General features: G+C 64.0%; 46 protein-coding genes. 11 read left to right on the top strand and 35 right to left on the bottom strand.

The window, feature by feature from the left end; genetic code table 11:
- A partial coding sequence (locus V7787_RS14460) for a YeiH family protein (protein WP_336088557.1) occupies positions 1–529 on the top strand: 529 nt, incomplete at its 5' end.
- Positions 530–733: 204 nt separating this feature from the next.
- Positions 734–2,107 carry a nucleotide 5'-monophosphate nucleosidase PpnN gene (gene ppnN, locus V7787_RS14465; RefSeq protein WP_014590577.1) on the top strand — a complete coding sequence of 458 codons (1,374 nt, stop codon included), beginning with the start codon at positions 734–736 and terminating at the stop codon, positions 2,105–2,107.
- 121 nt (positions 2,108–2,228) lie between these two features.
- Here the strand turns inward: ppnN and V7787_RS14470 are convergent, their stop codons facing one another.
- Positions 2,229–3,374, bottom strand: a complete 1,146-nt coding sequence (locus V7787_RS14470; protein ID WP_064491430.1) for a GGDEF domain-containing protein — start codon at positions 3,372–3,374, stop codon at positions 2,229–2,231.
- Between the two features lie 231 nt (positions 3,375–3,605).
- The gene (pssA, locus tag V7787_RS14475) at positions 3,606–4,934 is read right to left on the bottom strand and encodes a CDP-diacylglycerol--serine O-phosphatidyltransferase (RefSeq protein ID WP_104961439.1); all 1,329 of its coding nucleotides are present in this window, start codon (positions 4,932–4,934) and stop codon (positions 3,606–3,608) included.
- A gap of 181 nt (positions 4,935–5,115) precedes the next feature.
- Here pssA and V7787_RS14480 point away from each other — a divergent pair, with 181 nt between their 5' ends.
- Positions 5,116–6,123 carry a GlxA family transcriptional regulator gene (locus tag V7787_RS14480; protein ID WP_064491429.1) on the top strand — a complete coding sequence of 336 codons (1,008 nt, stop codon included), beginning with the start codon at positions 5,116–5,118 and terminating at the stop codon, positions 6,121–6,123.
- 254 nt (positions 6,124–6,377) lie between these two features.
- On the opposite strand, the gene V7787_RS14485 is transcribed toward V7787_RS14480, so the two are convergent.
- The 3 genes from V7787_RS14485 to katG form a co-directional block, all read right to left on the bottom strand.
- Positions 6,378–7,712, bottom strand: a complete 1,335-nt coding sequence (locus tag V7787_RS14485; protein ID WP_336088558.1) for an MFS transporter — start codon at positions 7,710–7,712, stop codon at positions 6,378–6,380.
- Positions 7,713–7,874: 162 nt separating this feature from the next.
- Positions 7,875–9,086 carry a M24 family metallopeptidase gene (locus tag V7787_RS14490; RefSeq protein ID WP_020191657.1) on the bottom strand — a complete coding sequence of 404 codons (1,212 nt, stop codon included), beginning with the start codon at positions 9,084–9,086 and terminating at the stop codon, positions 7,875–7,877.
- A gap of 158 nt (positions 9,087–9,244) precedes the next feature.
- Entirely contained in the window at positions 9,245–11,500 is a 2,256-nt protein-coding gene (katG, locus tag V7787_RS14495) for a catalase/peroxidase HPI (protein WP_104887789.1), read from the bottom strand.
- A gap of 386 nt (positions 11,501–11,886) precedes the next feature.
- Between katG and V7787_RS14500 the strand changes: the two genes are divergently transcribed.
- Positions 11,887–12,792: a LysR family transcriptional regulator gene (locus V7787_RS14500; RefSeq protein ID WP_010954508.1), complete on the top strand. Its 906-nt coding sequence runs from the start codon at positions 11,887–11,889 to the stop codon at positions 12,790–12,792.
- A gap of 59 nt (positions 12,793–12,851) precedes the next feature.
- On the opposite strand, the gene V7787_RS14505 is transcribed toward V7787_RS14500, so the two are convergent.
- Positions 12,852–13,730, bottom strand: coding sequence for a DMT family transporter (locus tag V7787_RS14505; protein WP_010954509.1), 879 nt, complete (start codon positions 13,728–13,730; stop codon positions 12,852–12,854).
- Positions 13,731–13,974: 244 nt separating this feature from the next.
- On the opposite strand from V7787_RS14505, the gene V7787_RS14510 reads away from it, so the two are divergent.
- On the top strand, positions 13,975–14,799 hold the full coding sequence (locus V7787_RS14510) for an aldo/keto reductase (protein WP_336088559.1): 825 nt from the start codon (positions 13,975–13,977) through the stop codon (positions 14,797–14,799).
- Positions 14,800–14,813: 14 nt separating this feature from the next.
- On the opposite strand, the gene V7787_RS14515 is transcribed toward V7787_RS14510, so the two are convergent.
- The 5 genes from V7787_RS14515 to V7787_RS14535 all read right to left on the bottom strand — a co-directional run bounded on the left by V7787_RS14515 (position 14,814) and on the right by V7787_RS14535 (position 20,094).
- On the bottom strand, positions 14,814–16,913 hold the full coding sequence (locus V7787_RS14515) for a putative bifunctional diguanylate cyclase/phosphodiesterase (protein ID WP_274144613.1): 2,100 nt from the start codon (positions 16,911–16,913) through the stop codon (positions 14,814–14,816).
- Positions 16,914–17,074: 161 nt separating this feature from the next.
- Complete coding sequence (locus V7787_RS14520; protein WP_274144614.1) at positions 17,075–17,569, bottom strand: GNAT family N-acetyltransferase; 495 nt, start codon at positions 17,567–17,569, stop codon at positions 17,075–17,077.
- 116 nt (positions 17,570–17,685) lie between these two features.
- Complete coding sequence (catA, locus tag V7787_RS14525) at positions 17,686–18,621, bottom strand: catechol 1,2-dioxygenase (RefSeq protein ID WP_104887790.1); 936 nt, start codon at positions 18,619–18,621, stop codon at positions 17,686–17,688.
- Between the two features lie 43 nt (positions 18,622–18,664).
- Positions 18,665–18,955 (bottom strand): muconolactone Delta-isomerase, encoded by a 291-nt coding sequence (gene catC / locus V7787_RS14530; protein WP_003256111.1) that lies wholly within the window; start codon positions 18,953–18,955, stop codon positions 18,665–18,667.
- A gap of 17 nt (positions 18,956–18,972) precedes the next feature.
- A complete protein-coding gene (locus V7787_RS14535) occupies positions 18,973–20,094 on the bottom strand; it encodes a muconate cycloisomerase family protein (protein WP_104961433.1) in 1,122 nt (373 codons plus the stop codon).
- Positions 20,095–20,229: 135 nt separating this feature from the next.
- On the opposite strand from V7787_RS14535, the gene catR reads away from it, so the two are divergent.
- The 3 genes from catR (at position 20,230) to V7787_RS14550 (ending at position 23,415) form a co-directional block, all read left to right on the top strand.
- Positions 20,230–21,102: an HTH-type transcriptional regulator CatR gene (gene catR / locus V7787_RS14540; RefSeq protein ID WP_010954552.1), complete on the top strand. Its 873-nt coding sequence runs from the start codon at positions 20,230–20,232 to the stop codon at positions 21,100–21,102.
- 245 nt (positions 21,103–21,347) lie between these two features.
- The gene (locus V7787_RS14545; RefSeq protein ID WP_012051983.1) at positions 21,348–22,115 is read left to right on the top strand and encodes an SDR family NAD(P)-dependent oxidoreductase; all 768 of its coding nucleotides are present in this window, start codon (positions 21,348–21,350) and stop codon (positions 22,113–22,115) included.
- 28 nt (positions 22,116–22,143) lie between these two features.
- Positions 22,144–23,415, top strand: a complete 1,272-nt coding sequence (locus V7787_RS14550; RefSeq protein WP_336088560.1) for a D-arabinono-1,4-lactone oxidase — start codon at positions 22,144–22,146, stop codon at positions 23,413–23,415.
- 46 nt (positions 23,416–23,461) lie between these two features.
- Here V7787_RS14550 and V7787_RS14555 read toward each other — a convergent pair whose 3' ends face one another.
- From V7787_RS14555 to V7787_RS14640, 18 genes are all read right to left on the bottom strand, one after another.
- Positions 23,462–24,259, bottom strand: coding sequence for a helix-turn-helix domain-containing protein (locus tag V7787_RS14555; RefSeq protein WP_064493064.1), 798 nt, complete (start codon positions 24,257–24,259; stop codon positions 23,462–23,464).
- 115 nt (positions 24,260–24,374) lie between these two features.
- Positions 24,375–25,607, bottom strand: coding sequence for an ethanolamine utilization protein EutH (gene eutH, locus V7787_RS14560; RefSeq protein ID WP_004577508.1), 1,233 nt, complete (start codon positions 25,605–25,607; stop codon positions 24,375–24,377).
- Positions 25,608–25,760: 153 nt separating this feature from the next.
- The gene (locus tag V7787_RS14565) at positions 25,761–26,609 is read right to left on the bottom strand and encodes a helix-turn-helix transcriptional regulator (protein ID WP_064493063.1); all 849 of its coding nucleotides are present in this window, start codon (positions 26,607–26,609) and stop codon (positions 25,761–25,763) included.
- 53 nt (positions 26,610–26,662) lie between these two features.
- Complete coding sequence (locus V7787_RS14570) at positions 26,663–28,075, bottom strand: aminotransferase (RefSeq protein ID WP_064493062.1); 1,413 nt, start codon at positions 28,073–28,075, stop codon at positions 26,663–26,665.
- Between the two features lie 34 nt (positions 28,076–28,109).
- On the bottom strand, positions 28,110–29,213 hold the full coding sequence (locus V7787_RS14575) for a polyamine ABC transporter substrate-binding protein (protein WP_336088561.1): 1,104 nt from the start codon (positions 29,211–29,213) through the stop codon (positions 28,110–28,112).
- Between the two features lie 536 nt (positions 29,214–29,749).
- Positions 29,750–30,451 carry an NAD(P)H-dependent oxidoreductase gene (locus V7787_RS14580; RefSeq protein ID WP_004576441.1) on the bottom strand — a complete coding sequence of 234 codons (702 nt, stop codon included), beginning with the start codon at positions 30,449–30,451 and terminating at the stop codon, positions 29,750–29,752.
- 43 nt (positions 30,452–30,494) lie between these two features.
- Positions 30,495–31,907 (bottom strand): aldehyde dehydrogenase family protein, encoded by a 1,413-nt coding sequence (locus V7787_RS14585; RefSeq protein WP_198747292.1) that lies wholly within the window; start codon positions 31,905–31,907, stop codon positions 30,495–30,497.
- Positions 31,900–33,090 carry a pyridoxal phosphate-dependent aminotransferase gene (locus V7787_RS14590; RefSeq protein ID WP_198747293.1) on the bottom strand — a complete coding sequence of 397 codons (1,191 nt, stop codon included), beginning with the start codon at positions 33,088–33,090 and terminating at the stop codon, positions 31,900–31,902. The genes V7787_RS14585 and V7787_RS14590 overlap by 8 nt, the downstream gene beginning before the upstream one ends.
- Before the next feature lie 24 nt (positions 33,091–33,114).
- Positions 33,115–34,344 (bottom strand): alanine racemase, encoded by a 1,230-nt coding sequence (gene alr, locus V7787_RS14595; RefSeq protein WP_336088562.1) that lies wholly within the window; start codon positions 34,342–34,344, stop codon positions 33,115–33,117.
- 34 nt (positions 34,345–34,378) lie between these two features.
- A complete protein-coding gene (locus V7787_RS14600; RefSeq protein ID WP_047603061.1) occupies positions 34,379–35,986 on the bottom strand; it encodes a 5-guanidino-2-oxopentanoate decarboxylase in 1,608 nt (535 codons plus the stop codon).
- Positions 35,979–38,096, bottom strand: a complete 2,118-nt coding sequence (locus tag V7787_RS14605) for an acetate--CoA ligase family protein (RefSeq protein ID WP_336088563.1) — start codon at positions 38,094–38,096, stop codon at positions 35,979–35,981. The genes V7787_RS14600 and V7787_RS14605 overlap by 8 nt, the downstream gene beginning before the upstream one ends.
- A gap of 17 nt (positions 38,097–38,113) precedes the next feature.
- A complete protein-coding gene (locus V7787_RS14610; protein ID WP_003256129.1) occupies positions 38,114–39,274 on the bottom strand; it encodes an acyl-CoA dehydrogenase family protein in 1,161 nt (386 codons plus the stop codon).
- A gap of 33 nt (positions 39,275–39,307) precedes the next feature.
- Complete coding sequence (locus V7787_RS14615) at positions 39,308–40,102, bottom strand: enoyl-CoA hydratase/isomerase family protein (RefSeq protein WP_004576437.1); 795 nt, start codon at positions 40,100–40,102, stop codon at positions 39,308–39,310.
- Between the two features lie 238 nt (positions 40,103–40,340).
- Complete coding sequence (locus tag V7787_RS14620; RefSeq protein WP_003256132.1) at positions 40,341–41,747, bottom strand: amino acid permease; 1,407 nt, start codon at positions 41,745–41,747, stop codon at positions 40,341–40,343.
- A 196-nt stretch (positions 41,748–41,943) separates the two neighbouring features.
- The gene (locus V7787_RS14625; RefSeq protein WP_336088564.1) at positions 41,944–44,196 is read right to left on the bottom strand and encodes an ATP-binding protein; all 2,253 of its coding nucleotides are present in this window, start codon (positions 44,194–44,196) and stop codon (positions 41,944–41,946) included.
- A complete protein-coding gene (locus V7787_RS14630; RefSeq protein WP_003256136.1) occupies positions 44,193–44,975 on the bottom strand; it encodes a substrate-binding periplasmic protein in 783 nt (260 codons plus the stop codon). Before V7787_RS14630 ends, V7787_RS14625 begins: the two co-directional genes overlap by 4 nt.
- Positions 44,972–45,688, bottom strand: coding sequence for a response regulator (locus V7787_RS14635; protein WP_003256139.1), 717 nt, complete (start codon positions 45,686–45,688; stop codon positions 44,972–44,974). The genes V7787_RS14630 and V7787_RS14635 overlap by 4 nt, the downstream gene beginning before the upstream one ends.
- A 74-nt stretch (positions 45,689–45,762) precedes the next feature.
- On the bottom strand, positions 45,763–46,407 hold the full coding sequence (locus V7787_RS14640) for a TetR family transcriptional regulator C-terminal domain-containing protein (protein ID WP_064493056.1): 645 nt from the start codon (positions 46,405–46,407) through the stop codon (positions 45,763–45,765).
- Positions 46,408–46,523: 116 nt separating this feature from the next.
- On the opposite strand from V7787_RS14640, the gene V7787_RS14645 reads away from it, so the two are divergent.
- A complete protein-coding gene (locus V7787_RS14645) occupies positions 46,524–47,270 on the top strand; it encodes an enoyl-CoA hydratase-related protein (protein ID WP_198747300.1) in 747 nt (248 codons plus the stop codon).
- 53 nt (positions 47,271–47,323) lie between these two features.
- Here V7787_RS14645 and V7787_RS14650 read toward each other — a convergent pair whose 3' ends face one another.
- From V7787_RS14650 to V7787_RS14660, 3 genes are read right to left on the bottom strand one after another with little or no spacing between them, the layout of a single operon-like run.
- Entirely contained in the window at positions 47,324–48,379 is a 1,056-nt protein-coding gene (locus V7787_RS14650) for a lipocalin-like domain-containing protein (RefSeq protein ID WP_198747301.1), read from the bottom strand.
- A complete protein-coding gene (locus V7787_RS14655; RefSeq protein WP_198747302.1) occupies positions 48,369–50,828 on the bottom strand; it encodes an ABC transporter permease in 2,460 nt (819 codons plus the stop codon). Before V7787_RS14655 ends, V7787_RS14650 begins: the two co-directional genes overlap by 11 nt.
- Positions 50,828–51,493 (bottom strand): ABC transporter ATP-binding protein, encoded by a 666-nt coding sequence (locus V7787_RS14660; protein WP_010954570.1) that lies wholly within the window; start codon positions 51,491–51,493, stop codon positions 50,828–50,830. The genes V7787_RS14655 and V7787_RS14660 overlap by 1 nt, the downstream gene beginning before the upstream one ends.
- A 280-nt stretch (positions 51,494–51,773) precedes the next feature.
- On the opposite strand from V7787_RS14660, the gene V7787_RS14665 reads away from it, so the two are divergent.
- Positions 51,774–52,841, top strand: a complete 1,068-nt coding sequence (locus V7787_RS14665; RefSeq protein WP_010954571.1) for an aromatic ring-hydroxylating oxygenase subunit alpha — start codon at positions 51,774–51,776, stop codon at positions 52,839–52,841.
- A gap of 12 nt (positions 52,842–52,853) precedes the next feature.
- Positions 52,854–53,804 (top strand): PDR/VanB family oxidoreductase, encoded by a 951-nt coding sequence (locus V7787_RS14670; RefSeq protein ID WP_020192346.1) that lies wholly within the window; start codon positions 52,854–52,856, stop codon positions 53,802–53,804.
- 6 nt (positions 53,805–53,810) lie between these two features.
- On the opposite strand, the gene V7787_RS14675 is transcribed toward V7787_RS14670, so the two are convergent.
- The 3 genes from V7787_RS14675 to V7787_RS14685 form a co-directional block, all read right to left on the bottom strand.
- Positions 53,811–54,524: a GntR family transcriptional regulator gene (locus V7787_RS14675; protein ID WP_003256147.1), complete on the bottom strand. Its 714-nt coding sequence runs from the start codon at positions 54,522–54,524 to the stop codon at positions 53,811–53,813.
- Positions 54,525–54,937: 413 nt separating this feature from the next.
- On the bottom strand, positions 54,938–56,191 hold the full coding sequence (locus V7787_RS14680) for an OprD family porin (protein WP_198747303.1): 1,254 nt from the start codon (positions 56,189–56,191) through the stop codon (positions 54,938–54,940).
- A gap of 102 nt (positions 56,192–56,293) precedes the next feature.
- Positions 56,294–57,634 carry an MFS transporter gene (locus V7787_RS14685; protein WP_104887824.1) on the bottom strand — a complete coding sequence of 447 codons (1,341 nt, stop codon included), beginning with the start codon at positions 57,632–57,634 and terminating at the stop codon, positions 56,294–56,296.
- Positions 57,635–57,671 lie beyond the last annotated feature (37 nt).

The raw sequence follows: 57,671 nt of genomic DNA on the forward strand, positions 1-57,671 counted from the left end.
CTTGTCGATGTTCCTTTACCCGCTGGCGATCAATGCCGGCTGGCTGCATCTGGATACCATGGGCGCCGGGCTGTTGCTGGGCGGCACAGTCCACGAAGTGGCGCAGGTGGTAGGCGCGGCCAGTAATGTCAGCCCCGAAGCCACGCATATCGCCACCATCGTCAAGATGACCCGGGTCATGCTGCTAGTGCCGGTACTGCTGGTGGTGGGCCTGTGGATCAGCCGTTCGCGCAAGGCCGGCCAGGCGCAGGGCAACGGGCGCATTGCCATGCCCTGGTTCGCTTTCGGCTTCCTGGCCCTGGTCCTGGTTAATTCGCTGCAAATACTGCCTGGCAGCGTGACCCAGGCAGTGAACAGCCTGGACACCTTTGCCTTGACCATGGCCATGACGGCGTTGGGCATGGAGACCCGCTTCAGCCAGATTCGCCAGGCCGGGCCACGGGCGCTGGCCACCGGGGCGATCCTCAACCTGTGGCTGGTTGGCGGGGGGCTGGCGATTACCCTGGGGGTGCAGAAGCTGTTGGGCTGACTGGAGACCGAGTCGGCTGCTTCGCGGGTAAACCCGCTCCTACAGGTGCTGCCCTGAAGATGGCAAGGCCCCTGTAGGAGCGGGTTCACCCGCGAAGCAGGCAGCTCGGTCTCAAGGTTTTTCACAGCCCCCCTCGTTGCCGTCCACATTTCTCGGTATGGTGGTGTCAAAGAAGGATGTTTTACCCGCACAGGAAAGACTTAGATGCCTCAACGCCATGTCATCAATGCATCCGTCAGCCCCAAAGGCAGCCTGGAGACGCTGTCACAACGTGAAGTGCAGCAACTGAGTGAAGTCGGTACCGGTAGCCTCTACACACTGTTCCGCCAATGCGCCCTGGCAATCCTCAACACTGGCGCCCATGTCGACAATGCCAAGACTATCCTTGAGGCCTACAAAGACTTCGAGGTGCGTATCCACCAACAGGACCGCGGCGTGCGCCTGGAGCTGCTGAACGCCCCGGCAGACGCCTTCGTCGATGGCGAAATGATCGCCAGTACCCGTGAAATGCTGTTCAGCGCCTTGCGCGACATCGTCTACACCGAAAGCGAGCTGGCCAGCCAGCGCATCGACCTGGAGAGCTCCCAGGGCATCACCGACTACGTTTTCCACCTGCTGCGCAACGCGCGCACCCTGCGCCCAGGCGTGGAGCCGAAGATGGTGGTGTGTTGGGGCGGCCACTCGATCAGCACCGAGGAATACCAGTACACCAAGAAGGTCGGCCATGAACTGGGCCTGCGCAAGCTGGATGTCTGCACCGGCTGCGGCCCGGGCGTGATGAAAGGTCCGATGAAGGGCGCCACCATCGCCCACGCCAAGCAACGCATGCATGGCAGCCGCTACCTGGGCCTGACCGAGCCCGGCATCATCGCCGCCGAGGCGCCCAACCCGATCGTCAACGAACTGGTGATCCTGCCAGACATCGAGAAGCGCCTGGAGGCCTTCGTGCGTGTCGGCCACGGCATCATCATCTTCCCGGGCGGAGCCGGCACGGCGGAGGAGTTCCTGTACCTGCTGGGCATCCTCATGCACCCGGACAACCACGACCTGCCGTTCCCGGTGGTGCTCACCGGCCCGCGCAGCGCCGAGCCTTATCTGCAACAGTTGCACGCTTTCGTCGGCGCCACGCTGGGTGAAGCGGCCCATCGCCTGTACGAAATCATCATTGATGACCCGGCGGAAGTCGCCCGGCACATGGTCGAAGGCCTCAAGGCGGTCAAGCAGTTCCGCCGCGAGCGCAACGATGCCTTCCACTTCAACTGGCTGCTGAAGATCGAGGAGAGCTTCCAGCGACCGTTCGACCCGACCCACCAGGCCATGGCCGACCTGGACTTGCGCCGCGAGCTGCCCCCCCATGAACTGGCGGCCAACCTGCGCCGGGCGTTTTCCGGGATTGTCGCAGGCAACGTCAAGGACAAAGGCATCCGCCTGATCGAGGAACACGGGCCGTATCAGATCCACGGTGACAGCGCCGTACTGGACCCGCTTGGCCGGCTGTTGCAGGCATTCGTCGACCAGCACCGGATGAAGCTGCCCGGCGGCGCGGAGTATGTACCGTGCTATCAGGTAGCGACCTGACCACGCTGTTTTGCTGATGACGGGCATGGATGCCCGTCAAACGCGGGGGCCGGGTGTCGGGAGCGCCTGTTCGGATCCCCAACATGGGTTACATGAAAGCTCACCCACCTAGGTGATTCGCTCATTGCCGGAGTTCAACCACCGCCCGCTCGAAGAACCGAATGCTGTCGCGCCCCCCACGTTTGGACTGGTACAACGCCACATCCCCCTGCTCGATCAACGCCGCCAGGCTCGCCGGCGGCTGATCGAACACGTTGGCACCAATGCTCAAGGTAACCGCCTGGGGCGTAGGCACGGTCTTGTCGGCGTACTGCTGGAACTGCTCACGCAGCCCACTCCCCAGTTCCATGACCCGTTCACTGCTCGCGCCACTGAGCAAGATGACGAACTCATCCCCGCCCAACCGCGCCGCCAGCGAGCGCTCGGGCAGCGCCGTACGAATCATCTCGCTCAAGGCAATCAGCAAACGGTCGCCGGCGATATGCCCGTGCAGGTCGTTGACCAGTTTGAAGTTGTCGATGTCGATCAACAGCAATGCCCCGGGTTGCGCCGGGCTCACGTCCTTGAAGAAATGCCCCGCCCGCACCTCCAGTGCACGCCGGTTGTACAGCGCAGTCAGCGGGTCACGGGCTGCCAGCCGGGCAATCCGCTCTTCCCGCCGGTAACGTACGGTGCCGGTCATCGACAAGGCAATCAGCATGATCGCCATCGCGCCTTCCACCAGCGAAACCTGAATGATCAGCCCGCCAAAGGTCGCCAGGTCAATCAGCGTGCCTGGCGTGATCGCGATGGCCGCCTTGGCCACATAGAACAGCCCATGGATCAGCAACACATAGCGCAGTTGCACGGCCCCGACACTCAGCGATTTGCCATGTGGCCGCAGCAGGAAACTGGCCTTGAGCGTCAGCGAGGCCACCAACAACGAGTTGACCATCAGCATCACCTTCGACCACTGCGGGCCCACGGGCAGCAGCAGCAAGGCAAACCAGACCACCACAACCATCATCCAGGCGCGTGACAAGCGCTCCTGGGTGAAGCGCAGCACGCCGATCAGGAAAAAAACGTGGGCCACCACCAGCAAGCCATTGGCGAACCAGATGCCGATGAACAGAAAGCCGACCCCGCGCAACAATGCCAGGGTGCTACCAACCGTAATCGTGGCGAAACCCGCACTCCAGTACAGCAACGAGGTTTCGCGCACACTGCGCCATTCAATCGCCAGGTACAAGGCGGCCGCAGCGGCCAAAGCGACTGAAATAGTCAGCATCGTGGGTGGATCTAACGCCATATACGCATTGGCCTGTCTGGTTAACGGGAAAAGGCCCGACTGTATGCGATCGTGATCACGTTCAGAGGGGCCTTGCAAGGTTGCCTGCACATTGTAAACCAGCCCCTGACAAAGGGCCGCGGGCAGCAATATCATAATGACATCAATGCGCGGTGCGTACCACTCTGGCCCTTCGCTGGCTTGCCGGCGACAGGGCCATTGCAGGCGACGTCAGAGCACCCGTTTGATCAACGGTTCCAGCCGGCTATAGCGCAGCCGACGCAGAAACTTGCGCACTTGCTTGGGATGTTCGGCCTTCGCCCCCAGCGCCTCTGCCGAGCCGATTCTCGGCGCAAAGCGTCGCAGCTCGCTCAACTCCGCTTCCCGTGGCGCCAGCCATTGACCCTGCGGGTCGTCGATCAGCAGGCCGTTCTCCAGGTCCAGGTTGAACCCGCGCGGGTTGAGGTTGTTGCCGGTCAGCAGCGAATAACGCTGGTCGATCCAAACGCCCTTGGCATGGAAGGTATGCCCGGGATCGTTCCAGATGCGTACTTGCAACTGGCCGCTGGCAATCGCGGCGTGGCGGCGGTGGGCGAAGGCGCGCAGGTTGTCCTCGTACAGATAGGGCAATGCACCACTGGCACTGAACGGTTCGCCAGGGGCGATGTAGAAGTCGTTGGCGGTGCGGTCACCGACAATCAGCTCCACCCCAACCCCCCGCGCCAGAGCATGGTCAAGTTCGCGCATCACGACCTGCGGCGGGTTGAAATACGGCGTACTGATGATGATCTGCGTGCGCGCCACTGCCAGCAAGGCGCACAGCGCCCGGTTCAGTGGATTGCCACGGCCCACACCCAGCAGCGGGATCACCTGCAGGCCCTGCCCCGTCACGCTGGCCGGTACCTCGTAGGCCATGCGCCGCAGCCGTGCGCGCAAACGCCGAATGTCACCGCGCAAGCTGCGGGTAGAAGGTGGCGCCGGCAGGTCGAGGCGCGGTGTGGCGGTATGGTGCAGCAAACGCTGAACCAGGCCGACCATGGCATCAGCCAGTGCCGGTGACTGGAACAGGTGGTAGCGATCCAGGCGATAGCGGTCGAAACGATGCAGGTAGACGTTGTTCAGACTGGCGCCGGTGTAGATCACGCAATCGTCGATGATGCTGCCTTTGAGGTGCAGCACCCCGAACAGTTCGCGGGTCTGCACTGGCACGCCATGGATCGCGATGTCCAGCCCGTGCAACTGGCGCTGGGCCTGGTACCAGGCGGCATTGCCCGGCTGACGCCCGGCCCCCAGCAGCCCGCGCCTGGCGCGGAACCAGTCGACCACGATGGTGATCTCCAGGCCTGGCCGCGCGGCCTTGGCCTGGTACAAGGCATCCAGCACTTCCTGGCCGGCCTCGTCCTCCTGCAGGTACAGCGCAACGATAACAATGCGCCGAGTCGCCGTACGGATGCGCTCGAACAGGCAGGCGCGGTAAGCCCTGGCATCGGGCAGCACCTGGATCGCTTCGGGGGCCATGGCATAGCCTGGCAAGCCCGCCAGCATGGTTTCGGGGTTCACTGACGCTCACCTTCTCTGTGCAATCACTGTCGGCCCTGCCAGCCGGCGGGGCCATTCCTGGCCGCTGCATCGGGGGTGTATGATCGACCCGGCAACGACCCATAACAACAAGAACCACGCGAGGCTCTGCTTTCTCACTGCCCCTGACCAACCAGGCCTCAGCTTGCACAGGAACAGCGCAATGGTCCACCCCGCTTCTGCAAACCTATCGCCGTCTAGTGTAAAGAATTGTTCGGCAAAGACCTTTGGCTTCCTGATTTTGCCCAATTTCACCACCATCGGCCTTGCGTCGGCGGTGGAGACCCTGCGCATGGCCAACCTGGCCGCGCGCAAGCCACTGTATCGCAGTGTGCTGATCGCCGCAGACGACGCGCCGGTGGTGGCCAGCAACGGCATGCGCGTACTGCCCGACTACAACATCGCCAACGCCCCCACGCTGGATGCCTTGCTGGTGGTCGGCGCCAACCCGATCGACCGAAGCCGTAGCAACCGCCCATTGATCGACTGGTTGCGCCAACTGGCCCGCCAGCGCTTGCCACTGGGCGGTATCTGCACCGGTAGCTACCTGCTGGCCAAGGCCGAATTGCTCAAGGGTTACCGCTGCACCATCCACTGGGAAGACCTGCCGACGTTGCAGGCGCACTTCCCCGGTATCGTGATCTCCAGCCAGCTGTTCGAACTGGACCGCGACCGTTACACCTGCTCAGGCGGCGTGGCGGCCATGGACATGATGCTGCAACTGGTGGCCCGGGACACGGGCGGCCAGGACATCGCGGCCAAGGCCGCCGAGCTGTTGCTGTGCGACCGCGTGCGCGGTGAGCGTGAGCGCCAGCGTGTACCGCTGCGCACCCTGCTCGGCAGCGCTCAGCCCAAACTGAGCCAGGTGGTGGCGATCATGGAGGCCAATCTGGAGGAACCGCTGGGGCTGGAGGAACTGGCCAGCCTCAACGACGTGACCGTGCGCCAATTGGAGCGGCTGTTCCACAAGTACCTGCAGCGCACGCCCAGCCAGTATTACCTGGAGCTGCGGCTGTCGCGGGCGCGGGAGTTACTGCTGCGCAGCGACGTGCAAGTGCGTGAGGTGGCGCTGGCCTGCGGCTTCAGTTCGCCTGCGCATTTCTCCAAGAGTTATAGCCGGTTCTTCGGGCTGTCGCCTTTAGGGGAGCGGCGGCAGGCCTCTCTCCATTGAATGGGGTCATGTATTGGCTTGGCTGGCCTCTTCGCGGGCAAGCCCGCTCCTACACGCACGTGGTCCGCCACAGGCTTTTGTAGGAGCGGGTTCACCCGCGAAAGGGCCGGGCCTGCTGGCCAATCTCCACCCGCCGCTCACCGTTGCCGCCGCCACCGTATTCGCGGGTAAACCCGCTCCTACACGCACATCGGTGGTCCGCCACAGGCCGTTGTAGGAGCGGGCTTGCCCGCGAAGAGGCCAGTGCAGGTCAACTAATCTTCAAGGGCCCCGTGCGCCGTCTCCCGACACATCAGCATGGCCACCAGCGCCACCAGTGCTGCCGCCAGCAGGTATCCTGCCGGGGCCAGCTTGCTGCCCGTCACCTGAATCAGCCAGGTGGCAATGAACGGCGCAGTCCCGCCAAACAGCGAATTGGCCACATTGAAGCTCAGGGCAAACCCGCTGAAGCGCACCCGGGTCGGAAAGATTTCGGCCAGCAGGCACGGCAAGGTCCCATCGTTCATCGCCAGCATCGCACCGAAAAGGATCTGGATGGCCAGAATCACCAGCAGAGGCTGGCCGTCCAGCAGGCGAAACAACGGCACGGTCAACCCCAGGAACAACAGCGAGGCCACCACCAGCATGGTCTTGCGACCAAACTGGTCGGACAGCCGCCCCATCAGGAAGATCAAGCCGATATAGGTGGCCAGCGACACCGTCGAGGCGATGAACGAATCCCGCTCGCTCATGCCCATTTCACTGGACAGGTAGGTCGGCATGTAACTGAGCAACAGGTAGAACGCAACCGCATTAAGGCAGGTGACACCCATGCCGATCGCCAGGCTGCGCCGGTGCTGGCCCAGCAGTTCGCGCAGCGGCGTCGTGGCCATGCCGGCCTTGGTTTCCAGGCGCTGCTCCATCTCCAGGAACTTGGGCGTGTCCTGCAAGCTCATGCGGATATAGCGCCCTACCAGGCCGAACGGCGCCGCCAGCAGGAACGGCAGGCGCCAGCCCCACTCATGCAGGGCTTCACTGCTGAGCAGCTCATGCAGCACCGCGACGAACGCCGCACCGAACAACAACCCCGCAGCCGTGCTGGCCGGCACGATGCTGGTGTACAAGCCACGCCGCCCAGGCGGCGCGTACTCGGCCAGGAACGCAGCGGCCCCGGCGTACTCACCCGAGGCGGAAAACCCCTGTACCAGGCGGATCAGCAACAGCAAGGCCGGTGCCCACAGCCCGATCTGCGCATAGCCCGGCAACAAGCCGATGCAGAAGGTGGATACCGACATGATCAGGATCGACCACGAGAGCGCGTTTCGCCGACCGTGTCGATCGCCGAAATGGCCCCAGACGATGCCACCCAGCGGGCGCACCAGGAACGACAGGGCGAATACCGCAAAGGTGGCCAGCAAACCGGTGGTCTTGTCAGTTTGCGGGAAGAAGGTGGCGGCGATGATGGTGGCCAGATAGCCGTAGGCGGCGTAGTCGAACCACTCGACGAAGTTGCCCATGAAGCTGGCCCGGGCGGCCTTGCGCAGCGCCTGGCGTTCGGCGTTGTGCGCGGGGCCGGCGATGGCGGATGGGTCTAGGGTGGTGCTGGACATGACGGGTACCCTCTGGTTCTTTTAATTGGAGGCAGGGTCTGGTGGTCATACGGGGATCTTGTTGTTGTCTGGGCCAGCCTTTTCGCGGGTGAACCCGCGCCTACGACAACGGTGAAATCCCCGTAGGAGCGGGTTTGCCCGCGAAGCAGCCGACGCCGATGCTTATTTGCGAATGATGTTGTGCTCCGGCCCATACGGGAACTTGGTGATGTTCTCGGCGCCGCTGTCGTTGACGATCAGGATGTCGTGCTCGCGATAACCGCCCGCCCCCGGCCGCCCTTCAGGCAGCATGATCATCGGCTCGATCGACACCACCATGCCCGGTTCCAGCACGGTATCGATGTCCTCGCGCAGCTCCAGCCCCGCCTCGCGGCCGTAGTAATGGCTGAGCGTGCCGAACGAATGGCCATAGCCGAAGGTGCGGTACTGCAGCAGGTCGTGGCGCAGGAAGATCTCGTTCAGTTCGCGGGCGATATCGCTGCAGCGCATGCCTGGGCGCACCAGTTGCAGCCCGGCTTCGTGCACTTCGACGTTGGCCTGCCACAGGCGCAGGTACTCGTCCGGGCAGTGGTCAAGGAACAGGGTGCGCTCCAGCGCGGTGTAATAACCGGCGATCATGGGGAAACAGTTGAGGCTGAGGATCTCGCCCTTGCCCACACGGCGGCTGGTGACCGGGTTGTGTGCGCCATCGGTGTTGAGCCCGGACTGGAACCAGGTCCAGGTGTCCATCAGCTCGGCGTCCGGGAAGCGTTTGGCAATTTCGCGCACCATCGCCTGGGTGGCATGCAGTGCCACCTCGTACTCGGGCACCTGCTCACGCAGGGCCTCGACCACTGCCGCTCCGCCGATGTCGGCCACCTGTGCACCGTGACGGATAAGCGCCTGCTCCTCGGCCGACTTGATCATGCGCATACGCATGCACGGCGCAGCGATGTCCACCAGCTCGGCCTTGGGGTAGCAGGCGGCGAATTTGCCGTGGTTCTGCAGGTTCAGGTGGTCGTACTCCACGCCGATGCGCGAGGCCAGCGGCAACGCCTGCTGGATGGCGACGAAATAGTTGTCGCGCTGCCAGTCGGTGTAGACGATGTTGTCAGTGCCCACCGTGCGCCGCCAGGGTTGCCCGCCGTCGATATTGGCGCTGATCGAGACCACCTTGTCCTGGGTGATCACCAGCGCATAAGGGCGGCCGAACGAGCAGTAGAGGAAATCGCTGTAATAGTTGACGTTGTGATACGAGGTGAAGATTGCCGCCTCGATGTCCTGCTCGGCCATATAGGCCCGCAGCCGGGCGTGGCGAGCAGCGTATTCCTGGGCGGAGAAGGTTGGTTGTACCTTATCGCCATTGCGGATTTTCAGAGTCTTGGGCATTTGCATGGTCGGGGTTCCTTGTCGTTGTGAGCACGCTGTTCAGGCCGGCCGCCTGAGAAGCATTGCAACAGAACCGACGAGGACACTTTTGTATCTATCCGACCTGGAATTGGCGGGATGACCACTGGCCAAGGGGGCGCTGAGCGCCCCCCCGCCAGGCAACGCTATTTCAGATCAAAGCGGTCCAGCTCCATGACCTTCTGCCAGGCGGCCACAAAGTCCCGGACAAACTTGTCACCGCCATCACTGCTGGCATACACCTCGCTCAACGCCCGCAACTGGGCATGCGAACCGAACACCAGATCGACCCGGCTACCGCTCCACTTCACCTGCCCGGTCTTGCGGTCGCGGCCTTCAAAGGTTTCGTTGTCCGCCGAGGTCGGTTTCCACTCCACGCTCATATCCAGCAAGTTGCGGAAGAAGTCGTTGCTCAGCGTCCCCGGCTTGTCGGTGAACACGCCGAGTTTGCTACCACCATGGTTGGCACCGAGCACCCGCAGGCCACCGATCAGCACGGTCAGCTCCGGCGCGGTCAGGGTCAGCAACTGCGCCTTGTCCAGCAACAGTTTCTCGGCCTTGACGCTGTAGCGTGCCTTGGTGAAGTTGCGGAAGCCATCGGCCAGCGGTTCCAGCACGGCGAACGACTCGACGTCGGTCTGCTCCTGGGACGCATCGACTCGGCCCGGACGGAACCCTACGCTGCCGCTGTAGCCCGCATCCTTGGCAGCTTTTTCGACTGCCGCGGTACCGGCCAGCACGATCAGGTCAGCCAGGGAAACCTTCTTGCCGCTGCTGTTGAACTCGCCCTGGATCTTCTCCAATGCCGCCAGCACCTTGTCCACGCCCTGGTTTGCAGCCCAGTCCTTCTGTGGCGCCAAGCGCAAACGCGCGCCGTTGGCACCACCGCGCTTGTCGGAGCCGCGGAAGGTCGACGCGGATGCCCAGGCGGTGGAGACCAGTTCGCCCACGCTCAAACCCGAGGCCAGGATCCTGGCCTTGAGGGTCGCGATGTCTTGCTCGCTGATCGTGGATGGGTCAGCTTTGGGCAACGGGTCTTGCCACAGCAACTCTTCATTGGGCATTTCCGGGCCCAGATAGCGCGCCAGCGGGCCCATGTCGCGGTGGATCAGCTTGTACCATGCACGGGCGAACGCATCCGCCAACTGGTCAGGGTTGTCTTTGAAACGGCGGGCGATCGGCTCGTAGATGGGGTCGAAGCGCAATGCCAGGTCGGAGGTCAACATCGACGGTGCATGCCTTTTACCGGGATCGTGTGCATCGGGCACCATGCCTGCGCCTTTGCCGTCTTTCGGCCGCCACTGGTGCGCGCCGGCCGGGCTTTTGGTCAACTCCCACTCAAAGTCGAACAGGTTATTCAGGTACTCGTTGCTCCACCGGGTCGGGGTGGAGGTCCAGGTCACTTCCAGGCCACTGGTGATGGTATCCCCGCCTTTGCCGGAGCCAAACGTGTTGTGCCAGCCCAGGCCCTGCATCTCCAGGCCTGCCGCTTCCGGCTCGGGGCCGACGTTGTCGGCGGGGCCGGCACCATGGGTCTTGCCGAACGCGTGGCCACCGGCGATCAAGGCCACGGTTTCTTCATCGTTCATGGCCATGCGGCCAAAGGTTTCACGGATGTCCTTGCCCGAGGCCACAGGGTCGGGGTTACCTTCCGGGCCTTCCGGGTTCACGTAGATCAGGCCCATCTGCACGGCGGCCAGCGGGTTTTCCAGGTTACGCTCGGCCGACAGGTCGCGATTCTGTTCTTCACCATGCTTGGCCGGCTCGGCCACCAGGTCACCCTGCCCCGGCGGCTGCGCCTTGACCTGATCCTTGCCGTAACGGGTATCGCCGCCCAGCCAGACCTTTTCCGACCCCCAGTACACGTCTTCGTCCGGCTCCCACACATCGGCACGCCCGCCGGAGAAGCCGAAGGTCTTGAAGCCCATGGATTCGAGGGCAACATTACCGGTGAGTACGATCAGGTCGGCCCAGGAAATCTTGTTGCCGTACTTCTGCTTGATCGGCCACAGCAGGCGCCGGGCCTTGTCCAGGCTGACGTTGTCCGGCCAGCTGTTGAGCGGGGCGAAGCGTTGCTGGCCAGAGCCCGCACCACCGCGGCCATCACCAATGCGGTAGGTGCCGGCGCTATGCCAGGCCATGCGGATGAACAGCGGGCCGTAGTGGCCGAAGTCGGCCGGCCACCAATCCTGCGAGTCGGTCATCAAGGCGGTGAGGTCTTTCTTCAGGGCCTGAAAGTCGAGGCTCTTGAACGCCTTGGCATAGTCGAAGTCCGGGTCGGGGCTGGACTTGGAGGAATGCTGGTGAAGAATTCTCAGGTTGAGCTGGTCAGGCCACCAGTCACGGTTGGTGGTGCCGCCACCTGCGGTTTGATGGAACGGGCATTTCGATTCGTTCGACATCTGCGGGTACCTTTGGGTCGGTTATCCAGATTTCCGGTCTATGCCAGTGTTCTTTCAGCCGAGCGGGTGGGCTCGTACTACCCCTCATCAGGTGTACACGGGGCTTGCGAAGCTGTCACGGCGGGGGGGCACGGTCTTGCACGCAGGTGCTGACGCGCTGCCCTGTCGCGGAATTCGCGGGGCCACGAGAAAGACTAGCCGAGCTTGGGCAGAGGTCTAATAGAGTGGCTGTTGGAGCCTGATAGGCTGGCTCTGTCAAGCGCAGGCCTGTACCGGCCTCATCGCGGTCAAGCCCGCGATGAGGCCGGCACATCCATACAAGGCACAAGGCCCCGCGCCATGCTTCAATACACAGCCATACCCTTTGCCCAGGACGCCGAGCCCTCATGAACCGCAACGACCTGCGCCGCGTCGACATGAACCTGCTGGTGCTGTTCGAAGCCCTGATGATCGAACGCAACCTGACCCGCGTGGGTGAAAAGCTGTTTATCACCCAATCCACCGTCAGCGCCGCCCTCGCCCGCCTGCGCGAGCTGTTCGACGACCCGCTGCTGATCCGCAGCGGCCGGGCCATGGAACCCACCCCACGGGCCATGCAGATCTTTGCTGAACTGGGCCCGGCCATGGACGTGATTTCCGCTGCCATCAGCCGCGCCCGCGAGTTCGACCCGGCCAACAGCTGCAACGTGTTCCGCCTGGGCCTTTCTGACGATGCCGAGTTCGGCCTGTTTCCGGCCCTGCTGCAGGCCCTGCGTGAAGAAGCCCCCGCCATTAGCGTGGTAGTGCGGCGGGCCAATTTCCTGCTGATGCCGGGCCTTCTGGCCAGCGGCGAGATCTCGGTAGGTGTGAGCTATACCACCGACCTGCCGGCCACCGCCAAACGCCGCAAACTGCGCGACATCGGTGTACGGGTGCTGCGCGCCGACGACCGCCCGGGGCCGCTGACCCTCGACGAATACTGCGCCCGCCCGCATGTGATGGTGTCGTTCTCCGGTGACATGAGCGGCAACATCGACCTCGACCTGGCACGCATCGGGCGTTGCCGCAAGGTGGTGCTGGCGGTGCCGCAGTTCGGTAGCCTGCGCGCCCTGCTGCGCAACACCGAGCTGATCGCCACGGTGCCGGACTATGCCGCTTGTGCCCTCGCCGACGACGGCAGCCTGCGCGCCGACCCGGCGCCGTTCGACATCACCGAGGCCGAGCTGTCGATGGTCTGGAGCGGCGCCCAGGACAACGACCCCGCCGAGCGCTGGCTGCGCGACCGCATCCTGCAGTTCATGGCCAGGCAGTGATGCCCTCTTCGCAGCACAACGCTGCGCCTATCGGTCGTACAGCCTGAAGCACGCGGCTGCTATTTGCCGCGCTGCATCCAGGCTGCACCAAGCCCACTGAGGCAGATCACCAAAATCCCCACCAGGCTCAGGGTATCCGGCACCTGGCTGTACACCACGAAGCCAAGCAACCCGGCAAACACGATCTGGCAATAGCTGAACGGCGCCAGCAACGCCGGCGCTGCATGGCGGAAGGCCTGGGTCAACAGCAGGTGCGCAGTCATGCCAAAGCCGCCCAGTGCCAGCATCAACAGGGCGTGGTCCCAGCGCGGTACCTCCCAGAAGAACGGCACCAGGGCACTCATTGCCAAGGTGTTGCACAACCCCGCATAGAAGTTGCTGGTGGTCGGGCTGTCATGCGCCGCCAGAATGCGCGTCAGCAACTGATAGAAGCAGAAGCCCAATGCCGAACCGAACGGATACAGAATGGCCGGGGTAAACATCGCCCCGCCAGGGTGCACCACCACCAGCACGCCGATAAAGCCCATCACCACCGCCACCCACTGCCCCACTGTCACTCGCTCTTTGAGCAGCGGCGCCGACAACGCGGTGACCAGCACCGGGGCAAGGAAGTTGACGGCCGTGGCCTCGGCCAGTGGCAGGTATTGCAAGCCGGTCGTGAACAGCAGGCTGGTGCTCAGCAGGCTCAGGGCCCGCAAGGTCTGCAATACCGGCCGGCGGGTGCGCAATACGTTGAGCCCAGACTTGGGCAGGAAGATGCCGGCCATCAGCAACGTGTGCACCACATAACGCGCCCACACCACCATGACTATCGGGTACAGGCCACCCAGGAATTTGGACAAGGCATCGTGGCTGGCGAACAGGAACGTCGCCACCACCACCAACGCGATGCCGCGCAGGGGTTGGTTGACGCCGGACAGCGGTGTGCTGGAACTCATGGCTCTCTCGATGACGGCGGGGCAACATGCCTCGCCCAAGGAAGGCCGCGCAGGCATTGCCTGGCGGATGTAACAGCTGGGATTCTAGAAGAGATGGCGCAGAATAAGGAAGTTCATTTGCCGCTTGCCCCGGCCAAGTGCAATTTCTGTTCGCTGATCGACCACTTTCCACCTTCTCTGCATGGCCCGTACACGGTTGATCGCCGACCATCGACCGACCCTGCACACCCTACAAGGAATTTACATGCAAAGGCTCAGCACCCGCACCGGCCTGGACCTGCCCGCCATCGGCCTGGGCACCTGGCCAATGACCGGCAGTGAATGCACCCAGGCCGTGCGCCAGGCACTGGACGTGGGTTACCGGCACATCGACACCGCCACCGCCTACGAAAACGAAGCGGCCGTTGGCCAGGCGCTGCGCGACAGCGACGTGCCACGCGAGCAGATTCACCTGACCACCAAGGTCTGGTGGGACCGCCTGGAGCCCAAAGCCATGCGTCAGTCGCTGGAAGACAGCCTGCGCGCGCTGGGTACCGAACAGGTCGACCTGTTCCACATCCACTGGCCAGGCACGGACTGGGACCTGGCCCGCAGCATCGACACCCTGGTAGCCCTGCGTGACGAAGGCAAGGCGCGCCACATTGGCGTGGCCAACTTCCCATTGGGGTTACTGCGCCAGGTGGTGGAAACCCTGGGCGCGCCGTTGTCGGCGATTCAGGTGGAATACCATGTTCTGCTCAGCCAGCAACCGCTACTCGACTTCGCCCGCAGCCATGATTTGTTGCTCACCGCCTATACCCCGCTGGCACGCGGCCAGGCAGCGGCGCAGCCGGTGATCCAGGCGATCGCCCGCAAGCATGGCGTGCTGCCCAGCCAGGTGGCGCTGAAATGGCTGCTGGACCAGGACGGCGTGGCGGCGATCCCCAAAGCCAGCAGCCGCGAAAACCAGCTGGCCAACCTGGCCGCGTTGACCGTGCAGCTGGATGACGAAGACCGCGCAGCCATTTCCGGGCTGCCGAAAGACCAGCGCGTGGTTAGCCCGCCGTTTGCCCCGGACTGGAACAGCTGAGGCCGCCGCGCAAGTCATTGTTCTTGGGTGATGACCTGCTTCAACCGCTCGCTCGCCGGTGCCGGCCGCCCGTAAAAGTAGCCCTGGAAGTGCGAACAGCCTTCCGCCGCGAGCCGGCGCATCTGCTCCTCCGACTCCACGCCTTCGGCCGTGGTCTTGATCATCAGGCTGTTGGACAGTTCGGTAATGGCGCGAATGATCGACATGGCCTCACGGCTGTCGCACATGTCATGCACGAACGACTTGTCGATCTTGATCCGGTCGAACGGGAACGAACGCAGGTAGCCCAGCGATGAGTAGCCAGTACCAAAGTCATCCAGTGAAATGGACACGCCCAGGTCTTTCAGTGCGCGCAAGGTGCGCACGTTTTCCTCGCTGTTGCCCAGCAGTACCGACTCGGTAATTTCCAGCTCCAGCCGCTGCGCCGGCAGGCCCGAGTCGGCCAGCGCGAGGGCGACGGTATGCACCAGATCGCCGTTCTTGAACTGCACCGCCGACAGGTTGACCGACACCGTCTGCTCACTGTCCCAACTGGCCGCCTCCTGGCAGGCCAGGTTCAGCGCACGGTTACCCAGCTCGTGGATCAACCCGGTTTCTTCGGCAATGGGGATGAAGTCCATCGGCATGACCATGCCACGGGTCGGGTGTTCCCAGCGCAGCAGCGCCTCATAACCGGTAACGCTGCTGGTCTGATGATCGACTACCGGCTGGTAGTGCAACTGCAACTGCCCCAGGTGCAGCGCTGTGCGCAGGTCGGTTTCCACCAGGCGGCGCTGGCGGGCGGCAACGTCCAGTTCGACATCGAAGCATTCATAACGATTACGGCCGTTACGCTTGGCCTGGTACAGGGCCATGTCGGCGTAGCCCAGCAGTTGCTCTGCCTGGTCATGGTCATCAGGCGCGATGGCGATGCCGATGCTCACCCCCACCGCGAACTGGTGCCCTTCGATCCGGAACGGCGGGCTGATGGCCTTGATCAGGCGCTGCGCGGTATTGCACGCGGCCTCCCGCCCCTCCAGGCCCGTCAGCACCACGGCGAACTCGTCGCCACCCAGGCGGGCCAAGGTGTCGTGCTCACGCAGTTCGCGGCGCAGACGCTTGCCCAACTCGCGTAGCAGCTTGTCACCAAAGGCATGGCCAAGGGAGTCGTTGATGTTCTTGAAGTTGTCCAGGTCCAGGCACAGGGCAGCGGTCAGCTTGGTGTTTTCGCTGCCGCGCAACAGGGCCTGGCGCAGCCGTTCGTGGAACAGCGTACGGTTGGGCAACCCGGTGAGCGCGTCATGGTGCGCCATGTGGTGGATCTGCGCATGGGCGGCCAGCTCTTCGGTGGCGTCTTCAGCCACGAACAACACGTAATCGGCCTGCCCTTCGCGGTTTTGACTGAGCAGGGTTCGGCTACGCAGTGTGCGTGGGCCGCGGGCGGTGTCGACGCGGGTTTCGGCGGCGTGCCCCTTGGTGCTGCGGGCACCCCGCACGAATTGCTGTTCCAGGTAGTCACCGGCAGCCGCTGCCAGGCATTCCCTGGGCAACTGGCCGATCATGCTGTGCTGAGGCCCGCCGAACAGGCGTTCGGCCTGCTGATTGGCCAACAGGATGCGCTGGCTTTCCAGGTCCTGGACGATGACGCTCGCGGGAATGTTGGCAATGACCGAATCGAGAAACTGCGACAGCTTGGCCATTTCCTGGCTGTACTGCTCGGCCAGCTCTTTGGCCTGCAGCAGTTCGAGCTCCTGGCGGTGGCGTTCGGAAATGTCGCGGGTGACCTTGGCGAAACCCACCAGTTGCCCGGCATCGTCGTAAACCGCTTCGATGACCACATGGGCGTGGAAGGCCGTGCCGTCCTTGCGCAGCCGTGCACCCGTTTCCTCAAAGCGTCCGGTGCTGCGCGCCTGCTCCAGGTTGAATGCCGGCAACCCGGCTGCGCGCTCGGCATCGGTGTAGAACAGCGAGTAGTGCTGGCCGACGATTTCCTCGGCACGGTACCCCTTGGCGCGCTGGGCGCCGGGGTTCCAGTTGGCGACGATACCTTCAGGGGTGAGCAGGTAGATGGCATAATCCACCACGCTCTGGATCAACAGCCGGTACATGATGTCGGGGTTTGCTGCGAGCGACATGAACTTTACCTGAACCTTCGAAGCGCATGAAAAGGGACCCCGGCAAGCGGCGGCCGGGTCTTGGAAAGCGATGGTGGCATTATGCCGCTCGTGAGCATTTTGTGAAGCACATCACAAAAATGGCGCTATCCCTTATCTGGACGAACGAAAGCGCCCCGCCCTCAATGGCGGGTGCCGGTCACCAGGAAATTGAGCAAGTCAGGCTCATCCCCCAGGGCGATAGCCTGCGCCGGCCGCGGCAGGCTCGCCAGCACGGCATTGCAGAAAGCCACGGCGGGCAGATCCTGTGCGTAGCAACGCAGCAGCCAGTCACCCTCGCCCCCCAGCAACTGCAACGCCACCGCTTGGCCGATGCCCTGGCGACGGTACTTCTTCAAGATGAACAGGTCGGCAAGCTCCTGCGCAACGATGCCAGGCAGCTCGCTGCGCTCGACCAGGACGAAGCCGGCGATGAAGCCGTCCACCAGCACCAGATACGCGCCCCAGCCGTCGTCCTGCCAGTAGCGTTGCAGGTGCTCCTCGTGGATGTAGAAACGGCCGTCCGCCTCGACGTCTTCCTGCTCCCAGTCGGAGGACTCGTAGCAATAGAACTGGTAGAGATTGCGGATCAGCGACGCCTGGTCGAGGGTGGTTGGCAGCAGCGCGATGGGGAGCATGGTGTGGGGACCTGAACAAAAAGACGATTCTAGATCACCCGCCCCTGGCGACAAAAAGCCCGAGGCCTCCCCGCACGGAAAGCCCCAGGCAAAATCACAGTGACATAACCTCGAACTCAGCCCTCCTGCAACGCCCGCGGCCGATGGCTTCGCGCCTCGGCGTCAGGCGACTTGGCACCCTGCAAGCGGAAGTCGAATGACAGCTCGGCAAAGCGCTCGCCTTGCACGCCGCGGTCGCGCGCCGCCGCCGCATCCTCGACAAAACGCAGTTCGCCGATCAGTCCGTCGCGGGTGGCATAGGCAAAGTCGTCCCACAGGTACTTGTCGCCAGCAAAGTTGATCTGCGTGGTCAGGTGGCGGTGCCCCGGTGCCGAGATAAAGAAGTGCACGTGCGCCGGGCGCTGGCCGTGGCGGCCGAGCAGGTCCAGGCATTCCTGGGTTGGGCCCTGCGGGTCGCAGCCATACCCGGACGGCACGATCGAGCGCGCGCGGTAGCGGCCCTCGGCATCGGTGATGATACGCCGACGCAGGTTGAACTCGGACTGGGTCGAATCGAAGTACGAATAGGTGCCCTGGGTATTGGCGTGCCACAGGTCGACGGTGGCACCGGCCAACGGCTTGCCGTCGGCATCGAACACCTGGCCCTGAAGGAACATCACCACGCCTGGGTCAGTGCCGTCGTCCATGCGCGCTTCGCCCTGGGCCAGCGGCGCCCCGGCAACGTACAGCGGGCCTTCGATGGTGCGCGGGGTGCCGCCGCCAAGGCCGGCTTCGGCATCCTTGGCATCCTGCAGCAGGTCGAGGAAGTGCTCGATGCCCAGGCCAGCAGCCAGCAGGCCTGCCTCGTTACGGCCACCCAGGCGGTTGAGGTAGTCGACGGCGTGCCAGAACTCGTCCTCGGTGATTTCCAGGTCTTCGACCAGGCGAGCAGTGTCTTGCAGCACACGCAGAATGATCTGCTTGAAGCGCGGGTTTCCTTCGGCATGGTCCAGGCCAGCCACCCGGTTGAAGAAGGCTTGAATATCGGCAGTGTGGGAAATTTTCACGGTCATCGTGCTTACCTCGTATTGTTCTTGTCAGGCATACAGGTGCGAATCAGCGATCGTCGCTGTGAATAGACGAGGGATGCCGACACAGGCCGTCGACCTCGATGTCCATGTACGGGAACAGCGGCAGCTGCATCAGCGTGTCATGCAACGCCTCGACGCTGGGCACATCGAACACGCTGTAGTTGGCGTAATGCCCGGCAATGCGCCACAGGTGGCGCCAGGTGCCTTCGCGCTGCAGGCGCTGGGCCAGTTCCTTTTCATCGGCCTTGAGCTGGGCGGCCTTGGCCGGGTCCATGTCGACCGGCAGCTTCACGGTCATCTTCACGTGGAACAACATGGTTATCTCCTTGCTTGTCAGCGACGAGCGAAGCGCGCCAGGCGCTGTTCGTCCAACGTCAGGCCCAGGCCTGGGGTATGGGGGATGTGCAGCTGGAAGTCGCGGTATTGCGGCGGCTCGTTGACGATCTCCTCGGTCAGCAGCAGCGGCCCGAACAGCTCGGTACCCCAGGTGAGCTGGCGCAGGGTGAGGAATGCATGGGCCGAAGCCAGGGTGCCGATCGAACCTTCGAGCATGGTGCCGCCGTACAAGGCGATGCCAGCGGCCTCGGCGATCTGTGCAGTGCGCAGCACCGCGCGCGGGCCACCATTCTTGGCGATTTTCAGGGCGAAGATGCTGGCGGCGCCGTCGGCGGCCAGGCTGAAGGCGTCCTCGACGCTTTCGATCGACTCATCGGCCATGATTGGTGCCGGGCTGCGCTGGTTCAGGCGCACCTGGCCAGCGCGGTTGATGCGCGAAATCGGCTGCTCGATCAGGTCGATGCCGTTGTCGCCCAATACCTGGCAGGCGCGGAGGGCCTGGGACTCGTCCCAGTACTGGTTGACGTCGACCCGCACGCTGGCGCTGTCACCCAACTCGCGCTTGATCGCGACCACGTGCTTGAGGTCCTGCGCCACCGGGTTGGCGCCGATTTTCAGCTTGAACACGCGGTGCCGGCGAATGTCCAGCATGTGCTGGGCTTCGGCGATGTCGCGGGCGGTGTCGCCGCTGGCCAGGGTCCAGGCCACCTCCAGGCTGTCCCGTACGCGGCCACCCAGCAGTTCGCTGACCGGCAGGCCCAGGCGTTTGCCCTGGGCGTCGAGCAAGGCGCTTTCGATGCCGGACTTGGCGAAGGTGTTGCCCTTGGCCAGCTTGTCCAGCTTGAGCATGGCGGCATTGATGTTGTCTGCCGGCAGGCCGATCAGCGCCGGGGCGAGGTACGCGTCGATGTTGGCCTTGATGCCTTCGGGGCTTTCGTAGCCATACGCCAGGCCACCGATGGTGGTGGCTTCACCGATGCCTTCCACACCATCGCTGCAGCGCAGTCGCAATACCACCAGGGTCTGCTGCTGCATGGTGTGCATCGCCAGCTTGTGCGGGCGAATGGTCGGGAGATCGACGATAATTGCATCTATGTGTTCAATCAGCGCGCTTGTCATTGTTGCCAGGTCCCGTCAGGTAGGGCTTACAGTCGTAGGCCCGAGTGATGCGTTTACTTGATTGCTGAAGGATTGCGCGAGACCCTGACGACCGTCCAATATCAAATGAATCTCCCACCATACCCTGGAGGTCTGATGGAGCTGCGCCACCTGCGTTACTTCAAAGTCTTGGCCGAGACCCTGAACTTCACCCGCGCCGCCGAGCTGCTGCACATCGCCCAGCCACCCCTGAGCCGGCAGATCAGCCAGCTGGAGGACCAGCTCGGCACCCTGCTGGTGGTGCGCGAACGTCCGCTGCGGCTGACCGAGGCCGGCCGTTTCTTCTACGAGCAGACCTGCACCGTGCTGCAGCAGTTGCAGAACATCAGCGACAACACCCGCCGCATCGGCCAGGGCCAGCGCCAGTGGCTGGGCATCGGCTTTGCGCCCTCTACCCTGTACACCGTGCTGCCGGAGCTGATCCGCGAGCTGCGCCAGGACAGCGAGCTGGAACTGGGCCTGAACGAAATGACCACCTTGCAACAGGTGGAGGCGCTGAAAAGCGGGCGTATCGACATTGGCTTCGGGCGCATTCGCATCGACGACCCGGTGATTCACCAGCAGGTGCTGTGCGAGGACCCGCTGGTGGCCGTGCTGCCCAAGGGCCACCCCCTGGCGGGCAGCCCGCTCAGTCTGGCCCAGCTGGCTGGCGAAGCGTTCATCCTCTACCCGGCCAATCCCCGGCCCAGCTATGCCGACCACGTGCTGGCGCTGTTCGCCCACCACGGCATGAGCATTCGTGTCAGCCAGTGGGCCAACGAACTGCAGACCGCCATCGGCCTGGTAGCGGTTGGCGTCGGTGTGACCCTGGTACCGGCATCGGTACAGCAGCAGCACCGTCCCGACATCGAGTATGTCGGCCTGCTTGATAGCGGCGCCGTCAGCCCGATCATCCTCAGCCGGCGCAAGGGTGATGTAAGCCCGATCGTGCAGCGGTGCCTGGCGTTGATCGAGCAACAGGCAATATGAACACACCATGCACCTTGTGGGAGCGGACGCGCCGGCGAGCACGGGCAAAGCCCGTGCTATGCACCGGTTCTCCTGCTTCGCGGGCAGGCCCCACAGGGACTCTATAGCCCTGCCCCATTGCCTATGCGTGCCCCGTATACCCATCGGTATATGGATGTTCCCGATGATCTGTTTCATGCTCCGGCACGCGAATCGCGAAACGCCCGGGCTCAAGACAGTCAATCAAAAATCATCGGGAGTCGAACATGGCTGGACGTCTTAACGGCAAGGTGGCGCTGATCACTGGCGGTGCGGGTGGCTGCGGGCTAGCCGCATCGGAGCTGTTCGCGGCAGAAGGGGCAAGGGTAGGCATTGTCGACCTGCCCGGCAGCAAGGGCGCCGAAGTTGCAAGGCGATTGCGTGATGCAGGTTACCAGGCCATCTTCGCCGCCGCCGATGTCTCGGACGCACAACAAGTGAAGGCCGCGGTGGCGGCCGTAGAAGAGGCCTTCGGCCACATCACCGTGCTGATGAACCACGCGGGCATCCTGTCGGCCATGCCCTTCCTGGAAACCAGTGAAGAAGAATGGGACCGGATCATGGCCGTGAACGTGAAGAGCATGTTCCTGGTCACCGGCGCGGTGTTGCCGGGCATGCTCGCGGCCGGCGGCGGCAGTATCGTCTGCACTTCATCCATCTCGGCAGTGGTGGGCACGCCGATGGAGGTGCTGTATTGCACCAGCAAGGGTGCCACCCATATGTTCGCCCGGGCTATCGCTGTGGAGTTTCGCGACCGAGGCATTCGCGCCAATGCCATCTGCCCGGGCTTCATCGCCACCGCCCACGGCCTGCGCGAGATCGATATGTTGCGCAAACATGGCGTGGACGTCAGCGAACAGGCCATCGCTGCCGCCCAGGGGCGCTTGTGCCAACCCTCGGAAGTCGCCAGCGCAGCCTTGTTCCTGGCCAGTGACGACGCCAGTTTCGTAAACGGTGCGCACCTGTTTGCCGACAATGGCTACACCGCCCTCTGATTACAAGAACAACCGGCAGGAGAACGATGTGAGCACCTCTTCCAACAACATGCATATCAACGAATTCGGCCTTGAACACGCGCACTGGCGCAACTGGGCCGGTAACCAGTCCTGCATCCGTACAGCACGCGGGGCACCGGCCAGCGAGGACGAACTGTGCTCAATGGTCAGCCAGGCCAGCAGCAATGGCATGAACGTGCGCGTGGCCGGCTCGGGGCATTCCTTCACCCCAGTGGCACTGACCAATGGCCTGCACCTGACCCTGGCCAACATGAGCGGCGTACGCCATATCGACCACGAGAGGAAGCGCGTCACCGCTGCCGCAGGCACCACCATCAATGCCTTGGGCAAGACATTGCGTGCCGCCGGGTTATCAATGGTCAACCAGGGCGACATCGACAGCCAGTCGATTGCAGGCGCATTGACTACCGGTACCCACGGCACCGGTCTGACCCTCGGCAACCTGGCCTCGTCGATTGTCGGCATGAAGCTGGTGCAACCCAATGGCGAAATACTCGTGGTCGACGAAAGCACCCCTGACCTGCTACAAGCGGGTCGGGTGTCGCTGGGCGTACTGGGCATTGTTTCCAAACTGACCTTGCAGGTGACCGACAGCTTCAACCTGCACGAGCGCATCTGGCGCGAAGACTTCGAAAGCGTGATGGAAAAGCACGACGAACTGGCACGCAAACACCGCCACTTCAGCTTCTTCTGGTGCCCCTACGAGCAAAGCCGGCATTGCTATTGCCTACCCGATACCGCCGCCACCTCTACAAGCGGGCGCACCACCGATGTCTGCGAAGTGAAGGTCATGGACATCACCGGCCACCCGATCTGGGAAAGCGAGTTCGAGAAAGTGGCCTACAGCTCGGATGTGTACCCGATCGAGTACCTGCCCAACTTTCACGAGCTGGAATACGCTGTGCCGTTGCGCCACAGCAAGGAAGCGTTGCGGGCCGTGCGCAAGCTGATGCTGGAGGACTTCCCCAAGGCCATCTACCCCATCGAGTACCGCTTTACTGCCGGTGACGGGGCGTGGATGAGCCCATTCTTCGAGCAGGACAGCGTGACCATTTCGGTGTCCGGCCAGCCGGGTACCGACTACTGGGACTATCTGCGGGCGGTGGATCAGATCCTACGTTCCTATGGCGCCAGACCGCACTGGGGCAAGCTGCATTTCCTGACGGGTGAAGATGTGAGTGCAATATACCCGCGTGCCGAGGACTTCCGTAAGCTGCGCCGCCAGCTCGATCCGCAAGGGATCTACCTCAGCGAGCACCTGAGTCCGCTGTTCAGGTGACCTGTACCTGATACACCAAGGGGCTGCTTTGCAGCCCCTTGCTGTATCAGCCCTTGGCCAGATAATCGATAAACAGGCGAAACAGTTCGGCGTTGGATGAAATTTCCAGGCGCTGATAGATGTTGTGCTTGTGCACCTTTACCGTCCCATCGGAAATATTCAGCTGCCGCGCAATCGACGCATTGCTGTGCCCCTGTAACAACAACTTGGCGATAAGGCGCTGGGTTTCAGTCAGTTGCCCTTGCAAGATCTCTACGAAGGCGTCCTCCAGCACCACCCCCTCTGGTGCTGCGCGCAGGATATCAGCGTAACGCAATCGACAGTGCTGACCAAAAACCGAAGCCAGCAGCGGCGACATTGCAGCCAACAGGTCCATTTCTCCTGCACCGAAATCCCCGCTGCCGTGGTTGCGCATCAGCGAATAGACGATCGCCAACCGGGGCCGAAGGGGAATGATGAAGCCCACCTCATCCACCGCCGTCCCATAGTCGGACGACACGCAGGGGTGGATGTCCTTGGAAATGGCAAACCCTGAAGAGAAGAAGCAGTCAGGTGCCAGTTCGCTCATGCGCCATAGCCCGGCTGGGTGCTCGTTGACGCAAGCAACGTAGAACGGGTCAAGCAGGTAGCCGCCGCGCACGTAGGCGTTCAACGTACGCTCCGTGACCGTACGGTTGTACCCGTTATGCACCAGCAGTGCTGGTTGATTGAACTGGAACAGGTAGGCGCAACTCATGTCGAACGTCAGCTTGCTGCGCAGCCACGCATCCAGCGCCGGTCCCAGCTGTTCGCTGCCGATCGCCTCGATCACCGCTGCCAACTCGTTTGCCTCATCTTTTGTCATTGTTCACCACACGCTCATGCACCGAAGGCCTGCATGACCTTACCGCCTTGATCGGTTAAAAACACAAAATCCGGAGCGCCCAGGACGCTCCGGATCATGCGCATGACGCTTTTGCTCAGGACGGCTCGGCCACCCCCTTGCAGACACCTGCGGCAGCGTCCTGACGCCCCAACTCCTGCGCCTTGGGCACCGCCAGCCAACTGGCCAGCAGCATGGCGATCAGGCCGCCACTGAGTTTGCCTATCATCAACGGCAGTATCAGCGAGGGCTGGAAGTTGGCGGAGAAGGCCATGTGGTCGCCAAAGGTGAACGCGGCGCACACAGAGAAAGCGATCACCAATACCTTGTCCTTGGGCGGCATTTCGCTGACCAAGCGAAACATGGCCAGGATATTCGCCGAGGCCGCCAATACCCCGGCCGCACCGACACCAGACATGCCAAAGCGCGAGGCCACCCGTTCGATTGGCCGCGCCAGGAAGCGCTTGAGCAAGTGCACCATGGGGAACGCCCCGCACAGCATCAGGCCGATGTAGCCAGCAATTTCCAAGGCGCGAAACTGATCATCGGCATCGGCGATGATCGGCGCAAAACCCCAGCTGCCGAACAGGTGGCTGAACAGGCCGGTGAAGTACTGCACGATGGACGCTACCAGCACCAGAACCACGGCGATGTACATGAACTGGCCGAGCTTGAGGAACAGGTACACCATCAGTGTGGGGAAGTAGCGCAATGCTGCTGCCAGGGCAATGCAAAACAGGATCAACGGCATCAGGTTGCGCAGCAGCATTGCCCAGGTGAAGTGCAGTGCCTGGGTAGCGGCGCCAGTGGTAGCGATGTCCGGACGCACGCTCAGGCCAAGCGCCTGCATGGTCATGGCAATGATCATGATGCTCAGCGGAATGGTCAGCAGCCCGGCCATGATCCCCAGTGCCATGTACTTGTGGTCGGCCTTGCGCAGCATGGCCAACCCGACCGGAATGACGAAGATGATGGTGGCGCCGCACTGAAAGCCGGTGATCAGGCCGAGGATCCAGCCTTCCTGGCTTTGCGCCAGCGCTTTGGCTAACTGGTAGCCGCCCATGTCCGAGGCGATGAAGATGGGACCGGCGATGCCAGGGTCGGCCCCGATGGCCTGGAACAGTGGCGCGATCACATGACTGATACCAGCTGAAATGTACGGGATCGCCGCCATGATGCCGGCTACCGGGATAAAGATGGGGCCGATGCTGTGCAGGCCGGCGATGAACTCCTGGCCCAGTTCGCCTTCGGGGTTGTAGATGGATGCCACGGCACCCAGTACCGCGCACACCATGATGACGTAGATGACATAGGTGCCGATGCTTTCCATTTGCCGCCTCATTTTTAGAGTTTTGGGTTGGCAGGACTGAAATGTAACGGGGCATCGTTGTTGTTATGGCTTGAGCATGGCGCGCCCCGTCGAGGGTTAAGCTATGCGGCAAGGTGCAGGGCTGTCCATATACCGGGAGGTATAGAAAATTGATCACCGCGTTACGCTAAGGATTTCCAGCTGATCACCGCGTAACCAGTCGATAAACCGTGCAAACAACTCCGATTGCGAGTTGATCCCGAGCTTCATGTACAGGTTCTTGCGGTGCATGCGCACGGTCTCCGGCGAGATACCCAGCTCCTGCGCAGTAGATTTCACCGAGTGCCCGCGCAAGATCATGTGGGCCACTTCGCGCTCGCGGTCGGTCAGCACCTGGCAGCCAAAGCTGTCGAACGCTGCCTGCAGGCTGCTGCGCTCGGTTGATGCAGCGCCCGGTTCCAGGTTGTGCCGGGCATAGCGCCCCAGCAGTTCGCGCACCATCGGCTCCAGCGCACGCAACAGGTCGACCTGCCCGGCATTCAGGCGCGTGCCGCTGCAGCCCTGGAACAGGCTCAGCGACAGCTTGCGGCCTGCGCTGAGGTCGACGATGTAGTAGCTGTCTTCACTGCAACCTGTACCCAGGTAATAAGCCTTGTAGTAGTCGCTGTCGAAGAAGTTGTCGGGGGCGATTTCCTGCAGGTGGTAGAAGCCTTCGGCCAGGCCGCTTTGCACGGCAAGGCAGAAAGGGTCCAGCAGGTAGCCGGCGCTGAAATAGCGCTCCAGCACGGCAGCCCGGTGCAGTTCAGGAATGCCTTGCTGGTACAGCAACTGCGGTGCCCGCCCCTGGCACTCGAGGCTGATCATCATCGACTCCACCTGCACCAACTGGCCGATGGCAGCGGCCACATACTCCAGCGCTTCGGGGGTTTCGCCATGGGCCAGGGCGCGCTGCAACGCCACGTGCCACTGCTGCAGCGCGCCCATTGTGAGGGTAAGCGGGGTATCGGGGGAGGCCTGGGTCATGCCCGGCAGTCTAGCCTGCCAGGCACGCCCGCGCACAGCCCTTTGCGCCAGGTTCATCGGCCTTGGTACAAGCCAAGCGCCGTGAGTTCACGCGCGGTTTCGAGGATGCACTGGCGCAGGGTCTCGACGATCTCGTCCACCTGCGCATGGGTGATGATCAACGGTGGCGACATCACGTTCAGGTGCATGATCGGGCGCACCAGCAACCCTTTTTCCTGCGCCTTGCTGTGGATGCGTTCGCCGATGTTCACCTCATCGGCGAACAGTGCCTTGCTGGCCTTGTTGGCGACGAACTCGACACAGGCCATCAGCTTCATGCAGCGCACATCCCCCACCAGCGGCAGATCGCGCAGGCTCTGCAAGCGTTGCTCAAGGTAGCCACCCACGTCGTTGACATGATCGAGCAGTTGCTCGCGCTCGATGATCTCGATGTTCTTCAGCGCCGCCGTGCAGCACACCGGGTGGCCGCTGTAGGTAAACCCGTGGGTAAAGCAACGACCCTTGCCTGGCTCGGCAATCACTTGCCAGATGCGCTCGGAAAAAATACACGCGCCCAGCGGCAGGTACGCCGAGGTCAGGCCTTTGGCGGTGGTGATGATGTCTGGGGTGACGCCAAACAGTTCCTCGCTGGCGAAGAAGGTGCCCAGGCGCCCGAACGAGGTCACCACTTCGTCGGCGACGAACAGGATGTCGTAGGTCTGGCACAGCTGCCACATGCGCTGGAAGTAGCCCTCGGGCGGAATGATCACCCCGCCCGAGCCCATGATCGGCTCGGCGAAGAACGCCGCCACGTTGTCGGCACCCAGCGACAGGATCTTGTCCTCGAACTCGGCCACCAGGTAGTCGAGGAATTCGGCCTCGTCCATGTCGTGCGGGGCACGGTACGGGTTGGGGTTGGAGACGTGGTGGATCAGGTCGTGGTGATAGTCGAACTCCGGCACCCGGTCGGCGGCCTTGTTGCCGATCGACATGGTCAGGGTGGTGGAGCCGTGGTAGGCGTTGTAGCGGGCGATGATGTGCTTCTTGTGTGGCTTGTCGCGGCAGTTCTGGTAGTACTGGATCAGCCGGTAGGCGGTGTCGACAGCGGTCGAGCCGCCGGTGGTGAGGAACACATGGTTCAAGTCGCCCGGCGCCAGCTGCGCAAGCTTCTGGCTCAGTTCGATGGCCACATCGTTGGCCATGTCGGAAAACGGGTTGGAATACGCCAGCTGGCGCACCTGGTCTGCGATGGCCAGGGCCATTTCCTCGCGGCCCAGGCCGATGTTGGTGCACCACATGCCGCCGACGGCATCGAGGAAGCGGTTGCCGTGGGTGTCGCGAATGTAAGCGCCTTCACCGGCGACGATGTTCAACGCACCTTGCTCGCGGTGCTCGTCGAACACATGGTAGCCGTGCATGTAGTGGGCCTTGTCGGCTTCCACCAGTGGGTCGTGGGCAATGGCGAATGCTTTGCTTGGGGTGGCCATGGGCAGCTCCTTGGCGAGAATTTTTGGGCAGTGTTCAGAAACCGGTCTTGACCGTGCTCCAGACCCGGGTGATGGCGCGCATGTCCTTCGGGCTCTGGGTTTTCTGCGCGAACAGGCGTTCGCGGGTGGGTGCGTCGGGGTAGATGGCCGGGTCATGGCGAATGTCATCACGCACCAGCGCGGTAGCGGCAGCGTTGCTGTTGGCGTAATGGATGTAGTCGGTGACCTTGGCCATGGTCTGCGGCTGCAGCAGAAACTCGATGAAACGGTGCGCGTTGGCCGCGTGCGGCGCATCCTTGGGGATGTACAGGTTGTCGAACCAGATCAGCGAACCTTCCCTGGGGATGAAGAACGACAGTTTGATGTGCTTCTTCGCTTCCACTGCGCGGGCCTGGGCGGTGGCATAGTCACCGGACCAGGTCAGCGCCAGGCAGACATCACCATTGGGCAGGCTGGTGAGGTAATTCACCGAATCGAACTTGCGTATGTAAGGGCGGATGCCCAGCAACAATTGTTCGGCCGCCTTGAGGTCGGCCGGCGACGCGCTGCGCGGGTCCTTGCCCAGGTACTGCAAGGCCAGCGGGATGACCTCGGTGGGCGCGTCCATCAGGGTGACACCGCAGTCGGCGAAGCGCGAGACGATCTTGGGGTCGAACAGCATGGCCAGCGAACCGATCGGCGCGTCGGGCATGCGTGCGGTGATCTTGTCGACGTTGTAGGTGACCCCCGAGCTGCCCCAGGTGTAGGGCGCCGAATACTTCAGGCCAGGGTCGTAGCCCTGCAGGTCGTTCACCACCTGCTGGTCGAGGTTGTGCCAACTGGGCAGTTGCTGCTTGTCCAGGGCCTGGAACACACCGGCGCTGATCAGCGGGGGGACCAGCGAGGCGTTGAGCATGACCAGGTCGTAGCCGGAACGGCCGGTGAGCAGCTTGGTCTGCACGGTTTCGTAGCCATCGAAGGTGTCGTAGATGACCTTGATGCCGGTGGCCTTCTCGAAGTCGGCCAGGGTGGTTTCCCCGATGTAGTCGGTCCAGTTGTACAAACGTAACGTGTTACCGCTGTCCACCTCTGCCGCCTGGGCCAGGCTGGCGCCAGACGCCAGCAGCAGACCGCCAATCACCTTCAGTACCTTGCGCATGGCAACTCCATCGTGTGAGTGCTCCGGATCGAGCCGATGGGTTCACTATCGGTGGATTCGTCCAGGGGTGACATACCCCGAATGTGTGGGTGGTCGTTTTTTGGCAGGTGGCGCTGGAAGGTTTGCAGAACATCGTATGCCGACAAAATGTTGGGGCTGCTTTGCAGCCCTTTCGCGACACAAGGCCGCTCCCACAAGGACGGCGCAGCCTTCGAAGCTGGTGGTAATCCTGTGGGAGGACGGCGCAGCCTTCGAAGCTGGCGGTAATCCTCTGGGAGGACGGCGCAGCCTTCGAAGCTGGCGGTAATCCTCTGGGAGGACGGCGCAGCCTTCGAAGCTGGTGGTAATCCTGTGGGAGGACGGCGCAGCCTTCGAAGCTGGCGGTAATCCTGTGGGAGGACGGCGCAGCCTTCGAAGCTGGCGGTAATCCTGTGGGAGGACGGCGCAGCCTTCGAAGCTGGCGGTAATCCTGTGGGAGCGGCCTTGTGTCGCGAAAGGGCCGCAACGCGGCCCCAGTGTTCAGTACAGGATAAAGGTCACGTCAGCGGGTACAACGCTTCATCGAACTGCGCCAGGCGCGGGAACACCAGTGGCTGGTCGTCCGAGAGCTGCTCCAGACGCTGCCGGTATTGCTGCAGAAAGTCCTGCCGCGCAGCAGCACTGATGTAAGGCACATGCCAAGCCACGAACGGCGGCAGCACCTCGAACCCGACATAGGCCAGCGTGCCCCGCAGGATCGGCCGCAGCATGTCTTCCAGCGGCCCGTGAATCGCGCCATCGCCAAACATGTGCTCGCGCCCGCCCAGGGTCACGGTCACCAGCGCCTTCTTGCCCGCCAACCCGCCCTGGTCGTAGAAGCGCTTGCCGCCATAGCACACCCCCGACACCAGCACCCGGTCGATCCAGCCCTTGAGCATGGCCGGGGCCGAGAACCAGAAGATCGGGAAGTTCAGCACCAGCAGATCGGCCCACAACAGCTTGTCCAGCTCCTGCTGGATATCGGCGGCAATGGCACCGCGCTTGACGCCCTGACGCTGCTCCAGCGCATACACGAGGTACTCGGGGTTCTCGCGCTGGGTAAAGTCATCGGCACTGGCCACCGGGTTCCAGCCCATGGCGTACAAGTCACTGACCTGCACCTGATGGCCTTGGGCACGGAAGGTTTCCACAGCCTGGTCACGCAGGGCTGCCGTGAACGATTGCGGTTCGGGGTGAGCGTGGACGATCAGTACATTCACAAGCATTCTCCTCACACAAAACAGGTTATCTTGCCGCAGTGGTTCAGCACTGCACCGCTTTGACCTCGACGAACTCCGCCAGGCCCTCCTCGCCCCACTCACGGCCGTTGCCCGACTGCTTGTAGCCCCCGAACGGCGCCTGGTAGTTGAACCCGCCCCCGTTGATGAAGCACTGCCCGGCCCGTATCTGCCGCGCCAGCGCCAGGCCGTGCTCGCGGCTGCCCGCCCACACCGCGCTGGACAGGCCGAACGGCGAGTCATTGGCCAGCGCCAGCGCCTGGGCCTCGTCGGCGTAGGGGATCAGGCACAGCACCGGACCGAAGATTTCTTCCTGGGCAATGCGCATGCGGTTGTCGACGTCGGCGAACAACGTGGGCGCCACGTAGAACCCGCGCTCGAAGCCGCCGTGATCACCACCGCACAACAAGCGCGCGCCCTCCTCCTGTCCCTGGCGAATGTAGTCGAGCACCGTGCGCCGCTGGCCTGCCGAACACATCGGCCCTAGGAAATTGGCGGGGTCACGCGGGTCGCCCATGACCAGTGCGCGGGTTTCGGCCTCGGCGATTTCCAGCGCCTCGGCATAGCGGCTGGCCGGCAGCAGCATGCGGGTCAGTGCCGTGCAGGTCTGCCCCGAGTTGATCATCACGTCCTGCACGCCATAACGCACCGCAGCGTGCAGGTCGGCATCGGCGGTAATCAGCAACGGTGACTTGCCACCCAGTTCCAGGCATACCCGCTTCACCGTCGGCGCAGCCGCTTGTGCCACCCGCACCCCGGCACCGGTTGAGCCGGTGAACGACACCATGTCCACCTGCGGGTGCCGGGCCAGGGCTTCACCGACCTTGGCACCTGGGCCGCTGACCAGGTTGAACACCCCTGCCGGCAGGCCGATGGCGTCGATCATTTCGGCCAGCACAAATGCGTGTAGCGGCGTTTCCTGGCTGGGTTTGACCACCACCGTGCACCCGGCAGCCAGGGCCGGCGCCAGCTTGCCGATCATCTGGTGCAGCGGGTAGTTCCACGGGTTGATGAATGCGCACACGCCAACGGCCTCACGGTACACCAACGAGTTGCCGACTTCGCGCACCTCGTCCATCAGCCCGGCCAGTTCGGCGTATTGCTCCAACCCGGCAATCGGGCCTTCGACCTGCACCGCCTGGCACCACTGCACCGGCATGCCCAACTCGTCGGTGATGACCTCGGCCATTTGCGCCGCGCGGTTTTTCAGCTGTTCGACCAATGCCCGGATGTACCCGGCGCGCACGCTGGACGGTGTGCGCGACCAGCCATCGAAGGCCCGCCGCGCCGCCATCACCGCCCGCTCGACATCGGCCTCGGCGCCCAAGGGTACCCGGCCAATGGCCTGCTCGGTGGCCGGGTCGATCACCTCAGCCATGCCCTGCCCGCTCGGCACCTGCCAGGCGCCATCAATGTACAGCCGCGCGTACTCACGCATGGCCGTACTCCCGTCTCAGTTCGTCGGCACAGCGGGCGATGCGCTGGCAGGCATCGACCAGCGCCGCATTGCCCAGCACCAGGCCCAGGCGGATATGCCCGGCAGCACTGGGGCCGAACGCTTCGCCGGCAAGCACCGACACGCCCTGGCTGTCCAGCAGGTAGTCTGCAAAGGCCTGGGCACTTACGCCGGTCTCACGAATATCGACCATCACGAACATGCCACCATCGGGCTTCAATGCCTTGAGGCCCGGGCAGCCGGCCAGCTGCTCGCACACCAGATCGCGCCGCTCGCGGTAGGCTTCGCGCATGGCGTCCAGCTCTGGCAACGGCTGCTCCAGCGCCACCACGGCGGCATCCTGGACGAAGTCCGGCAAGCCGTAGAGCATGCACAGGGCGAGGTTTTCCAGATGCGTGGCCAGTGCTGTCGAGCTGACCACCCACCCCATGCGCCAGCCGGTCATGGCATGCGACTTGGACAGGCTGTTCAACGTTGCAGTGCGCTCGGCCATGCCCGGCAGGCTGCCGGGGCTGACATGCTCGCCTTCATACAGCAGCTCGCTGTAGACCTCGTCAGAGATCAGCCACAGATCATGGGCAATGCACAGTTCGGCCAGCGCCTCCCAAGTGGCGCGCGGCAGGCTCGCCCCCGAAGGGTTGTGCGGGCTGTTCAGCGCCAAAGCGCGGGTGCGCGGGGTAATGCGCTCGGCGACGTCACGCGGGCACACGCGAAAGCCATTCTCGGGCTTGACCGGTACCGGTACCACCTTGGCGCCACAGGCGCCGAACACGGCCTCGTAAGTGACATACATCGGTTCGGCAACGATCACCTCATCGCCTGGGTCGAGTATGCATTGGGCCACGCAGAACAGCGCGCACTGGGCACCCGCCAGCACGGTCACCTGGTCGACGCTCACCGCCTGGCCACTGCGCTGCCGGTGACGGTTGGCGATGGCCTGGCGCAGCGCCAGCTTGCCGCGTACATCGGCGTAATGGGTATGGCCAGCGCGCAGGCTGTCGATGGCCGCCTCGACGATAGGCGCGGGGGTGTCGAAGTCCGGGTCACCTACCGACAGCAGCAGGATGTCCTTACCCTCGGCCTGCAGCGCAAGGGCGCGGTAGTGAATGTCCCAGGCCGCAGCCCCGTCGCCGGCGATGCGTTGGGTAAGCTTGGCGTAGCGCATGGCAATCTCCCTTCTTTGGCGGTTTCAGTCGACGAGGATCTTCGGGTTGGAACTGCCCCACACGGTGTACAGGTCGGCCAGCAACGCGCCGTTGATTTCTTCCATCTCGGCCTGGGTGATTTCGCCCCCGGCCTGCTTGCCGAACAGCACCACTTCGTTGCCCCCCTTCACGTCCGGGAAGTCGGTGACATCGACCATCAGCGTGTTCATCGACACCTTGCCCACGACCGGCACACGGTGGCCGTTGATCAGCACATGGCCCTTGTTGGTGAATACCCGGCGGTAGCCATCGGAGTACCCGACCGTAATGTTGGCCAGCCGCGAATCACGGGCCAGGGTGAAGGTGCGGTCATAGCCCACGGTGTTGCCAGCCGGATAGCTGTGCACCGCAGCCACGTGCGATTTGAACTGCATCGCACGCTTGTACTCGGTGCGCGCCGGCACGGTGTCACCGAACAGCGCGCCCCCCGTTCGTACCATGTCCAGGCGCGCTTCCGGCACCTCCAGCGTAGCGAACGAGTTGGCGGCGTGCAGGGTGAGCTTGCTGCGGTCGAGCTTCGCGTGCTTGATCAACCATTCGGTCTGCTCGTTGAAGGCCGCCAGGCCCTTGCGGACATCGTCCTTGTCTTCCACGGCGAAGTGGGTCATCAGCGCGACCAGCTTGAGGTGCTTCTGGTCGGTAATCTGCAGCGCTTCGCCACGGCCGGACCAGGTGGCCATCTCCACCCCGTTGCGGCTCATGCCGCTGGAGTTGAGCGCCATGTGAATGCGCAAGGTCTTGCCATGGCGCGCGGCGATGGCATCGGCCTGGTGGGCAAATTCCGCGCTGCCCACCAGCTCTTCCATGTCGTACTGCAAGCCATCTTCCAGCTCGCTGAGGCTGGCCAGGCGAACCCGCACCAGTTGCCCGGTGAAGCCACTGGCGCGGACCACGCGGGCCTCCTCGTTGCTGGCCACCGCCACGCAGGGCACGCCCTGGGCGATGATCGATGGCATTACCAGGCCGATACCGTGGCCATAGGCATCGGCCTTGAGCACGGCGCACAGCTTGGACTTGCCGGCCAGCTCGGCCTGCAGCGTGCGGATGTTGTGCTGCAGGGCGCTGGCGCTGACTTCGACCCAGGCATTGCTGTTTTGCACGGTCAGGGCATTGGTACCGTTGTCCATCGACAGCGGGGGGGCGGCATACAGTGGGGCTTGGCCGGTGATCAGCAGGGCCAGGGATGCGGCCAGAAGTGTACGGCGAAATGGCATGTGGGTTTCTCTTGTTCTTTTGGTTGTTCGCGGCTTAACAGACGCAGGTGTGTTTGAGTTCGATGAAGGTCACGCCGGGTGTGGCGAAACCGCTGGCCAGGTCGGCCTGCAGCGCGTCCAGATCACGCGGCTGGCGCACCGCGCAACCAAAGGCACGGGCCAGGCCGATGAAGTCCGGATTACGCGGCAGCACGCCGACCGGCTCGATGTTCAGGCCGAGCATGTCATCGCGGATCTGCCCGAGGGCGTCGTTGTTCCACAGCAGCACCACCAACGGCCGGTCCAGTTCCTCTACAGCCGTGGCCAGCTCCTGGGCGGTATAAAGGAAACCGCCGTCGCCCACCAGCACCAGGCCTGGGCGATGGTCGGTGGCAAGCATGCCGCCAATACCGGCCGGCAGGCCGTAGCCGAGTGTGCCGTAGCCGGTCGGATGCAGCCAGCTACGTGGTGCCCGGCTGGCGAAGGCGTAGTTGCCGGTGTAGGCCAGTTGGGTCATGTCGCTGCTGATGAACGCATCGTCGGGCAGCACGGCGGCAATGCGGTCAAGAATCGCCTGATGGGTGGCCTGCAACGGTGCATGCCCATGACGAATGGCCTGGCGCAGGTTGCTCACCGCTTCGCTCGCCTGAGCAGGGTCTCGGTCGAGTGCAGGCAGGTGTTCGAGCAAACCGTCCACGGTTTGCCGGGCATCGCCCTGCAGGGCAATGGCACAGGGGTAGAAGTCGTTGAACTTGCGCGGGTCGATGTCCACGCGCAGCAGCTCGCCAGTGATCGGCAGGCGCTCGCGCCAGAAGTCGGTGTCGGCCATTTCGGTGCCTACGGCAAGCACCACATCAGCCTGGCTGATCAGTTGCCAGCCGGGTTCGACGCACAGACTGGCGCCGGCATTGAGTGGCGCGTCTGGTGGCAGCACGCCCTTGCCGGCCACGCTGGTGAACAGAGGCGCTGCCAGCCGTGTACTGAGTTGCTGCAACTGCTCAGCCGCGTGCAACGCGCCACCCCCGGCAATGATCATCGGCCGCTGGGCGGCGGCAAGCTTCAGGGCAGCCTGCTCGAGGGTTTCGCGGCACGGCTGGCCACGCCCAGGACGGCGTACCACCTCGTCGCTCCAGTCCCGGCTGACCGATGCCGCCAGCACGTCCAGCGGCACCGAAATGTGCACCGGGCGCGGCCGTTCGCTGTCGAACACTGCCCAGGCGCGAGCGATCAGCTCGGGCAAGTCGTCGCCCTGCAGGGCCACCGCAGAAAACGCCGTGATGGGCGCAGTCATGGCGCGCTGGTCCTGGGTTTCATGCAGGCAGCCCCAGCCCTTGCCCAGGCTGGCGGTGTGGTTGACGCTGGAAATCACCAGCATCGGCACCGAGTCGGCATAGGCTTGGCCGATGGGGGTGGCGACGTTGGTCACGCCTGGGCCGGTAATGACGAAACACACCCCAGGCTTGCCACTGACCCGCGCATAGCCGTCGGCCATGAAGCCGGCGCCCTGCTCGTGGCGGGTCAGTACATGGCGAATGCCACTGCCCGGCAGGCCACGGTACAGCTCCAGGGTGTGCACCCCAGGGATGCCGAACACGGTCTCCACACCGTAGTTGGCCAACAACCGCACCAGCGCCTGGCCGGCTGTCAGGGTAAGGTCATTCATGTCGTTCTCCTTGCGCCTGGCCGAGGCGGATCAGCGCGTCGACCGCGGTGGTGCCATGGGCACCGACCATCAATGGGTTCACATCCAGCTCCAACAGCTGCCCGGCGTTTTCGCAGGCGTAGTCGGCCACCGCACGGATAGCTGCGACCAAGGCGTCGAGGTCGGCAGCCGGGCGGCCACGGAAGCCTTGCAGCAGGCTGGCACTGCGCAGGTTCAGCAGTGCGGCGCGGATGGCGCTGTCGGTGGTGGGCAACAACAGGCTGACACTGTCCTTGAGCAGTTCGACCAGCACGCCGCCGGCACCGATCACCAAGGCCAGGGCAAAGTCGTGTTCACGTTTGATGCCCACTATCAGCTCGGCCAGCGGCGGCTCGGCCATGGGTTCGAGCAGTACCTGGTCGAACGCGACGTGCGGGGCGTAGACAGCGATGCGCTGGCGCATCTGCAACAGTGCAGCTTCCAGGGCGGCGGCATCACGCAGGTTCAGCGCCACCGCACCGGCTTCGGTCTTGTGCGGCAGCTGTGCGCTGACCGCCTTCAGTACCAGCGGGTATCCCACGCGGGCGGCGTCTGCCATAGCGCGTTCGGGCGTACTCAGTACGCCCGAAGGCACCGGCAGACCGAAGGCGCGCAGGGCCTGCTTGGATTGCCATTCGTCCAACAGTCGGCTTTCGCCCGTGAGGGCCTGGGGGCACAGCGGTACCCGCGCAGCCTCGCCCTGGTCCAGTAACCGCTGGCGGTTCTTTTGGTAAGCGACGATGCGCCCCCAGGCCGCCAGGCCGTCTTCCACGCCCTGCAGGGCAGCGATGCCCCGCGCATGCAGGCGCTCACGCGCACTGGCAGGCAACAGTTCCGGGAAAGCCGAGGTGACGAAGCCGATCTTGCCGTGGCGTTCAACGGCATCGCAGTACAGCCCCAGCAGCAGGTCGCATTCCTTGCGCTCGCCGGTGAAGGCCGCCGGGTAGTCCAGCACCAGCATCGCCGCGCCCGCGGCGCCGCTCAGGGTGTTGTCGAGCATGCGTTGCAGGGCGGCTTCATCGCCCCAGATGGCAGTGGTGAAGTCCAGTGGGTTGACCAGGTTGGCATAGCCCGGCAACACCTCGGCCAGTGCCGCCACCTGCCCTTGCTCGAGCTTCGGCAGTTGCAGATGGTGGCGTTCGGCATAGTCGGCAATCAGGCCGGCATCGCCGCCTGAGCAGGCCAGCGCAATCAGCTCGCCATCTGCCGGCAAGCGTCCGCAGGCTGCGGCCTTGAGCGTTTCGACAAAGCTCACCGGGCCGCTGACGCGGATCACGCCCAGGCGCTGGAACAGGCTGTCGTACAACGCATCGGAGCCGGACAACGAGCTGGTGTGGCTGAGCGCCAGTTCAGCGCCGATCTGCGAAACGCCCGTCTTCAGGGCAATGATCGGCGTACCCTGCTGCAATGCCTTGTAGGCGGCGCGTGCAAAGCCCGGCACGTTCTTCAAGCCTTCCAGGTGCAGCCCGATGGCCGTTACCCGTGGGTCGTCGAGCAGCACATCCATCAGCTCGGCCACACCCAGTTGCGCCTGGTTGCCGACCGAGGCCATGTAGGCCACCGGCAGCGAGCGGTCGCTCATGGACAGGTTGTAGGCAAAGTTGCCGCTCTGGGTGAGGATCGCCACGCCCTTCTCCACCTGCTGGCCGCCATGGGCCACCGGCCAAAGGGCTGCACCGTGCAGGTAGTCGAGCAGGCCATAGCAGTTGGGGCCGAGCAGGGCCATGTTGCCGGCCGCAGCGAGCAGGCGCTGCTGCAACTGGCAGCCCTCTTCGCCGCTTTCGGCAAAGCCGGAGGCATAGCAGATGGCACCCCCGGCGCCACGCGCGGCCAGCTCGGCAACGCACTGCAACGTCAGCTCACGGTTGGTGGCGATGAACACCGCGTCCGGGGCGTAAGGCAAGTCGGCCACGCGGGCCACGCAAGGGATGCCTTCCAGGCTTTCATGCTGCGGGTTGACCAGCCACAGCTCACCGGCAAAGCCGCCTTCGGCGCAGCGCTTGAGCGCCCGCGCCATGCTGCGCCCGCCAACGAAGGCCAGGTGCCGGGGCGCCAGCAGGCGCTTGAGGTTGTCACGAATCGATTGCGACATGGGTGTTCTCCTGGCGCTCAGCGCAGCAGCGGGCGCAGCAGTTCGCGGGCGATGATGTGCCGCTGGATTTCCGAAGTGCCCTCCCAGATGCGCTCGATACGCGCGTTGCGCCAAATGCGCTCAACCGGCCCTTCGTCCATCAGGCCCATGCCGCCGAAGATCTGCACGGCTTCGTCGGCGACCTTGCCCAGCACTTCGCTGGCAAACAGCTTGGCCATGCCGGCCTCACCGTCGGTCATGTTGCCCTGGTCCATCTTCCAGGCGGTGTGCAGGGTGAGCATCTCCGCGGCGCGGATCTGCGTGGCCATGTCGGCCAGCTTGAACGACACCCCCTGGTAGCTGCCGATGGCCTGGCCGAACTGCTTGCGGTCGGCGGCCCATTGCAGTGACAGGTCGAGGGCGCGCTGGGCCTGGCCCACGCAGTTGGCGGCGACCATCACCCGGCCGGCGGTAAGCCAGGCATTGGCCACTTCCCAACCTTTGCCCACTTCGCCCAGCACCTTGCTGGCCGGCACCCGGCAGTCGTCGAAGAACAGCTCGTAGGTGTGATAACCACGGTTGCTCACGCACTTGGGACCACGGCGGATGGTCATGCCCGGCGTACCCCGGTCGACCAGCAAGGCGGTGACCGCATTGCGCTTGCGCCCGTTGTGCTCGTAGGTGTCGGTGACCGCGAAGACGATGGCAAAATCGGCGTGGCCGGCGTGGCTGATGAAGTGCTTGCTGCCGTTGATGACAAAGTCATCGCCCTGGCGCACGGCGCGGGTCTTGATGGCGTTGGCATCCGAACCGGCACCCGGTTCGGTGAGGGCAAAGCAGTCGGTTTTCTCGCCCTGCACACAAGGCAGCAAGTAGTCGTTGATCTGCTCGTCCTTGCAGGCCATGAGGATTTTCGACGGCCGTGCAACGAAGACATGCAGCGCCCAGGACACCTTGGACAGCTCACGTTCGATCAGCGCCTGGGACAGGTAGTCCAGACCGCCCCCTCCCACTTCCTCGGGCATGTTGAATGCATAAAAACCGGCTGCGATGGCCTTGCCACGGATCTGTGCGGCCAGTTCGGGTGACACGGCGTCGGCGCGGTCCACCGCTTCCTCATGGGGCAGCAGCTCCTTGGCAACAAAGCTGCGTACCGCTTCCACCAACATTTCTTGTTCTTGGGTCAGTTGGAAATTCATCTGCGAAGGTCCTGATGAGGGTCGGGTATCGGATTACTGGCCGGTAAAACGGGGGGCGCGGCGTTCAACCGAGGCTTGCAGGGCCTCGGCGCCATCCTGGCTGCGGCCGCACAGCAGGCCGGCGTGGCGCTCGGCCTCCAGCTGCTCGGCCAGGGTGCGCCGGGCGCCGTCGCGGATCAGCTGCTTGGTCTGCGCATAGGCGAACGTCGGGCCATTGGCCAGGCGCCCGGCCAACTCGGCCGCCACGGCGGGCAGTTGCTCGTCGGCGCAGACTTCGCTGACCAGCCCAGCCGCCAGGGCACGCTCGGCGCCCCACAGTTCATCGAGGAACAACAAGCGCTTGGCCTGCTCGCTGCCGATCAGCCGTGGCAGGTGCCAGCTGGCGCCGGCATCGGGGCTGTAGCCCATGCTGGTGTAGCCGGCCTTGAAGCGCGCCGAGGCGGCGGCGATGCGCAGGTCGCAGCACAGGCTAAGGTCCATGCCACCGCCCACGGCGGTGCCGTTGATGGCGGCGATGGTGGGTTTGTCGAGGCTGTGCAGGCGCAACATCAGGGCATGGGCAGTTTCGGTCCAGCCATAGCTTTCCAGGGTGCCGGCAGCTTCGGCGGCAGCCCATTCGGCCAGGTCGGCGCCAGCGCAGAAGCTGCGGCCGCTGCCGGTCAGCACCACCACGCGTACGGCGGGGTCGTCGGCATGGCTGTCGAGCAAGGCGTGCAGTTGCTTGAGGGTGGGAATGTCCAGCGCGTTGCGCTGCTCGGGGCGGTTGAGGGTGATCCAGGCAACGCCAGCTTCGACCTTGCTCAACAGTGGCGACGACGGGGTAGTCATGGGGGCCTCGGTGTTGTTGTGATGGTTTTGGAGGGCTTGACGAGGAAGATACTAAACGAGTGTTCAACAAGACGGGGTGGGCTGTTACAACTTCGCACAACTCGGTGTTTGGCGTTACACAAGGGCGTTCGTCGTGACGGCTTTATGGCCTGTGAGATCGCGCGCCGCGCGGGCGGTGCTCGATCTCACAGGTGCTGAACATGCAGCGATTGACACCCGCCGGCGACGAGCTGCGGTGTCAAACCCCTGGTGCGCTGGGTGCGAAGGCCCCCTGCCGGCGGCGGTTGACGAAGAAGTACGCCGCATAGCACAGGGCAATGAAGCCAAAGCCCCAGTACAGCGACGGTCGTTGGGTTTCATCCAGCGCCAGGAACACGAACAGCGAGCTGCACAGGGTGATGCACAGCAGCGGCACCAGCGGGTACAGCGGCGCCTTGTACTTCAGGTCCTGCAGTTGCCCGCCGTCGCGCAGCCAGGCCTTGCGGAAGCGGTACTGCGCCAGGGCGATGACGATCCAGGTCACGGTGCCGGACATACCGCTTACCGCCATCAGCACCATGAACAGCGTGTCAGCCGCAACGAAGCTGGTCATCAGCGAAATCAGCGCAAAGCACAGGGTGATGCTGAGCGCCCGCAGCGGCACGCCACGCTTGCTCAGCGGTGACAGGCTTTTCGGTGCCATGCCAGTCTTGGACATGGCCCAGAGGATGCGCGTGGAGGCATACAACCCGGAGTTGCCCACCGAGAGGATGGCCGTGAGGATGACGAAGTTCATCAAGTCGGCGGCGTAAGGGATGCCGACCATATCGAACACCTGCACGAACGGGCTTTCCATCAGCCCGGCCTGCTCGTGCGGCACAATGGCCGACAGCACGGCAATCGCCAGCACATAGAAGATCAGCACGCGGAACACCACATTGCGCACCGCCCGCGGGATGCTTTTTTCCGGGTGCTCGGTCTCACCAGCCGCCACCCCCATGATTTCGCAACCCTGGAAGGCATAGACCACGGTCATCATCACCGCGAACACTGCCGACAGGCCATGGGGGAACAGCGACTCGCCCACCAGGTTGTTCAGCATCGGTGCGGGTGCCCCGCTGCTCAGGGGGATGGCACCGAAGATCACCAGCAGGCCAATGACGATGAAGCCGAGGATGGTTGCCACCTTGATGCCCGAGAACCAGTACTCGGCCTCGCCAAAGGCACGCGTGGCCAGGGCGTTGAGGCCGAACAGCACCACCACGAACAGCGCCGACCAGTACCAGATCGGCACCTCCGGGAACCAGCGGGTCATCAGCATGCCGGCAGCGGTGAACTCCAGGCCTACGGTGGTGGCCCAGCTCATCCAGTACACCCAGCCGATCATGAAGCCGGTGGCCGGGCCAATGTACTTGGTGGCGTGGGCCTGGAACGAACCGGACACCGGCATCTGCACCGACAGCTCACCCAGGCAGACCATCACCAGGTACATCAGCAAGCCCGCGACCAGGTAAGCCAGGATCGCGCCCACCGGCCCACCCTGATTGATGGTTACGCCCGAGCCCATGAACAGGCCGGTTCCAATAACCCCACCCAGCGACAGCATGAAGATGTGTCGGCTTTTCAGGGCGCGGGTGAGCTGGATCTTTTCAACGTTGTCAGTCATGGCGCACCTCACCATTGCGGCAGGTACGTGTGGCGATGCGAACGAGGGGCTGAGCGCTACGGCATGTCATTATTCTTGTCTCCAATAAGCCTCATGGACCGCGTGCAACACGGTTGCCATGGATTATTGGAAACGGATGTAAGGTGCCGTTGTACGAACGGATCGAAGATGTAAAAAGTCGTAAGTTTTTTGTACGTCAGCTCTGAATCAACTGTTCCAGGGTCGCACGGGCCTGGCCGAGCTGGCTTGCCAGTGGCTCGGCCAGTGCGTTCAGCGCCTGCCCATCATGCTGGCGGGCTGCGTCTTCCAGGCGTCGCAACAGCGCAGCCAGGCCAGAAAAACCCAGGGAGTCGCAACTGCCGGCCAGGCGATGGGCCAGGTGCAGCACCTCGGTAAAGTCCTGGGCTGGCAGCGCCTCGGCCAACGCCGTGGCGTGCTGCTCCAGTGACTGGCGCAACACATTCAGCAGGCCCTGCAGCTTCTGCTCGCCCAGCAGCGAGCGGTGGGTGGCCAGCAGCGACCAGTCCATGTTCGCGTCAATACCGGCCTCTTCAGTCGGCGTTGCGTCGGCCAGCGCCTGGCGCAGGTTGGCTAGCCGCAGGGGCTTGGCCAGCACACCTTGCATGCCGGCTTCCAGGTAATCCGACAGTTGCCCCGGTTGCACGCCAGCGGTCAGCGCCACTATCCGGCTGTGGTGGTTAGGCCCGGGGGTGGCGCGAAGCTGCCGGCACAGTTCCACCCCGCTCATGCCGGGCAGGTGAACGTCCAGCAGGATCAGGTCGAAGCGCCGCTGTGCGCACAACTGCAGGGCCTGCCCGGCATCCTCGGCAAAGCTCACCCGGTGGCCATCGCGCACCAGCAGGCCGCTCGCCACCTCACGGTTCAGCGCGACGTCCTCGACCACCAGGATATCCAGGCTGGCGCTGACCGACTGGGCTGGGGTATTAGCCGCAACCGGCTGCCCAAGGGCGATGTCGAGTTCGAACCAGAAGCAGCTGCCCTGCCCTTGTACACTGTCCAGGCCAATGCAGCCCCCCAGCTTTTCCACCAGGTGCTTGCAGATCGCCAATCCCAGACCGGTGCCGCCGTAGCGGCGTGCCACGGCCTCGCTGGCCTGGACGAAGCGGTCGAAGATTTTTGCCTGTACGGCCGGCTCGATGCCGATGCCGTTGTCACTGACCGACAGCCGCAGGCGCTGCGTGGTCGCATCGCTGACCAGCACCTGCACCTTGAGCCGCACCTGGCCGTGCTCGGTGAATTTGATGGCATTGGCCAGCAGGTTGCTGAGCACCTGACGCAGGTACTGCTCGGCGCCGTGCTGGTAACCGGCTAATTGCTCATCAATCTCCAGATGCAGTGTGTCGCCGTTGTCCGCGGCCATGGGTTCGAGCAGCGCCAGCACTTCCTGGCACAACTGGCGCAGCGAAAAGCCGACCAGCTCGGCGCGGCTCTCACCTTCTTCGAGCCGGGCGAAATACAGCACTTCGTTGAGAATCGCCAACAGCCCCTCGCCGGCCTTGTACAAGGCTTCCAGGCGCTGACGGTCGGCCGCTTCCAGCCGGCCACCGCGTAGCAGCTCGGCCATGCCCAGGATACCGTTGAGCGGGGTGCGCAGTTCGTGGCTCATGGTCGCCAGGAAGCGTGACTTGGCCAGGTTGGCGGCCTCGGCGTCATCCTTGGCCCGGGCCAGGCTGGCGGTACGTCGCTCGACCATGGCCTGCAGTTCGTCGCGCTTGTCTTGCAACGCCAGGCGGTCGCGCTCGCGGCGTTCAATGTCGCTGAGGATGGCGCGGCGCATATCGTCCAGGGCATTGGCCACCGTGTCGATCTCGTCAGGGCGCGATGAACGGCGGCGCCCCAGGCGCAACGGTTCCTGCCATTGGCCGGCGCCAATACGCCGGGCGAACTCGGCCATCACTTGCAGGTGGCGGGTGACCAGGCGATAGAACAGCCCCGACAGCGCCACTGCCAGGCCACACAGGAACACGCCCATCCACAGCAGGCTGGCAAGGCCGGTGGCATACAACCGATGGTGCACCGCACCCAAGTCGATACTCACTTCAAGCTCACCCAGGTGCCTGGCGGGGCCCGAGGGGGGCTGATAATCCAGGGGGAAGCGCTCGATGCGCAGCGGCCCCTTGGGTTCGGCCTCCCCTCGCAGCAGTTGAAAATCATCGCTAACCAAGCGCACCCGGGCCACGTCGGAAAAATCCACCAGGCCGCGCAATTGCGTATCCAGCTGCGCCTCGTCCAAGTCCCACAGGCTGCGCTCCAGGCTGGCGAGGTAGCCTGCGCGGATCAACGCCATGCGCGCCTCGATGTCGCGCATCTCGCGGCGGTATTCGAAGTACAGCTGCACGCTACTGGCCAGTACGGTAAAGCACAGGCTGAACAACAGGATGAACCGCAGCAGGCGGCGCAGCAGGCCATCGGTGTGCAGGCGAATCATCGGGCATCTGCCGGCAGGTTGATCATGTCGCGGTAGGTGACCTCGCTCTGCTCCAGCCAGCGCGCGATCTCGCCAGCCTGGTTCATGCGCCGCAACTGCGCGTCGATTTCGTCCATGTGCTGGCTCAGGGGTGATTGCCGCGATACGGCTACCCGCAGGTAGTCCACGCTCAGCGCGCTGGGCAATACGCGGATGTCCTGCGCGCCGGGCAGGTGCTCGATGAACAGTTGGCCGGTGCGCCGCTCCTGGATCACATAGTCGATGCGCCCGCGGATCAGCTTGCCAAAATTCTGCTGGCTGGAAGACACCCGCTCGATGTTCTGATGCCGGGCGACGAAGCGGTCGAATTCGGCGCCGTAGCTTTCGCCGTACAACAGGCCGCCACGGTAACCCGCCAGGTCCTCCAGCTGCTGGAACTGCACCGGTCGCTTGCGGTTGTAGAACACGGCCACTTCCTCGCGCACCACCGGCTCCGTGGAAAAACGCATGCGCTGGTCACGCTGGTCGCTGTTGTAGGCCAGGACCACGTCCACCCGCCCGGCGGCGGCGTCCATCAGGCAGCGCTTCCAGTTGCCCAGCACCACGGTTTGCACCTCGTAGCCCATGCGCGCGAACAGTTCACGCACCACGGTTGGGGCCAGGCCGCGCACCTGGTGGCCGTCGCTCCAGGAAATGGGCGGGTACACCGGGTAGTCACAGTAACGCACGGGCTCACTGGCACTGGCGTGCAGGGTGGGCAACGTCAAGGCCAGCGCCAACTGCCAGGCGCGAGGAATCATGCTGCCACGCTGGCGGTGAACAGGTAGCCGGTGCCGTGAATGGTGATGATCAACTGCGGTTCGGCCGGGTCGTCATGCAACTTGCGCCGCAGGCGGCCGACCAGCACGTCGATGGAGCGGTCGTTGGGCACCCACTCGCGGTTGCGAATCTGGTCCATCAACTGGTCGCGGCTGAGGGTGTGGCCGCTGTTGCGCAGGAACACGCTGAGCAACTGGAACTCGCCGTGGGTCAGCAGGGTTTGCCCGCCACGGGCGTCGATCAGGCGCCGGCGGTCGGTATCCAGCGCCCAGTCGGCGAACTGCTTCAGCGATTGCGCGCAGGCCGGGGCGGGGTGCGCCTCGCGGGCATGGCGCACGCGGCGGATCAGGTTTTTCGCCCGGGACACCAGCTCGCGGGGGTTGAGTGGTTTGATCACGTAGTCATCTGCACCGCATTCCAGGCCAACGATGCGGTCTATGTCGTCATTGCGCCCGGTGACGAGGATGATGCCAACCTCCGAGCGCACCCGCAGTTCGCGGGTCAGGGTGAGGCCGTCCTTGCCGGGCAGGCGGATGTCCAGCAGCACCAGGTCGACATCCTGGCTGGCAAGCAGGGCTTCGGCCCTTTCCGCGGTGTCGGCGCAGTGTACGTCGTAGCCCTCCTGGGACAGGTAGGCCTGCAGCAAGTCACGAATAAGCGGATCGTCATCGACGATCAATACCCGAGGCGTCATTGCGTGTTGTCTCTTTTTTATTGGTGTTGTTCTACACACTCGCGACAGCAGCGTACTCGTTACTGAACAGGTGATCAACAGCCCGCGGACAGGCTGAAGCGCCTCCGGCCACCGGCCTGCAGGCCATCGACCCAGGCCTCGCAGATGATCACGCCCTGCTCGGGGGTGAAGGTGCCGGGGTTCAGGCCCGACTCCAGCCACAGGCCGTCGAGCAAGGCGCTCAGGCTGATGGCCGCCAGGTCGGCATCGAAGCCTTGCCAGCCCTCCTCCTCGGCCAGTCTGGCCAGCAGCTGGCCAAGTTCGTTGCGGTACTCGCCGTAGGAGTGGTCGTGCACCTGGTTGATCGCGTCGGCGGTCTTCACCGCGCCCCAGAAGGCCAGCCAGGCATCGAGCAATTGCGGGTCGAGCAGCTCGGCGCAGAACGAGGCACGGAAGAACGCCGACAACCGCTCGCGGGCATTGGGCGCAGCTTGGGCCATGGCCTCGCGCAACAAACCCATCACCCGACCGGTGACGGCCATGTAAGCCTCTGCCACCAGTTCGTCCTTGCCCGCGTAATGGTGGCTGATCAGCCCGACCGAGACCCCGGCCTCGGCCGAGATCTTGCGGATTGAAGCCCCCTGGAAACCATGGCGCTTGAGGCACACCAGGGTCGCCTCGACCAGGTTGGCTTTGCGCAGTTCCGGCAGCATGCGGTGGTAGCGGGCTTCCTGAGTCATCGGTGGGTCTCTGGTTAGGGGCTGGACTGAACGACTGTACAACAAGCCGGACTGCGTGATAAACCCTAAGCGCCACTGCCCGGCAGGGCCCCCTCACAACAACAAAAGCGGCTGCCATGAACGACCTGATCACACGCGAACTGGACCAAGGCATGCTGACCCTGGCCTTCAACCGCCCCGACAAGCTCAATGCCCTGAACACTGCCATGTACCAGCTGCTGGGCGACCTGTTGCTGGCGGCAGGTGAAGACCCCGCTGTCGATGCCATCATCATCACCGGTGGGCCGCACTGCTTCAGCGCTGGCAACGACCTTCGCGACTTCCTCGACAACCCACCCAGCGACCTGGACAGCCCGGTGTTCCGCCTGATGCGGGTGGTCATGGGCCTGGACAAGCCGCTGATCGCAGCGGTCAGTGGTGCGGCGATCGGCATCGGGGCCACCCTGTTGCTGCACTGCGACCAGGTGCTGGTCAGCCGCTCGACCAAGCTGCGCATGCCTTTCGCGCCGCTGGGTGTGTGCCCGGAGTTTGGTTCCAGCCTGCTGCTGCCGCGTGTGCTTGGCCAGGCCCGGGCGGCACGCTTGCTGTTGACCAATGCATTACTGGATGGCGAACAGATGCTGGCCTGGGGGCTGGCCAATGAGCTGCATGAAAACGGCGAACAGTGCCTGGACGCTGCCCGCACGCTGGCGCGGCAGCTGCAAGGCTACCCGCAGGCGGCACTGCGGATCAGCAAGCGGCTGCTCAAGGACAGCCAGCGGGCGGAGCTGGAGGCCACGGTGGCGCGGGAAAGCCGACTGTTCATCGAGTGCTTGCGTACTGAAGAAGCGCGGGCAGTGCTGCGAGGGCTGATCAAGGGTTGAAGGGGCTGGCGCGATCTTCATGGGCGCAACTGTCTTGCGCAAACGTTGTTGCACTAGTACCCGGTCATCTCCAGATACCCGCGCCCGCCCGCACTCCCGTTCAAGCGTACCGGCCCTTCCCAATACGGGAACCGTGTCTGCATCCACGCCTGCGGCTCAACGGCATCGACCTGCACATCCACCCCATGCTCCGGCACTTGCACCCGCCAACGCGTGGGCACCTGCTTGCCGTTTTTCTGCGCAGACCAGGCCAGGGCCTGCAGCTGGAACTGTGCCGCGTCCAGCGCCATCACCTCCCCGTGTGGCCCTACCCAGGTCCCGGCGCGATACGGTTCCCCGTGGGTCTCCCGAACCTGGAACAGCATCAGCTTGGCGCCACTGTCCAGGTGCAGGGAAAACCAGTCCCAGCCGGTCTGCCCGGGCGCCAGCGGCTGACTGCTCCATTCCCGGTCCAGCCAGGCCTGCCCGGTAACCGCGATGCACAGGCTGCCACGCTGGACCTGCCCCTGGACCTGGTAGAACGGCTGGCTGTAATAGTACGAAGCCTGGCCCTTGCCTGATTTTTCGCTGTAGCCCTGCTCACCATGCAGCACCAAGGGAAGATCGCTGTGCAACTGCAAGTCATAGCGAAAACCTTCGCCACTTGCGACCATCTGCAGGTCTTCAATGCCGCCCCGGCCCTGTAACACCCAGTCATTGATCCATGCGCGAAACGGCTGGGCCTGCGCGCCGGCCTGGCCGACACCACCCCGCGCCAGGGTTTCAGCAGCCTGATGGCCACCCGGCCCGGTCAGTGCTGCATGCCCCATCCAGAGGTTCGGGCTGTTCCAGTCGGTGGTCTCCAGGCCGGGGCGCAGGGCCGAGCGGAACAGTGTCCACTGGGCGCCCCAATCTCGGCCCTGGGCGTCCTTGAGGTTGGCGGTGACATACCACCACTCGATACGAAAGCCGTCGTGGGGACCGTGGTCATGCGGGAAGACCAGACGATGATCGCGGGTCACCTGGCTGAATTCGCCAGCCTGCTGCCCGAGCCCGGCATAGCTTTGCGGTGCTGGCTGATCACAGCCGCACAACAACCCGGTCAGCAACAGCCACGCATTAAGCTTCATCGGCCAGCGGCCTCAACAGTTCGCGCGGCTGGCGGCGCGCCAGCTGCCACAGCGGCCAGACGCAGGCCAGCAGGCTGGTGAGCATGCCCAGCACGGTCAACTGCAGCAGTTGCATGGGGAACACATAGAGCGGTAACCGCCAGCCGAAGGCCTGCACGTTCACCACCGCGACCAGGCACCAGGCCAGCAGCAGCCCAAGCGGAATTGCCAGCAGCACGGTGAAGCTGCTGAGCATGAGTGTCTGTCCCAGGCTCAGCCAGACCAGTTGCATGCGCCGCACCCCCAGCGCCCACAGCGGTGCCAACTGGCCCAGCCGGGCCTGGCCCAGGGTCAGCAGGTTGATGAACAACGCCACACCGGCCACGCCAAGGGTAAGGCTGTTGAGGGCTGCGGTGGCGGCAAAGGTGCGGTTGAAGACGTCGGTCGACCAGCGTTTCAGGCGCGCCTGCTCGACCACCCGGCTGTCATCCAGGGCAAAGTGCCGTTGCAGCGCGTCCTTGAGCGATGCCCCCCCTTCAGCGCTCAGGTCGACACTCAAGCCGGCCAGGGTTGCCTGTGGCCAGTGGGCGCGCAACCAGTCGGCATTGACCAGTACATGCCCCTTGGGGTTGCCGTAATCGGCATAGATCCCCACCACGGGCATGGCTGGCGTGTCTGCGGGCAGCTTCAGGCTGTCTCCCAGTTGCAGGTTCAATCGCCTGGCCAACTGCTCACTGAGCATCACGCCTTGTCCGCTGGCCAGTTGCTGCCAGGCGCGCGAATGCTGTTCCAGCAATGGCCAGCGCGTTCGATAGGCGGGGTGATCGACAATGCCCTGCACTTGCACCGGCCAACCTTGCAGCTGCATGTCTGCACGCCAGCCGGGCAGGACCACGCTGGCCCCGGGCTGCTGCTTGAGCCACTCGACTATCTGCAAGCCTTGGGCCGTGTCCCGCGGGGTGACATACAGGTCGGCGGAGAGGCGCAGGTCAAGCCAACCGACAAACGTCTTGCGAAAACCCTCGGTCATGCTGCCCACACCAACACTGGCAGCCAGCGCCAGCAAAAGGGCGACCAACGCCAGGCTCAAGGCTGGCAGCTGCTGGCGGCTGTCAGCCACGAACCATTGCGCCAATGGCCGGTGGCAACGACGCGCCAGCCAGGCCAGTACCCGATCGAGCAAGGACGGCAACAGCAGCGCCGCCGCCAGCAACAACCCTGCCAGCATGCCGAACGCGCTAAGCAGGCCAGCCCCGAAGACACCACAGCCCAAGGCCAGCAACAGCAGCAGGCCCGCTAGCAAAGCCTGCCGTTGCAACCATGGCCCCTGCGCCAGTCGCCAGGCCTGGGGTTGCGCCAGCGCCAGCAAAGGCAATCGGGCAGCGCGCATTACACTCTGCAGCCCGGCCAGCAATGCCCCGAGTACACTTACCAGCACACCCAGCAGCCACCACCCCGCCGGCAGGCTCAACGTGCCGGCGACCTGGGCGCCATACAGACCACGCAGGCTGGCGGCCACGTCGGGCAACAGCCACGCGGCCAATGCGTAACCACTGACCACCCCGGCCAGCCCACCCACTGCCGCGAACAGGCCCAGCTCCAGCACCAGGGCACCCAGCAGGGTCTTCAGGCTGACGCCGCACGCGCGCAGGTTGCGGATCAGCCCACGGCGCTGCTCCAGCGCCAGACCGATCGCGGCGTGGGCGATGAACAAGCCGACAACGAACGCCAGCAGGCCGAGCGCGGTCAGGTTGAGGTGGAAACTGTCGGTGAGGCGCTGCAAGCCGCCATCGTCCTGCCGCGGCTGCAGTTCAAGGTAGCGGGCGATATCCGCAGGCAACGGCCCGGGCGTATCAGCCAGCAGCAGACGAGACAACTGCCCCGGTGCGTTCAGCAACGCCTGCGCGTGGCCGATGTCCACCACGATGACCCCGGGTGCCAACGCAGGCTGCAAAACCATAGGCGGCAGCAACTGCCCTTCACTGTCGCGGGTCGGCTGCCCGGGGCTTGTGTTCAGTTGACGCAAGGTGTCTGGCCCAACCCAGGCTTGCCCGGGCGAGCCGATGAACGCTTGCAGGTCGAATGCCTGCACCTGCACCCCGGCAATGCTGCTGGCAGGCGGCAGGCTCAACGGCTCGATGCCGATCAGTCGCACACTGCGTGCGGGCTCGCCCGGCAAGCGCAAGCGCCCTTCCAGCACCGGCGAAACAGCCCAGCCCAGCGTGCGCAGTTGCACGTACAACGCCTGATCGAAGCGCTCGCCATTGCGCGCGATCAGTTGCGCCTGCAACGGCCCGGTCAATACCGCGCTGGCCCGGGCATAGTCGCTGCGTGCCTGGCTGTTCAACGCCTGCACGCCGGTCCACAACGCCGTGGCCAGCCACAGGCCAGTGAAGATGCTGAAGCACTGCACACGATGGCGCCGCCAGTGGCTGAGCAGCGCCAACAGGGCCAGCGACAAAAGCTTCATCAGCCCTGCTCGGGCCGCACACGGCCGGCCTGCAGGTAGCAACGGTGCTGCAAACGCGCCGCCAGCCGCGGGCTGTGGGTCACCATCAGTACCCCGCTGCCGGCTTCGGCGACCAACTGCAGCAACAAACTCAGCACCTCGTCACTGCTGGCTTCATCGAGGCTGCCGGTCGGTTCGTCAGCCAACAGCCAGGCCGGGCGCCCGGCAAGCGCACGGCCGATCGCGACGCGCTGCTGCTGGCCGCCAGACAGTTGTTCCGGGTAACGCCCGAGCAGGTCCGCCAGGCCCAGGCGCTGCGCCAGGTAAGCCGCCCAATGCGGGTCATGCCGCCCGGCGAGACGGGCCTGGAAGGTAAGGTTCAGGCCCACGTCCAGGCTGCTGATCAGGTTGTACTGCTGAAACACCAGGCCGATCCCCTCCCGCCGCCACTGCGCCAGCGACGCTTCCGAACGGCCATCGAGCGGAACGTCGTCGATCAGAATACGGCCACTGTCCGCTCGGTCCAGGCCAGCCACCAGGTGCAGCAAAGTACTCTTGCCGCTGCCCGACTCGCCCATCAGCGCCAGGCTGCTGCCCCGCGCCAGGCGCATGTCCACCCCCTGCAAAATGGGGAGCGGGCCTTGGGGGGTGGGGAATGATTTGTAGAGTTGTTCGATGGCTAGCATCGAGTGGCCTTGATGGGTTGGGTGTCCCTTTAGGCATAGCAGGTTCGGCCAGGCCTGCTCCCGCACCGGCCACATTGATCGATCTCGCCGGTGCCTTCCTGTTCAGACGACGTGCCGCTGCGGCCGCCCCCTCGAATCGCAGAGGGGGCACCATCAATGGATCCACTAAAAACCGATAATCGCACAGAATCCGCACTTACCACGCAAAATGCATTGACCTACCACGCCGACCGCAGGTTAATGGATCCATTAAATAAAAACAAAACCCGGAGAGCCTCCCATGTACCCCAAAAACACCTGGTACGTCGCCTGCACCCCCGATGAGATCGCCACCAAACCCCTTGGCCGGCAGATCTGCGGGGAAAAAATCGTGTTCTACCGCGCCCGCGAGAACCAAGTAGCCGCCGTCGAGGACTTCTGCCCGCACCGCGGCGCACCGTTGTCGTTGGGCTATGTCGAGGACGGCAACCTGGTGTGCGGCTACCACGGCCTGGTGATGGGTTGCGACGGCAAGACCGTGTCGATGCCGGGCCAACGGGTGCGTGGCTTCCCCTGCAACAAGACCTTTGCGGCCGTCGAGCGCTATGGCTTCATCTGGGTCTGGCCCGGTGACCAGGCGCAGGCCGACCCGGCGCTGATTCCGCATCTGGAATGGGCGGTGAGTGATGAGTGGGCCTACGGCGGCGGGCTGTTCCACATCGGTTGCGACTACCGCCTGATGATCGACAACCTCATGGACCTCACCCATGAAACCTATGTGCACGCCTCCAGCATCGGCCAGAAGGAGATCGACGAGGCACCGCCGGTCACCACCGTCACCGGAGACGAAGTGGTCACCGCCCGGCACATGGAAAACATCATGGCGCCGCCGTTCTGGCGCATGGCCTTGCGTGGCAATGGCCTGGCCGACGATGTACCAGTGGACCGCTGGCAGATCTGCCGTTTCACCCCACCTAGCCATGTGCTGATCGAAGTGGGTGTAGCGCATGCCGGCAAGGGCGGCTACCACGCCGAGGCCCAGCACAAGGCGTCGAGCATCGTGGTCGACTTCATCACCCCGGAAAGCGATACCTCTATCTGGTACTTCTGGGGCATGGCGCGCAACTTCGCTGCGCACGACCAGACCCTGACCGACAACATTCGTGAGGGCCAGGGCAAGATTTTCAGCGAAGACCTGGAAATGCTCGAACGCCAGCAGCAGAACCTGCTGGCCCACCCCGAGCGCAACTTGCTGAAGCTGAATATCGACGCCGGCGGCGTGCAGTCACGCAAAGTGCTGGAGCGGATCATCGCCCAAGAGCGTGCGCCGCAGCCGCAACTGATCGCCACCAGCGCCAACCCTGCCTGAGGAACAGCCGACATGATCGATGCCGTAGTGGTATCCCGTAACGATGAAGCGCAGGGTATCTGCAGCTTCGAGCTGGCCGCGGCAGATGGCAGCCTGCTGCCGGCGTTCAGCGCCGGCGCCCATATCGACGTGCACCTGCCCGACGGGCTGGTGCGCCAGTATTCGCTGTGCAACCACCCCGAAGAACGCCATCGCTATCTGATTGGCGTACTCAACGACCCGGCTTCGCGGGGCGGCTCACGTAGCCTGCACGAGCAGGTGCAGGCCGGTGCCCGGCTGCGTATCAGTGCGCCGCGCAACCTGTTCCCGCTGGCCGAGGGTGCGCAGCGCAGTTTGCTGTTTGCTGGCGGCATCGGCATTACCCCAATCCTGTGCATGGCCGAGCAGCTGTCCCACAGCGGCCAGGCCTTCGAGCTGCACTACTGTGCCCGCTCCAGCGAACGTGCGGCGTTTGTCGAGCGGATTCGCAGCGCGCCGTTCGCTGATCGGCTGTTCGTGCATTTTGACGAGCAGCCGGAAACGGCGCTGGACATCGCCCAGGTGCTGGGCAACCCGCAAGATGATGTGCACCTGTATGTATGCGGGCCGGGCGGGTTCATGCAGCATGTGCTGGACAGCGCGAAGGGCTTGGGCTGGCAGGAGGCCAACCTGCACCGCGAGTACTTCGCCGCAGCACCGGTGGATGCCAGCAACGATGGCAGTTTCTCGGTGCAGGTGGGCAGCACGGGACAGGTGTTTGAGGTGCCAGCCGACCGGACCGTGGTGCAGGTGCTGGAAGAGAACGGTATCGAGATCGCCATGTCGTGCGAGCAGGGTATTTGCGGCACCTGCCTGACACGCGTGCTGCAGGGCACACCGGACCATCGCGATCTGTTTCTCACCGAAGAGGAACAGGCCCTGAACGATCAGTTCACGCCCTGCTGCTCGCGCTCGAAGACGCCGCTGCTGGTGCTGGATATCTGATCCGGCTTACGACGAGGGCAGGATGACTTTCATGCCCGCGTCCGCCGCTGCCCCACCAAAGGTTTCGGCATAGCGCAAGGTGGCATTGGCGTGCTCGCGCATGATCGCTTCGGCGCGGGCACCCTGGCGGTTGACCAGGGCGTCGAACACGGCGTGGTGCTGCATGTGGGCGAAGTTGAAGCGCCGGTACTCGCGAGCCAGATCATGGCGGTCCACCGCCAGTGCGGTGACCGAGGCGAATGGCAGGTGGTCGTTGCGCGCCAGGGCAACGGCAATGGCCGGGTTGTGGCTGGCGTCGATGATCACCTGATGAAAGCGCATGTTCAGGTCGTGATAGACCTGCAAGTCGTCTTCGCTCACAAAGCCCTTGTCGAACAGCTGATCGCCGTCGACCAGGCACTGTTGCAGCGCAGCGCGTGCTTGCACCGACAAGCCACGCTCAGCGGCCTGACGAGCAGCCAACCCCTCCAGCACACCGCGCACCTCGACCGCACCTGCGATGTCATCGGCGCTAACCGAGCGCACCTGAAACCCCCGGCCGCCAAAGCGCACCAGCAGGCCTTCCTGTTCCAGGGTACGAAATGCCATGCGCACCGGCATGCGTGAAACGCCGAACAGTTCAGCGGTTGGGACTTCCATCAAGCGTTCGCCGGCCGCCAGCTCGCCCGAAGCGATCATCTTGCGCAGCGCAACCAGCACCATCTGACCGGGTTTGCTCATCCAGGCGACTTCCAAAGACATGAACGGGCATCTTAGCGCAAGCCGAGGGGTTGCTGCAGGCCTGTTGTAGGAGCGGGTTTACCCGCGAAGCAGGCGACGCGGAACATGGCACCGGCTGCGCCGGTGTTCGCGGGTGAACCCGCTCCTACGGGGGGCGCGCACCAAGAAACCAACCTGGCGCAAGACATACGCCGTAAATGTAGGAGCGGGTTTACCCGCGAAGCAGGCAACGCGGTGCATGGCACCGGCTGCGCCGGTGTTCGCGGGTGAACCCGCTCCTACGGGGAGAGCGCGCGCCAAGAAACCAACCTGTCTCAAGACATGCGCCGTAAATGTAGGAGCGGGTTTACCCGCGAAGCAGGCAACGCGGAACATGGCACCGGCTGCGCCGGTGTTCGCGGGTGAACCCGCCCCTACAAGGTCAACGGGTAGCTGACGATCAGGCGCGTCTGGTCGAAGTCGCTGTTAAAGCTGCGCCGGTTGGTCGCGTTGTTCAGCCGGATGTTGAGGTTCTTCAAAGCCCCGCTCTGGAAGGTGTAGTTCACCTCGGCATCGCGCTCCCACTCCTTGCCATTGCTGCCCGCCGCCGTGGTGGCGTTCTCGCCATGCCCGTACCGCACCATGGCCAGCAGCCCTGGCACACCGAGCGCGGCGAAGTTGTAGTCGTAACGAACTTGCCACGAACGCTCGTCAGCATTACTGAAGTTACCGTTGAACATGTCGTTGCCCAGGGTTCGCCCACTGCTGCCGTAAACCGACATCCACTGACTGTCGCCACTGACCTTTTGCAACCCCAGGTACAGCGTGTGGCCACTGTGCGAAGCTGACAGCAAGGCGTAACCGGTGCGGCTCTGGATGTCGCCGATGCGCGCCTGTCCGTCATCCCGGTCGATGAAGTAGCCAAGGTTGGCTCCCAACGTCCACTCCCCTACCCGCTGACTGTGCAGCAGGTTGAAGTAGCTTTGCTGGTAGATGTCCTCCAACTGCGAGTGCCAGGCGCCGATCAGTGTTCGCTGCTGGTTGAAGCGGTACTCGGCGCCGGCGTAGTTGAAGCCGTCCGAGGTGACCCCGGGCGCGGCCCAGGCAGATAGATCCTGCATGTCCGAAGAGTGGCGCAGGCTCACCTCGCGGTACTGGCCGGCCTGCAGGCTCAGGCCTTCGATTTCCCGCGAGTCGAGCATGGCACCACGGAAGGTCTGCGGCAGCAGGCGGCCATCGTCGTAACGCAACAGCGGAATATCCGGCAACAACTCCCCCACCTTCAGCTCGGTCGCGGACATACGCAGCTTCGCCGCCAGCCCGGCCCGACCGTAGTCGTCGGCCGCTCGCCCGTCATCGTGCACCGGCAACAGTTCTGAGCCGCTGGTACCGCCGCCGCTGTCCAGCTTCACGCCGAACATGGCGATACCGTCCAGGCCAAAACCGATCAGCCCCGGGGTGTAGCCAGAGCTGAACTTGAAGATGAAACCCTGGGCCCACTCTTCAACCTTGCCCTTGGCGGCCCCCGGGTCGCGGAAATCGCGGTTGAAGTAGTAGTTGCGCAATGTCAGCCCACCCTTGGCATCTTCCAAGAAGCCCCCCTCTTGCGCCCAGGCCGGCAAACCAAGGCCAAACGCCAGCGAAACTGCCAGGACCGAACGGGCCAGCGTGCAGGTTGTGTCCATCATTATTATTGTTCTCCACGTTCAATAGGCGCAGCAGACCGCCCCAGGCCAGCATGACCCGGAGCAGTAAGTTGCATTCAGATACCCGGCCAGGCCGGGTTGCACTCAGTGGCTCAGTGCATCAGCAGGCAAGGCAGACGCAGGCTTGGCCGTTGGGCGCAACAGCAGCAGGCAACCTGCGGCAAGCACGAACACGCTGGCGAACACGCCATAAAGATGCAGGGGTTGCCAGCCACCATCGAGCAGCACGCCAGCCACGGTCGGCGACAGGATCGCGCCCATGCGGCCGATGCCGATCCCCCAACCCACACCGGTGGCGCGTACCGATGCGTCATAGACCACCGGCGACAAGGCATACAGCCCAGCCACGCAGCCGTTGGAAAACAGCCCGATCAGCAGGCCCAACGCCAGCGCCGCAGTGACCGAGGCACCATTGGCCACGAACAGCACCAGCAGCGCGGCGGTGATGAGCATGAACAACGCCAGCACGCGAGTCAGTGGCCAGCGCGAAGCCAGGCCGCCGATCAGCGCCGCGCCAACGATGCCGCCCACGCTCAACAGCACGCCGCCGGTGATGCCTTGCTGGGCCGACAAGCCGGCGGCCACCAACAGTTTCGGCGTCCAGCTCATGACGAAGTAGAAGCCGAACATGACCAGGAAGAACAGCAACCAGATCACCAGCGTGGTGCGACGCATGGCCGGCGCCAGCAGCTGCCTGAACCCGGTTTTGGCACCCTCTGCCCTTGCGGCAACAGCCGGCAGTTGCGCCAATGCCGGCTGGCCGAGGCGCACGGCCAGGCGGTTGACCCGGGCCAGAGCATTGGCCGGCCGGCGTGCCAGCAGAAAGTCCAGCGACTCTGGCAACCACAGCAGTACCAGCGGGATCACCAGTACGGTGACGATGCCGCCAAACAGAAATACCGAGCGCCAGCCCCAATGCCCCAGCAGCCATACCGCCAGCAAACCGCCCAGGGTCGCACCCAGCGCATAGCCAGTGGACTGCAGGCTCACCGCCAAGCCGCGCCAGCGTTTGCTGGCATATTCACTGGCAATCACATTGCTGCTGGCCAGGATGCCACCGATGCCCAGCCCGGTCAGGCCACGCAGCAGCGCCAGTTGCAACGGGCTCTGGCTCAGTGCCGAGAGCAGCATGCCGATACCGGACAGCGCCAGGCACAGCAGGATCAGCGGGCGTCGGCCAAAACGGTCAGCCCACGGCGCGATAAACAGTGACCCGGCCGCCATACCGAACAAGCCGGCACTGAGCAGAAGCCCTACCTGCGCCCCGTTCAGGTTCCACTCGGCAGACACCGAGGCAGCGGTGAAGGCCATGACCAGCACGTCGAAGCCATCGATCATGTTGAGGATGATGCAAATACCAATGGCCAGGCACTGAAAGCGACCCATCGGGTCGTTGTCCAGACGTTGCTTGAGATCGGTATTCATGGGGTCACCTGCCGGCCAGGCTTGGCCAAAGGCGAGA

Source organism: Pseudomonas sp. CGJS7, assembly GCF_036961695.1.

What these genes read in the sequence shown, in the direction of transcription:
- ppnN (WP_014590577.1), top strand. Translation starts at nt 734, where the DNA reads ATGCCTCAACGCCATGTCATCAATGCATCCGTCAGCCCCAAAGGCAGC.
- V7787_RS14470 (WP_064491430.1), bottom strand. Translation starts at nt 3,374, where the DNA reads ATGCTGACTATTTCAGTCGCTTTGGCCGCTGCGGCCGCCTTGTACCTG.
- V7787_RS14480 (WP_064491429.1), top strand. Translation starts at nt 5,116, where the DNA reads ATGGTCCACCCCGCTTCTGCAAACCTATCGCCGTCTAGTGTAAAGAAT.
- V7787_RS14485 (WP_336088558.1), bottom strand. Translation starts at nt 7,712, where the DNA reads ATGTCCAGCACCACCCTAGACCCATCCGCCATCGCCGGCCCCGCGCAC.
- V7787_RS14490 (WP_020191657.1), bottom strand. Translation starts at nt 9,086, where the DNA reads ATGCAAATGCCCAAGACTCTGAAAATCCGCAATGGCGATAAGGTACAA.
- katG (WP_104887789.1), bottom strand. Translation starts at nt 11,500, where the DNA reads ATGTCGAACGAATCGAAATGCCCGTTCCATCAAACCGCAGGTGGCGGC.
- V7787_RS14500 (WP_010954508.1), top strand. Translation starts at nt 11,887, where the DNA reads ATGAACCGCAACGACCTGCGCCGCGTCGACATGAACCTGCTGGTGCTG.
- V7787_RS14505 (WP_010954509.1), bottom strand. Translation starts at nt 13,730, where the DNA reads ATGAGTTCCAGCACACCGCTGTCCGGCGTCAACCAACCCCTGCGCGGC.
- V7787_RS14510 (WP_336088559.1), top strand. Translation starts at nt 13,975, where the DNA reads ATGCAAAGGCTCAGCACCCGCACCGGCCTGGACCTGCCCGCCATCGGC.
- V7787_RS14515 (WP_274144613.1), bottom strand. Translation starts at nt 16,913, where the DNA reads ATGTCGCTCGCAGCAAACCCCGACATCATGTACCGGCTGTTGATCCAG.
- V7787_RS14520 (WP_274144614.1), bottom strand. Translation starts at nt 17,569, where the DNA reads ATGCTCCCCATCGCGCTGCTGCCAACCACCCTCGACCAGGCGTCGCTG.
- catA (WP_104887790.1), bottom strand. Translation starts at nt 18,621, where the DNA reads ATGACCGTGAAAATTTCCCACACTGCCGATATTCAAGCCTTCTTCAAC.
- catC (WP_003256111.1), bottom strand. Translation starts at nt 18,955, where the DNA reads ATGTTGTTCCACGTGAAGATGACCGTGAAGCTGCCGGTCGACATGGAC.
- V7787_RS14535 (WP_104961433.1), bottom strand. Translation starts at nt 20,094, where the DNA reads ATGACAAGCGCGCTGATTGAACACATAGATGCAATTATCGTCGATCTC.
- catR (WP_010954552.1), top strand. Translation starts at nt 20,230, where the DNA reads ATGGAGCTGCGCCACCTGCGTTACTTCAAAGTCTTGGCCGAGACCCTG.
- V7787_RS14545 (WP_012051983.1), top strand. Translation starts at nt 21,348, where the DNA reads ATGGCTGGACGTCTTAACGGCAAGGTGGCGCTGATCACTGGCGGTGCG.
- V7787_RS14555 (WP_064493064.1), bottom strand. Translation starts at nt 24,259, where the DNA reads ATGACAAAAGATGAGGCAAACGAGTTGGCAGCGGTGATCGAGGCGATC.
- eutH (WP_004577508.1), bottom strand. Translation starts at nt 25,607, where the DNA reads ATGGAAAGCATCGGCACCTATGTCATCTACGTCATCATGGTGTGCGCG.
- V7787_RS14565 (WP_064493063.1), bottom strand. Translation starts at nt 26,609, where the DNA reads ATGACCCAGGCCTCCCCCGATACCCCGCTTACCCTCACAATGGGCGCG.
- V7787_RS14570 (WP_064493062.1), bottom strand. Translation starts at nt 28,075, where the DNA reads ATGGCCACCCCAAGCAAAGCATTCGCCATTGCCCACGACCCACTGGTG.
- V7787_RS14575 (WP_336088561.1), bottom strand. Translation starts at nt 29,213, where the DNA reads ATGCGCAAGGTACTGAAGGTGATTGGCGGTCTGCTGCTGGCGTCTGGC.
- V7787_RS14585 (WP_198747292.1), bottom strand. Translation starts at nt 31,907, where the DNA reads ATGCGTGAGTACGCGCGGCTGTACATTGATGGCGCCTGGCAGGTGCCG.
- V7787_RS14590 (WP_198747293.1), bottom strand. Translation starts at nt 33,090, where the DNA reads ATGCGCTACGCCAAGCTTACCCAACGCATCGCCGGCGACGGGGCTGCG.
- alr (WP_336088562.1), bottom strand. Translation starts at nt 34,344, where the DNA reads ATGCCATTTCGCCGTACACTTCTGGCCGCATCCCTGGCCCTGCTGATC.
- V7787_RS14600 (WP_047603061.1), bottom strand. Translation starts at nt 35,986, where the DNA reads ATGAATGACCTTACCCTGACAGCCGGCCAGGCGCTGGTGCGGTTGTTG.
- V7787_RS14605 (WP_336088563.1), bottom strand. Translation starts at nt 38,096, where the DNA reads ATGTCGCAATCGATTCGTGACAACCTCAAGCGCCTGCTGGCGCCCCGG.
- V7787_RS14610 (WP_003256129.1), bottom strand. Translation starts at nt 39,274, where the DNA reads ATGAATTTCCAACTGACCCAAGAACAAGAAATGTTGGTGGAAGCGGTA.
- V7787_RS14615 (WP_004576437.1), bottom strand. Translation starts at nt 40,102, where the DNA reads ATGACTACCCCGTCGTCGCCACTGTTGAGCAAGGTCGAAGCTGGCGTT.
- V7787_RS14620 (WP_003256132.1), bottom strand. Translation starts at nt 41,747, where the DNA reads ATGACTGACAACGTTGAAAAGATCCAGCTCACCCGCGCCCTGAAAAGC.
- V7787_RS14625 (WP_336088564.1), bottom strand. Translation starts at nt 44,196, where the DNA reads ATGATTCGCCTGCACACCGATGGCCTGCTGCGCCGCCTGCTGCGGTTC.
- V7787_RS14630 (WP_003256136.1), bottom strand. Translation starts at nt 44,975, where the DNA reads ATGATTCCTCGCGCCTGGCAGTTGGCGCTGGCCTTGACGTTGCCCACC.
- V7787_RS14635 (WP_003256139.1), bottom strand. Translation starts at nt 45,688, where the DNA reads ATGACGCCTCGGGTATTGATCGTCGATGACGATCCGCTTATTCGTGAC.
- V7787_RS14640 (WP_064493056.1), bottom strand. Translation starts at nt 46,407, where the DNA reads ATGACTCAGGAAGCCCGCTACCACCGCATGCTGCCGGAACTGCGCAAA.
- V7787_RS14645 (WP_198747300.1), top strand. Translation starts at nt 46,524, where the DNA reads ATGAACGACCTGATCACACGCGAACTGGACCAAGGCATGCTGACCCTG.
- V7787_RS14650 (WP_198747301.1), bottom strand. Translation starts at nt 48,379, where the DNA reads ATGAAGCTTAATGCGTGGCTGTTGCTGACCGGGTTGTTGTGCGGCTGT.
- V7787_RS14655 (WP_198747302.1), bottom strand. Translation starts at nt 50,828, where the DNA reads ATGAAGCTTTTGTCGCTGGCCCTGTTGGCGCTGCTCAGCCACTGGCGG.
- V7787_RS14660 (WP_010954570.1), bottom strand. Translation starts at nt 51,493, where the DNA reads ATGCTAGCCATCGAACAACTCTACAAATCATTCCCCACCCCCCAAGGC.
- V7787_RS14665 (WP_010954571.1), top strand. Translation starts at nt 51,774, where the DNA reads ATGTACCCCAAAAACACCTGGTACGTCGCCTGCACCCCCGATGAGATC.
- V7787_RS14670 (WP_020192346.1), top strand. Translation starts at nt 52,854, where the DNA reads ATGATCGATGCCGTAGTGGTATCCCGTAACGATGAAGCGCAGGGTATC.
- V7787_RS14675 (WP_003256147.1), bottom strand. Translation starts at nt 54,524, where the DNA reads ATGAGCAAACCCGGTCAGATGGTGCTGGTTGCGCTGCGCAAGATGATC.
- V7787_RS14680 (WP_198747303.1), bottom strand. Translation starts at nt 56,191, where the DNA reads ATGATGGACACAACCTGCACGCTGGCCCGTTCGGTCCTGGCAGTTTCG.
- V7787_RS14685 (WP_104887824.1), bottom strand. Translation starts at nt 57,634, where the DNA reads ATGAATACCGATCTCAAGCAACGTCTGGACAACGACCCGATGGGTCGC.